Origin of the sequence: Mesorhizobium ventifaucium (genome assembly GCF_935822925.1) — a bacterium.
GTDB classification, from domain to species: Bacteria; Pseudomonadota; Alphaproteobacteria; order Rhizobiales; family Rhizobiaceae; genus Mesorhizobium; species Mesorhizobium ventifaucium.
Genome location: NZ_CAKXZS010000019.1, coordinates 1 through 56593, shown reverse-complemented (window position 1 = coordinate 56593; position 56593 = coordinate 1). Strand labels below are relative to the sequence as shown.

The window sequence follows — 56593 nt, the reverse complement described above, 5'->3', positions numbered from 1 at the left end:
GTCGGCTGCATCATTGTGGAAATGGATCGCCGCAGCGGCAACCTCGCCACGCAAAAGACGCGCAACGCCCCCTCCCGTCCCCTCGGTCAGCGAGGCGAGGCCGGAGCCCGCCTGACGAAGGCTCCATTCAAGCAGGTCGTCCTGGCTGCCGCCAACTATGGGCGCCGGCTCGGGCGCAATCATTCCGTCGGGATGCGCCAATCCCGAAAGTACCCACCGGTCGAGTTCGTTGCGCGGAAACAGCCACTTGCCCGTCACTTTGCTGCACGGGACGCGGTTTTTTGCGACCAATTCGTAAAGCTTGCGTTCGCCAAGGCGCAAATAGTCTGCGGCTTCCGCAGTCGTCAGCAAATCCATCCTGCAATGTTATGCATATTCCTGCGCAAGTTCAATTGTTTGACGAATGCGGAGTAAATGCAGCAGAACAGCGAAGGACACAGCGCAGGCGAATGGGAATGTCGGAAGGCCTAAGTGCATGGCAGCTTATCGCGAGCGGCGACGCGGCGCTGATCTCGATCGTGCGTCTTTCTCTGACCATCACACTGGCCGCCGTCGCAGTTGCGGCCGTCGTGGGACTGCCGCTCGGGGCGTTGCTGGCACTGACGCGTTTTCCGGGGCGTTCCGCGCTCGTCGTGCTTATTAACGGCTTCATGGGCCTGCCGCCCGTGGTCGTCGGCCTGACAGTTTACCTGCTGTTGTCGCGATCAGGGCCGCTCGGCGAGTTCGGCCTGCTGTTCACACCTGCCGCCATGGTCATCGCGCAGGCGCTTCTCGTCCTGCCGATCATCGCGGCTCTGACGCGCCAGACCATCGAGGATTTGTGGCGCGAATATCGCGACGAACTGACAGCGATGGGCGTCGGCCCGACAGGCCGGGTGGCGACGCTCTTGTGGGACAGCCGCTTCAGCCTGATCACCGCACTGCTCGCCGGCTTCGGGCGGGCGGCGGCCGAAGTCGGCACAGTAATGATCGTCGGTGGCAATATAGAGGGCTTTACCCGAACCATGACCACCACGATCGCGCTCGAAACCTCAAAGGGAGACCTGCCGCTCGCGATGGGTCTCGGCGCCGTCCTGATCGGCCTCATTCTTGCCATCAATGCCGCTGCCTGGGGCCTTCGATTGTGGTCGGAGCAACGGGTGGCTTGATGATGCGTGCCGCGCTGACCGACCTTCCTCTCATTCTGGACCGGGTCTCGCTCAGCGCCGGCCCCACGACTATGCTCGACCGCCTGAACCTGGCGATTACTCCCGGTGCGCCGACACTCGTGCTCGGTCCCAATGGCGCGGGCAAGACGTCACTGCTTCGGGTTTGCATGGGACTTGCCGCGCCTTCCGCAGGAACTGTGAACTGGGGTGGGCGCACCGATCGCGGCCTCGGGCGCCGCGCAATGCTGCTCCAGAAACCGGTGATGCTGCGCCGCTCCGTCGCCGCCAATGTGGCTTACGCACTGGCGCAAGCTGGTTGTCCGCGCCATCATCGCACGGCACGCACCGAGGAACTTCTCGATCGTGTGGGCCTTCTGGGCCTGGCGGCGCGACCTGCGCGGCGCTTGTCCGGCGGTGAGCAACAGCGCGTGGCGCTTGCCCGCGCACTGGCGCGCGAACCCGAGATCCTGCTGCTCGATGAACCCACCGCCAGCCTTGATCCCGCTGCAACCCGCCATGTCGAGGAGATCATCCTCATGGCCTCCCAATCGGGCGCCAAGATCGTCATGGCTTCGCACGATCTCGGCCAGGTGCGACGGCTCGCGGGAGATGTCGTCTTCCTCGTTCGCGGCCGACTGTGCGAGCACGCCAGCGTCGGTGATTTTTTCGATCGCCCCTCATCCGTAGAAGCTGCCGCCTTTATCCATGGGGAACTCGTTCTTTGACTGAGGAAATGGACCTTCCAGTGCTGAACCGTCGACTGTTTACCGCAATTGCGCTCATCTTGACTTTCCTCGCCTCAAGCGGCGCATTGGCCAGCGCACAGGAACAGTCGATCGTCGTGGCCTCGACGACCTCGACACGGGATTCCGGCCTTTTCGACCACATACTGCCTTTGTTCACCACAAAGTCCGGTATCGAGGTGAGGGTGGTCGCGCAGGGAACCGGCCAGGCGCTCGACGCCGGCCGCCGGGGAGACGCGGACGTGGTCTTCGTCCATGCCAGGGCGCAGGAGGAGGAATTCGTCCAGCAAGGTTTTGGCGTGAGACGCTTCGATGTGATGTACAATGATTTCGTCCTGATCGGGCCCAGAAGCGACCCGGCCGGCATCAAGGGTTCGCCGGATATCGCAGTCGCCTTGACATCGATCCAGAGCAAAAAAGCTGCTTTTGTTTCCCGCGGCGACAAATCCGGAACCCACTTTGCAGAACTCGGACTCTGGAAGGCGGCAGGTGTCGACATCGCGGCGGTGAGAGGGCCCTGGTACAAGGAGATAGGGCAGGGCATGGGCGCTGCCCTCAACACAGCCAGCGCCATGGATGCCTATGTGCTTTCCGATCGCGCCACATGGCTGGCGTTCAAGAACCGCGGCGGACTGGAGATCGTGGTCGAAGGCGATAAAAGGCTGTTCAACCAGTACGGCGTCATGCTGGTGAATCCCGCGAGGCATCCGAGCGTCAAGGCTGAACCCGGCCAACGCTTCATAGATTGGCTGATCTCGCCTGAAGGACAGCAGGCGATTGGCGAATACAACATTGACGGCCAGCAACTCTTCTTCCCGAACGCTAAGCAGAAGCGCTCCTGAAGTCGGTTGCAAAGCGGTTCGCATCTGCCCCATCATCGGACATGATGAGAATGCAGCCTTCCGTCGGCGCGCTGACCGGTCTCGAAGCGGCTCTCGCCGCACTCCTCGATGGAGTGGTGCCGGTCGCGCCCACTCTTTTTGCCGCTTGACCAGACGCTTGGGAAGATCGGCGCCGCTATGCCGCCCCTGGCACACGCGCAGCCGATCCGCGACACGGCAAAGACAGATGGCTGGGCGTGCCGCGCGCTCGATCTTGCCGGTGCGTCGGCCTATTCGCCGCTGCCGTTGATGGTAATTCCGGTCTGGGTAGAGGCAGGCGCCGCCGTGCCGCAGGGATGCGATTGCGTTCTCGATGCCGATCTCATCGATTGCAGCGGCCCGATGCCCCAGGCGCTCGAGGAGGCAGTACCAGGCCAGGGCGTGCGACGCGCTGGCGAGGACATGGAGGCGGGCCGACCGCTCATCATTGCAGGGCACAGGCTGTCAGCCGCTGACCTCCTGGCCGTGCGAAGTGCAGGAATTGGTGAAATTGCGGTGCGGGCGCCGCAGGTGCGCCTGATCGATGTCGCCGCCCCGGCTAGCGATACTTCCACGGGCCATCTTATCGCCGAGCTCGCAAGAGCCTCTGGCGCGACGGTGTTCGATATCGAAACGGTTACGCGCGACGCCAGATCCGTCGCCCAGGCGCTTGGGAATGCAGCCGGCGATTTGATCATCCTGATTGGAGGCACTGGTGCGGGGCGCGCCGACGCAACAGTCGAGGCGCTTGCGGCGCGTGGGGCGCTCATCGCCCATAACATAGCGCTGCAGCCAGGCCGAACCGCGGCGATCGGCCGGCTCGACGGGGTCCCGATCATTGCTCTGCCCGGCGCGCCCGATCAGGCCTTTGCCGCCTTTCTGGCGCTGGTTCAGCCGGCTATCGATCGCCAGTCGGGCAGGAGCGCCCGGCGACAGACGGTCCTGGCGCTGGAGCGAAAAATCTCCTCCACGGTCGGACTGGCCGAGATCGTCCTCCTGAAGCAGGAACAAGACAGATGGGGGCCGCTTGCGACAGGCGATTTTTCGCTGGAGGCGATGCGCCTGGCGGAAGCATGGCTTGCTATTCCAGGCGCCAGTGAGGGGTGTGCCGCGGGAACACCTGTCGGCGCCTTTGTGTTCGACGATCCCAGATGAGTCGGTCATGACCAGATCCACCCGACAAGATACCGGCCAGGAGCAGTTCCTGACGGTCCTGTCGCGCGACGAGGCGCTCGCCCGTTTCGAGGCGGCGTTGTTTCCCAGGACGATCCCGACCGAAGAACTGATGCTTGCGGATGCGCTTGGGCTGGCGCTTGCCGATGATGTCACGGCTGCGATCGACGTGCCGCCCTTCGACCGTTCGAACGTCGATGGTTTTGCCGTGCGCGCCGCCGACATAGCCACCGCGTCGGAGGCCCTTCCTGCCAGGCTCCTGCTCAACCGCGAAACTATCGCCTGCGGTGTCGCGCCGCAAATACCCGTGCTCGCAGGCACCGCCACCTCGATCGCGACGGGCGGGCCCGTGCCGCGCGGCGCCGACGCCATCGTCATGGTGGAGCACACACAACCGGCCGAAGGCGATGCCATCGAGGTCAGGCGCGGAGCCTCGCCCGGCCAGTTCATCTCGCATGCCGGATCCGATATCGCCCGCGGTGAGATTCTGCTGCGCGCCGGAACGGTGATCGGCTCGCGAGAAATCGGCATGCTTGCCGCCTGCGGAATTGCGCTGGTGACGGTGGCGCGCAAGCTGCGCGTGGCGGTTCTGTCGACCGGCGACGAACTTGTCCAACCGGGCGATAGCCTGCGACCCGCCGGCATTTACGACGCCAATGGCGCAATCGTCAGCGCCGCGATAACTGAAAATGGCGGCGAGGCGAGCTTTCTCGGCGCTTATCCGGATGACGAAGCCACGCTGGAAGCCGTCATGCGCGAGGCGCTAGCGGCGCATGACGTGCTGATACTGTCGGGTGGGACGTCCAAGGGCGCGGGTGATGTCAGCCACCGCATCGTGAACCGTCTCGGCGCGCCCGGCATCGTTGCCCATGGCGTGGCGCTGAAGCCGGGAAAGCCGCTTTGCCTCGCCGTTTGCGACGGCAAGCCGGTCGTCGTGCTGCCGGGATTTCCGACTTCGGCCATGTTCACTTTCCACGACATGATCGTACCTGTGCTGCGCCGAATGGCCGGCCTGCCGGCTCGGACCGAAGCAAAGGTCGCGGCAAAGGTTCCGCTGCGCATTCAGTCCGAACTCGGCCGCACGGAGTTCGTGATGGTGTCGCTGGTCGAGGGTGAGCAGGGGCTGGTCGCCTATCCCACCGGCAAGGGCTCGGGGGCGATAACCTCCTTTGCCCAAGCCGACGGCTTCATCAGCATCGAAGCTTTGGCCGACAATATGCCTGCCGGAAGCGAGGCGTCCGTGACGCTGTTCACACCGCACGTCCGTGTTCCCGATCTCGTGGTGATCGGCAGCAGCTGCACCGGCCTGGATCTTGTCGTGGGCATTCTGTTTCGCGCCGGCCTGACGGTGCGGTCTATCGCGGTCGGGAGCCTGGGCGGCCTGGCCGCGACCAAGCGGGGCGAGTGCGATATCGCGCCCATCCACCTCTTCGACACCAGGACGCAAAGCTACAATGCGCCGTTCCTGAGCGACGGCCTCGAACTCGTGCAGGGATGGCGACGCATGCAGGGCATCGTGTACCGCCCGAGCGACGTGCGCTTCCAGGGGACCGACCCAGAGGAGGCGGTGCGAGCCGCACTCGCCGATCCCAATTGCATGATGGTCAACCGCAACCAGGGCTCGGGTACGCGCATCCTGATCGACCAACTGCTTGGTCCGGCACGTCCCGACGGATATTGGAACCAGCCCCGCTCGCACAATGCCGTCGCCGCGGCCGTCGCACAGAACCGAGCAGACTGGGGCGTCACCATTGCGCCGGTGGCGCGCTCAGCCGGGCTCGGTTTCATTGCGCTGAAGGAAGAGCATTATGATTTCGCGCTGGTCTCTGCCCGCAAAGAGCGACCCGCGGTGCAGGCCTTCCTTACCGCGCTCGCTTCGCCTGAATTCAATGCGGGGGTCGAGCGCATGGGCTTTACCCGACCTGGCTGATATTCGGGCTAAGGGTCGGTAAGGTGCAAAACGAGCCGTTCGGCCTCGGCAAAATCTTCGACCGTGTTGACATTGAAGAAGGGATCCACCGGCTTGGCCGGCCAGGACTGGGTGGCAACCTGGTAGCGAGCCGTCCAGAGGTCGATCTTGCGAACGCCCTCTTCGACGAGCGCATGGCGTAACGCATCGCGCATCGCCACTTGCCAGAGTCCGATGACAGGATGCGTCCGACCCGCTGACATCGCCACCGCCAGATCCGCACCTTTCGCCATACGCGTCAGATGCAGCCGTTCGACGAGGTCGCGCGGCAAGAAAGGACAGTCGGCTGCGACGCTGACGATCCATTCGACGTCGGGCATGTTCTGCGCAGTCCAGTCGAGGCCCGCAAGCACGCCAGCCAGCGGCCCCGGATAGTTCTCGACCGGGTCGGCAACGACTGGAAGGCGAAAGCGGTCGAAGCGGGCAGGGTCGCCATTGGCGTTCAGCAAGAGCCCGTCGCATTGCGGGCCGAGGCGCTCGAGGACACGATCGAGGATGGTGAGTCCGTCGATCCGACGCATGGATTTGTCGCCACCGCCCATGCGCCGGGCGAGCCCCCCGGCGAGAACGACGCCCAGGGTCGGCACCTTCTCATTCGCCATCGGCGGCTGCCTTGCGTCTGTGACGAGGTGCTTCCTCGTCGACGGAAGCGAGGTCCTGGTCGAAGACGATGCGATCCTCGCCCGACAGCACGGCGAACCGCTTGCCGCGCGCCCGGCCGACGAGCGTCAGGCCGGCCTGACGCGCCAAATCCACGCCCCAGGCGGTGAAACCCGAGCGCGAGACGAGGATCGGAATGCCCATTCGAACCGTCTTGATCGTCATTTCCGACGTCAGTCTGCCCGTCGTATAAAGGATCTTGTCAGCGGGATCGATGCCGTGGCGATACATCCAGCCGGCGATCTTGTCGACGGCGTTGTGGCGCCCGACATCCTCCATATAGCAGATCGGCGTGCCTTCCCTGCAAAGCACGCAGCCATGAATTGCGCCAGCTTCAAGATAGAGCGACGGCGTCGTGTTGATCGTGCGGGTCATCTGGTAAAGCCAGGAGGTGTGCAGTACGGCTGCCGGCAGAGCGGTATCTTCCAGCGCCTCTAAAAGATCGCCGAAAGCCGTGCCCTGCGCGCAGCCTGAAGTCTGCGTCCGTTTCTTGAGCTTCTGCTCGTAATTGGTGTTGCGCTCGGTACGAACGATCACAACCTGAAGGTCGTCGTCATATTCGACTTCGGTTACGACGTCGTCGGATTTGAGCATGTTCTGATTGAGCAGGTAGCCCAGCGCCAGATATTCGGGATAATCGCTGATCGTCATCATCGTGACGATCTCCTGCGCATTCAGATAGAGCGTCAGCGGGCGTTCAACGGGGACGCGGACTTGAATAGCAGCGCCCGTATGATCGATGCCGCTGACCTGTTCAGTCAATCGACTGTCATCCGGGCTCGGCATGACGATGGCGGGGTTTGGTCGATTTTTCATCTGCTGCATGGCGATCTCATGACAATTGCAATCCCGCTCGTCGGGTGGATGCGTTACCTTCGGCTTGACCTGCACTATATAGCCTGTTCAAACCGATGCCGGTCCACAAAAGCGCATACAGGCGCAGACTGGGGCTGCCGGATGGCGCCGAGCTGCCGGTTCGGCCAGATCCACAAAGGCTGAAGGCTCGATGGCGCAACTTTCAGACGACTGCTTCGCTTTCGGCGGCCCGATGCGATCGCTCGACGATACTGCCGCACTGATTGCCTCACGGCTGACCGTTGTCGAGGAGACCGAAACCGTCCAGCTGGCGATTGCCGATGGGCGCGTCCTGGCAAGAGATTTGGTGGCGCCGCTGCCCCTGCCGCCGTTCACCAACTCAGCCGTCGACGGCTATGCACTGCGCGGCGACGACCTGCCGGGAACCGCTGAAAAAGCTATGCCCGTGAGCGACAGGATCCAGGCTGGGCTGGCGCCGGATCGGCCCGCCGCGCCCGGACAAGCGATACGCATCTTCACCGGCGCTCCGCTGCCGGAGGGGGCAGACACGGTTTACATGCAGGAAGATGTCCGTGTCGACGATACCGGCAGGGTCGTTCTTCCGCCCGGCCTGAAAAGGGGAGCCAATGTGCGGCCGGCGGGCGAGGACGTCGCAGCAGGCGAGGTGGTCCTGCAGGCCGGCCAGCGCATGCGCCCGCAGGATGTTGCGCTCGCCGCGGCTCTCGGCATGACGCAGGTCGATGTGAGGCGCAAAATTCGCGTCGCGATCTTCTCGACCGGCAACGAGATCGTCGCGCCGGGAAATGTCCGCGGACCGGCCCAGCTTTTCGATTCGAACCGCTTCATGCTGATGGCCATGCTCGCAAGATTGGGCTGCGAGACCACCGATTTGGGCATTCTGACAGACGACAGCAGCCTGATCGCGGATGTGCTGAGCGAGGCCGCGTCAGGGCAGGACCTGATCCTGGCGTCCGGCGGCGTCTCGACCGGGGAGGCCGATTGCGTCAAGGCCGCCGTCGAGAGTATGGGCACCCTGGTCTTCTGGCGGGTGGCCATAAAACCCGGCCGGCCGGTCGCGATGGGGGTGATCAGGGGAACAGCCTTCATTGGGCTGCCCGGCAATCCGGTGGCGAGCTTCGTCACATTCGCCCATATTGCGCGCGCCGCGATCTTTGCACTGGCCGGCGCACGGCAGCAGCCAGCAATTTCGCGGCCTGTGCGGGCCGCCTTTTCCTACCGCAAAAAGCCGGGGCGACGCGAATACGTGCGGGTAAGCCTGCGTCGTGGGCAGGACGGCACGTATGAAGCCGCCAAATTCCCGCGCGAGGGCGCTGGCCTGCTGTCTTCTTTGGTTCAGACGGACGGCCTTGTCGAGCTCGGCGAGGAAACAACCCAGGTCGAGCCGGGCCAGACCGTTCAGTTCCTTGCCTATTCGGACCTGAATTGACCAACGCCGTCGAGCCGGCGGCATGCAGTTCGGCAAAAATGCGGTGCGACGCCTGGCCGCTCTCACTTGCAGTACCCCTGAGTCGGTGACCGTTGACGACCGCTAAGCGGTCCGCCATGGTGCGCCACCATGACAGCGAGACAGCTCGACCTGACGGGATTGAAATGTCCTTTGCCGGCGCTGAAAACCCGCAAGGCGCTCAGCGGCATAAGGCCAGGCGAACGCCTTGAGGTCCGTTGCACCGATCCGCTGGCAGCCATAGACATTCCCAATCTGATCAACGAAATGGGCGACCGCCTGGAGGCGATGCAACGGCAGGGAGACCACATCATTTTCTTGATCGAGAAGGCGCAAGCTGCCCCGGTATAGGCCGTGCGACAAATCAGGGCGCAGATCAGTTCTGTCGTGCTGCCGCGGTCTGCTAAGATTGCCAGACCGGCATTTGGTACAACTTGTGTGCCAAGTCGATTTGTCTGCCAAGTCCTTGAACCAAGGTGGGCCGGGCTGAAGGCGGCTCACAACCACATTGGTGGCGGCAGCCGCCTTGCTCAGACGAAGGGTTCGCCCGGGAGGAGAGAGCATGACAGTGCAGCAACGGCGAGGCCCGGATCGCGGACCCAAGGGGCGGGCGCTGGATGATGTTGCCCTGGCCGAGGTCCGGGAACTTCTTGGCCATCGCGAACGGCGCCGGGATCTCCTGATCGAATTCCTGCATCTGATCCAGGACCGCTACGGTTGTCTGTCGGCCGCGCATCTGCGCGCGCTTGCCGAGGACATGCGCCTGTCGCAGGTCGAGGTTTACGAGGTGGCGACCTTCTACGATCATTTCGATATCGTCAGGGAAGGCGAGGCTAGGCCCGCGCCGCTGACAATCCGGGTGTGCGAATCGATAAGCTGCATGCTGGCCGGCGCGGAACACCTGATTGGCGAACTGGCCGCCGAGGCCGACCCGATGACAGTCCGCGTCATGCGTGCGCCCTGCATGGGCCGCTGCTCCACCGCCCCTGCCGCACGCGTCGGCGACCGCGAAGTCGACCACGCGACGAGCCACAGGCTGCTGGCGATGGCGAGAGACGGGGACATCAGCGCAGCGGCGCCCGACTATGTCGGCCTGGATGCCTATCGCGCTGCCGATGGTTATCAGCTCTTGCAGAAAGTGCGCGATGGCGTGCTGACCACAAATGCCATCATCGAGATCATGGAGCACGCCGGACTGCGCGGCCTCGGCGGCGCCGGCTTTCCGGCCGGCAAGAAATGGGGCTTCGTGCGCGGCTATACAGGGCCCCGGCTGATGTCGATCAATGGCGACGAAGGCGAGCCCGGCACTTTCAAGGACCGCATCTATCTTGAAACCGATCCGCATCGTACCTTCGAAGGGGCGCTGATCGCCGCCCACGCGGTGGAGGCCGAGCGCATTTATTTCTACATGCGCGACGAGTACCCAGCCGTGCTCGCCATTTTGCGCGCCGAGATCGCGGCGCTCGAGGCAGCCGGCATCGTCAAGCCGGGTTTCATCGAACTTCGGCGCGGCGCCGGCGCCTATATTTGCGGCGAGGAAAGCGCGATGCTGGAAAGCATCGAGGGCAAGCGCGGCATGCCGCGCCACCGGCCGCCCTACATCGCCGAAGTCGGACTTTTCGGACGCCCGACACTCAATCACAATGTCGAAACGCTGTGGTGGATTCGCGACATCGTCGAGAAGGGCCCCGAATGGTTCGCCGCGCAGGGCAAGCCCGGCCATCAGGGAATTCGCTCGTGGTCGGTTTCCGGACATGTGAAGGAGCCGGGCGTCAAGCTGGCCCCGGCCGGCGTCACCGTGCGAGAACTGATCGAGGACTATTGCGGCGGCATGGCAGACGGGCATGAATTCAAGGCCTATCTGCCAGGTGGAGCCTCGGGCGGCATCCTGCCGGCCTCGATGGGCGACATTGAACTCGATTTCGGCGGCGAACTCGCCAAGCAGGGCGCCTTTGTCGGGTCACATGCGGTGGTCGTGCTTTCGCAAGCCGACAACATCAGGGAGGTGACCCTCAATCTCATGAATTTCTTCAAACATGAGAGTTGCGGGAAATGCACGCCGTGCCGGGAAGGAACCGAAAAGCTGGTGACGCTCTTGAAAGAGAAGGGCGTGCCGAATGAGACGGCGATGCGCGACCTTGAAACCGTGATGCGCGATTCCTCCATTTGCGGTCTCGGCCAGGCGGCGCCCAATCCGGTCAATCACCTTTTGACGCATTTTAGGGATGATCTTTGAAATGGCAGATGGCGTCATATTCACCCTCGACGGCAAAACGGTCACAGCCGCTGACGACGAGACGATTTGGGACGTTGCAAAGCGCGAAGGCACCAGGATCCCGCATCTGTGCCATGTCGACATGCCCGGCTATCGGCCAGACGGCAATTGCCGCGCCTGCATGGTCGATGTCGAGGGCGAACGGGTGCTTGCCGCTTCCTGTATCCGCAAGCCTTCCGCCGGAATGGTGGTGAAGACGGATACCGAACGGGCTACGAAATCGCGCCAGATGGTGTTCGAGCTTCTCGCCAGCAACATGCGGCCGATGGCCGACGGTCCGGATCAGCAGTCGATGTTCTGGCAGTGGGCTGGTTCGATGGGCATTTCAGGCAGTCGCTACAGCTCAAAATTCGCCACGGATGATGTCCGGCCAGAATTCGACATCACCAACCCCGCCATTGCCGTCAATCTCGATTCCTGCATCACTTGCGGCGCCTGTGTCCGGGCCTGCCGCGAGGTCCAGGTCAACGATGTGATTGGCATGGTCGAGCGCGGCAATCACTCGCTTCCCGTCTTCGACATGCACGATCCGATGGGCCTGTCGACCTGTGTCACCTGCGGTGAATGCGTGCAGGCCTGCCCGACCGGCGCGCTCTACGAAAAGTCACTGATGGATAGCGCAGGCAAGACCCGGGTCATCCAGCAATTCGACAAGGTCGTCGACACGCTGTGCCCGTTCTGTGGCGTCGGTTGCCAGACCAGCGTTGCCGTCAAGGACAACAGGATCGTTCAGGTCGATGGCCGCAATGGCTATGCCAACGAGAACCGGCTCTGCGTCAAGGGTCGTTTCGGCTTCGATTATGCGATGTCGCCTGAACGGCTGACCAAGCCGCTGATCCGCCGCGACGATGCGCCGAAGTCGGGTGATGCCGATATGCGCGGCGTCGATCCGCTAACCGTTTTTCGCGAGGCTACCTGGAAAGAAGCGCTTGCGCGCGCCGCCGGCGGGCTGAAGTCAATCCTTAGGGATCATGGCGGGCAGGCGCTGGCCGGTTTCGGTTCGGCGAAAGGCTCCAACGAAGAGGCCTATCTGTTCCAGAAGCTGGTGCGCCAGGGTTTTGGCACCAACAATGTCGATCATTGCACCCGGCTCTGCCACGCATCTTCGGTGGCGGCGCTGATGGAAGGCGTCGGTTCGGGTGCGGTTTCGGCGCCCTTCAACGACGCGCTGAAGGCCGAATGCATCATCGTCATCGGCGCACGGCCGACCACCAACCATCCGGTCGCCGCGACCTATTTCAAGCAGGCGGCCAAGCGCGGCGCCAAGCTGATCGTCATCGACCCGCGCGGCCAGGACCTGATGCGCCATGCCTCGCATTCGCTGCAATTCAAGGCCGGCAGCGACGTCGCCATGCTGAACGCGCTGATCCACGTCATCGTCGAGGAAAAGCTCTACGACGAGCAGTATATCCAGGCCAACGCTTCCGGTTTCGAGGCCCTGAAGGCCAAGGTGAAGGATTTTTCGCCCGAGGCGATGGCCGAGGTCTGCGGCATCGAGGCGAGCGTGCTGCGCGACGTCGCCCGCACCTACGCGACCGCCGAGCGGTCGATCATCTTTTGGGGCATGGGCATTTCCCAGCACACACACGGTACCGATAATGCGCGCTGCCTGATTGCTCTGGCGCTGATCACCGGGCATGTCGGCCGGCCGGGAACAGGCCTGCACCCGCTGCGCGGCCAGAACAACGTGCAGGGCGCATCCGATGCCGGGCTTATCCCGATGTATTTCCCCGACTATAAATCGGTCGAGAACATCGACATCCGCGGCGCATATGAGAATTTTTGGGGCCAGACGCTGGACCCGAAACGGGGCCTGACGGTCGTCGAAATCATCGACGCCATCCATGAAGGCGAAATCAAGGGCATGTACATAATGGGCGAGAACCCGGCCATGTCCGATCCGGACCAGACGCATGCCCGGCAAGCACTGGCCATGCTCGACCATCTCGTGGTGCAGGACATCTTCCTGACCGAGACCGCCTGGCATGCAGATGTGGTGCTGCCGGCCTCGGCGCATGCCGAAAAGCTCGGCACATACACCAACACCAACCGGCAGGTGCAGATTGGGCGTCCAGCACTCGAACTGCCAGGCGAAGCGCGTCAGGACTGGGAACTGATAGTCGAACTGGCGAGGCGCATCGGTCTGGACTGGAATTACGGCCATGTCTCGGATGTTTATGCCGAGATGGCCAGCGTCATGCCTTCGCTCAAGCACATCTCCTGGGACCGCGTCGAGCGCGAAGGTTCCGTTGTCTATCCGGCCGACGGCCCCGACAAGCCTGGCAATGAGATCATCTTCTCATCCGGATTCCCGACCGCGGACGGACGCGGCCGCATCGTGCCGGCCGATTTGCTACCGCCTGACGAAGTGCCCGATGAAGAGTTTCCACTGGTGCTCACCACCGGCCGCCTGCTCGAGCATTGGCACACCGGCTCCATGACCCGCCGGGCGGGCGTGCTGGACGCGATCGAGCCACACGGCATCGCTGCGATGAACCCTTATGAGATCAAGCGGCACGGCCTGCGCCAAGGGGAAATGATTGCGGTCGAGACCCGGCGCGGGACGGTGGACGCCATCCTCCGGGCCGACCGCGAGGTCGCCGACGGCACGGTGTTCATGCCGTTCTGCTTCAACGAAAGTCCGGCCAACATGCTCACCAACCCGATGCTGGACCCCTACGGCAAGATCCCGGAGTTCAAATACTGCGCCGCGCGAATTGCGCCGGCGGCGAAGGCCGAAGCTGCCGAATGAACCAGTACCCGCAATCTGCACGCATAGGTTGCTGAACGTGCTGTAGGTCGAATTGCGTCATCCCTCGAAACGTCCATGCAGCCTAAAGATGCATGCGGCCCTGCCAATGGGATTGCCCAATTGAAAGATCCACCCGTCATGTCCGGGACGCCCATTCATTCTCCGACGCCATCCCGAACGGGCTTCTAACGCACAGCGATGCGCTGGCCGGTGTCATCGAAAAGATGCAGATGGCTGGTATCGAACTTCAGATCCACCGTGTCGCCTGAAGCCACCGGATATTGTCCGGCGACAACCGCAAGCATGGTCTGGCCGCCGCTTGTCCTGGTGTGGACGATTGTCTCGGAGCCGAGGGCTTCGACAAGCGCGACGCGTGCCGCAATGTCGCCCTTGCCGGCGTCGGCGAGGCTGATGTGATGCGGCCGCAGCCCGAGCGTCACGTCGCCATTGGCCGCGCTGACGTTCCCGTCGATCTCGAATCCAGCTGAACCGTCCAGCGTGAGGCTTGACCGGCCAGTGCCTCCGGGTGCCACCTTTACCGGCAGGAAGTTCATACGCGGTGCACCAATGAAACCGGCGACGAACAGATTGGCCGGATGGTTGTAGAGGTCGAGCGGCGTGCCAATCTGCTCGATGCGGCCGGCGCGCAGCACGACGATGCGGTCGGCAAGCGTCATCGCCTCGATCTGGTCGTGCGTGACATAGACCATAGTCGCCGACAGTCGCTCGTGCAGCGCGGCCAGTTCGGCGCGTGTCGAGATGCGCAGCTCGGCGTCGAGATTGGACAGCGGCTCGTCAAGCAGGAAAGCGGTGGGATTGCGCACGATGGCGCGGCCGATCGCGACGCGCTGGCGCTGGCCGCCGGAGAGCTGGCCGGGGCGCCGGTCGAGATACGGCGCGATTTCCAGCATCCGCGCGGCTTCGGCGATGCGCGCATCGATTTCGGCGCGCGCCATACGGGCGTTCTCCAGTCCGAAGGCCAGGTTCTGGCGCACGCTCATATGCGGGTAAAGCGCGTAGGATTGGAACACCATCGCCAATCCCCTGTCGGCGGCCGGAACGGTGGTCACGTCCTTGCCGTCGATCGCGATGGAGCCGCCTGTCGGCCGATCAAGCCCGGCGATGAGCCGCAGCAGCGTGGACTTGCCGCAGCCGGAGGGGCCGACGAAGACGATCAGCTCACCGTCAAGGATGTCGAGATTGATGTCGTGCAGCACGCCGACCTTGCCAAAAGCCCTCGATACGCCGGTGAGTGTGATCTGGCTCATGGTAGCCTCTATTTCAGACCGGAGCCGGCAATGCCGGTGGTGATGAAGCGCTGAAGGAATATGAACACCAGCACGACCGGGATCATGGTGACGACAGTCATGGCCAGGATGTAATGCCATTGCACATTGAGTTGGCCGGCATAGGTGTTGAGACCAACCTGCAGCGTATAGACCTCCTTGCGCGACAACACGATCAGTGGCCAGAGGAAGTCGTTCCAGCGCCAGACCACGGAAAAGATCGCCAATACCGCCAGCGCGGGGGCGGTCAGCGGCAGGATGATGCGCCAGTAGATCTGCCATTCGGACGCCTTGTCCATGCGCGCTGCCTCGATCAGCTCGTCGGGTATCGTCAGCATGTACTGGCGTAGCATGAAGACGCCCGTGGGCGTCGCCACTGTGGGCAGGATCACGCCCCATAGCGAATTGAACAGTCCCATTGCCGAGATGACCGAATAGAGCGGCACCAGAATGACGGAAAGCGGCACCATCAGCGTCGCGACGATGAGCATCATCACAGCCGAACGTCCCCGAAAATTGTACTTCGACAGTGCGAACGCGGCCATCGAATTGGTCAGGAGCGTAATCAGGGTGGCGACCACGGTGACGAAGACCGAGTTGCGTAGATAGAGGAAGAAGTCAAAGGCGAGGAAAGGCTGGACGTAATTGTCGAGCGCGAAGGCGATGCTACGCTTGGGCGTACGGTTCCGGATGTTGACGCGTATGATCGCGCCCGGGTTGGCGGGATCGACCATCTGCGCGATGGTGCCGAGGCGGCGCACTTCGGCGAGCACGCGCACGCTGCCGTCGTCATTGCGCACTTCGAATAGCTGCAGCGGCTCCTCGTACCCCTCCACGATAGCTTCGGCGGTGACATAGGGCAAAACAGTCGGGGGGAACTCCGCCAGCGCGGCAGGCGTCTTGAACGAGGAGTTGACCAGCCAGAGCGCCGGGCCGAACATGACAATCAGCCCGCCGATCAGCCAGAACCAGGTGAAAACGTCGGTCCAGTGCCAGCTGGCGCCGCCGCGCCGGCGAAACAGAAATTCCGCAACCCTGCTCATCGCATTTTGCCCCGCTGCTCGTTGCGCCTGGCGATGCCCAGCTGGATCAAGGTCAGCACGACCAGCACCGCTCCCATGAGGATCGAGGCCGCGGAGGCGAGCCCCGGATTGCGCAGCATCGAGGCGAAGCCGACCTCGTAGATGTACTGCGTGAGGAACAGCGTGCTGGTCCCGGGACCGCCGCCGGTCAGCACATAGACCTCGTCGAATATCTGCACGGCGCGGATGAGTGTCAGCACCAGCACGACCAGGAGGTTGGGCGCCAGCAAGGGCAGCGTTATGCGCCAGAAGACGCGCAAGGGCCGGGTGCCGTCCATCTCGGCGGCCTCATAGAGGTCTTTCGGAATGGCCTGAAGGCCGGCGAGAAGGATCAGCGAATAGAAGCCGACATGGGCCCAGACCGACACCATGATCGTCGCGGTGAAGGCCCAGCTGCGCTCCACCAGCCAGTTGACCGGGGTTCCGCCCGCCTCGAACACCATCAGGTTGAGCAATCCCTGCCGCTGCAGGATCCAGCGCCAGATGAGACCGACCACGACCGGCGACAAAAGGACAGGGAAGAAGAATACGGCGCGCCAGAAACTGCGCGCACGCAACTCACGGTTGAGCACAAGTGCGGTGACAAGCGCCACGGCGACCATCATCGCCACTTGCAGCACGACGAAGACCAGGGTGTTCCAGACAGCGATCCAGAACAGGTCCTCGGTGCAGCTCTTCGGATCGAGATAGCTGCCGCAACTGAACAGCCGCCCATACTGATCGGCGCCGACGAAGGTGCGGTCGCCCAGGAACAGCGCCCCGCCACCGGTCATCGAATAGAGGATGTTGATGACCAGCGGAAACAGCACGAAAATGCCGAACACCAGCATGTTCGGCGCCAGGAAGAACACGGCCATGCCATTGCTGCCGGTGCGCCGCTGCAACATGCGCAGTGGCGCATCGAACAAATTCGCAAGCCAGCCGACCGGCGCCAGGATCATGGCGCCGGCGCGGGTTGCTATGCCGTTTCGGACGTCTGCCATGACACTGCCGCGACGCTACTTCGAGGCCTCGGCCACCTGTGCCTTGATGTCCTCGTCGATGCGGGCGAAAGCTTCGTCGAGCTTCAGCTCGCCGGCCATGACCTGACTGATGCGGGTCACCAGCGCGCCATAAACCGGAGTTCCCCATTTCCATGCCGGCAGGGCGGCGGCATTCGGCGCGATCTTGCCCGATGCCTTCAGGAAGGCTTCGAGTGACGCCTTGACGTTCTCGTCATCGGTCTTGTAATCGATCTTGCCGGCGAGAACGCCCTTGTGTGCGGGCAGGAACAGGGTGCGCTCGGTGAATTCGCGCACGATGTCCTCGCGGCCCAGGAAGTCCATCACCTTGCCGACTTCAGACGCGGTCTTCGTGTATTTGATGGCGACCAGCGCGGCGCCGCCCGGCATGCCGGTGCAGGCGGCGGTGCCGCACGGCGAGCCCGTCGCCACCCAGTCGAAGTTCTTACCGATCTTGCTGGCCAGGTTGGCAACCTGCCAACTGCCCGAATAGTAGTAGGCAATCTGCCCATTTATGAAGTCGTCGGCCCCCGCGCGATAGGTCGTGCCTGACGCCGACACCCAGATTTCCTTGTTCATGCGGCCGTCGGCAACCCAATTGACCAGTTTCTCGGCGAAAGCTTTCGTGCCCGCGTCGATCGGCGCCGGCAGTCGATCACCGCCGATGTAGTTGGCGCCATAAGAGATGTTCGCCGCCGAGATACGATGGCCGCTGCGATCGATGGCAAAGGCTGCGTTGAGCTGCTGGCTCTGCTGCACCTTGCCGGCGGCATCGATCCACTCGTCCCAGGTTGCGGTGTCGGCCGGGATCGGCACGCCGGCCTGTTCGAAAAGCGTCTTGTTGACGAAGCTGCCGGTCAGCGTGATCTGGGTCATGAAGCCCGGAATGATCTTGGAACCGTCAGGGCGCATCCAGTCGAACTGGTCGCCGAAATTCGTCTGCCAGTATGCTGGATCGGCAATCACGGGCGTCAGGTCGAGCCAATGATCGGCGAGTTCCTTGATATTGGTGACGCGGGCGATATCGGGACCGCGTCCTGCCTCGAGTTCGACCGGAAGCTGCTCCTGGACAACCTTGTAGGCGACATTGTCGAGAATGACGTTGATGCCCGGATTGTCTTTCATGAAGCGGTTGAGCAGGTCCTGTATAACCTCGCCCTCGACGCCATCCGAGTACCACATCACGCGAACGTCGCCTGCGAACGCGGTCGACGACAGAAGGCCCGCCGAAAGGCCCAGGATTATCGAATTCATTCTCATGGTTCACTCCTCCGCTTTTGCGGTTTCCACCGCTTGATTGTCGCTGTCCGAGCTGCTTGTCGGCTCCTTTTGATCTGATCCTTACCTGATTGCGATGGCGTCGGCTGTGAAGAACGAGGCTTCGCCGCTGACCTGCCAGTCGGCCGGATCGATGACACGCTCCTCAGCCTCTATGCGGCCATCCGGATGGAACAGCACGTCGCCGTATTCCGGGTCATTGACATGCAGAAGGTCGTTTTTTCCGTGGCCGAGCGCGAGCTGAGAAAACCGCGCCTCGAATTCCTCCAGCGACCCGTATTGCCGGCGCCGGCCCAAGCGGATGATCCATGCGGCTTGGTGGCCCGGCACGCGCAGCTCGTTTCCAGCGGTCGGTCCGCGGCCGACCAGCTCGAAGGCGCTGTCGGCCTTCAGCATCGCGAACCCATCGCCGCCGCGCGCCGAAGCGATATGTTCCTTGACCCAAGCTTCATCGAACGCGCTCTGTGGGAACCAGGCATGGGTAAAGTCGGGCTGCTCGGCAGCGCAGCTGAACAGCACAACTGCCAGATCGCGGTATTGATGCACGCGCGGCAGAGTTCCGGAGCCGCCCCAGTAGGACGGCCGGCCATAGCCCGAATGAATTGTCTCGCCGGGATGGTTGATCCATATCTGCGCGTCGGGATTGCCGCCGAGGCGCAGGTGCAGCACCGTTTCCTGATAACCCCATTCGTTCCAGCGATAGGCTGCTGCGCTTCCCATGGCGAAATCGCGGGTCTTGTAGTGGTAGAGCTTGGCGATCCGGTTCAGGCCCTGCGCGAAGCACCATTCCTGCGCGTCGTCGCCCGCCATGCAAGCGATGCCGGTCAGCTCTTGCGGGACGTGGAGGCCATGGTCGCGCAGGCAGAGTGCAAGCTGCGGCAGGGCGTGGAAGCGCATGCCATAGAAACCCTTGCCCCACAGCATGCGTGCAATGCCGGAAAGTTCCAGTGAACGGGCGGCGCGCAGCGTGTGTTCGTAGGAGCGGCCCTGCGCGCCGGTAAGCATGCCCTGCTGAGCCGAGCGGGCGACGATCTCGAGCAGGCGGTTGATCGCAGCCCCGGCGCGCCGGCGGACGTCAGCGTCTGGCCCAAGCGCATATAGGATCGTCAACCCCTTGAGATCGATCGGGAAATAAGGGGCGGAGTTGAATTCCGCCATTTCCCATGCCTCGAAATGATCGAGCCAGGCGCGCACCCGCGCAAGACCCACGGTCGACTGCTCCACGCCGGTGCGCCCCGAGCGGACAAAGCGGGCATCGGGCAAGAGATGGCCGCCGAGATAAGCCGCGGTGTGAAACAGAAGCGCATGGTTTTCGGAGAAGTACCACTGCACGTCGTTGCCCGGCTCATCCATCCAATAGCGGTAGTTGAGGATTGCCTCGTCAATGCGGTGACGGAGATCGACCGCGATCGCGTCGCCATAGGCACGACGGCACCAGAGCAGTGGAACCAGGATGAAATCGGCGCAGTCGTGGCAATCTTCGATCGCCGGCAGTGCAGCAGCAATGATGGCGTCGGTTTCGGCGCCGCCGCGGCCCGTCGCCAGCCGCGCCAGCGCCCGCACGGTATCGGCCTCGGCGAAGTTGGAGACCTGTTCCAGGGCTTCGCCGATCCTGTCGGCAAGGAGGGCAGGAGCGCGGCCCTGACGCGCCGCATGACAGATCTCCACGCCGAAGACCCGCCGGGCAACAAAGCCTGAATATGAAAGCGATACGGCAAAATGCCGGAAGTCGGCGGGAAGGTCCTCCGTGGCGGCAATCGTGATGCGTCTTGCCCCCGCTTCGATGCGGCGGCGGAAGATCACGGGCGCCTCGATCGACATGAAGTCGCCCTCGATCACGACAGCTACATCCACCGCAACCGGCAGCGCCACATCCGTCACCAGCGCCACTTCGCCGTCGGAATAAAATGGACGCTCGAAATGCATCGCGTCGAGAGCGGCTTCCATGGCCGCCGCGACGTCGCCTTTGACGGTCGTGGGCAAGACCTGTTCGGCAGCTGGGCCCCGGAGATAGTCGAGTTGGAAGAAATAGCGTGCGTCACGCTCGGCGAGATCGTCGAACCAGATGCTGATCTGGTTGGCGCCGGCGACGAGATCGACCTCGACATCCTGGGAAGCCTCGAGATTGCGCCCGTAGGGCGCCATCCGGCCGGCCTCTATCCCGTTGACGAACAAAACGGCGCCGCCGCAGGTGCGCAGCCGCAGCCGCGCCCGGCCGTCCGAGACTGCGTCGAGCACGGTACTTGCCCAGGTGGCGACCACGGTCGGGCGGAACCAGAAGCCCGACAGGTCGACGCGCGGCGAGCCGAACGGAAGCCAAACACGGTCCGGCTCGAACACGCCCTGCGGCGTGGGCCGTTTCCCGCGGCGTTCGGCGGCAAACTCGGTTCGGCAGGGATATTCGTGCGGGATGAAATTCTTGTGCTTGGTCAGGAAGAAGAAGGGATCCATCTCCCCTTGCATCGGCTGATCTGCAACATCGTAGCGCTGCTCAGACGTTGGGCCGACGAGCCAGTAAACGACGGGGCCGCCGAGCGCGAGCGGCCGGCGCAGCGCAAGATCATGCGTAATCGGTTCCACGGTGTTCATCGCAGCATCTCAACGGGCACGGGCGACACGTCGTTATAGGCCTGGTTCTCGCCCGTCATGCCCCAGACGAAGGCGTAGGGCCCGGTTCCGCTACCCATATGGATCGACCAGGCCGGCGAGATGACACAATCGCCATTGGCCACGATCAGATGGCGGGTATTGTCCGGCCGTCCCATCAGATGGACCACCCGGTCTTCCGCCGCGAGATCGAAATAGAGATAGGCTTCCATGCGCCGCTCATGCAGGTGAGGGGGCATGGTGTTCCAGACGCTTCCCGCAGCAAGATCCGTGATGCCCATCAGCAGCAGACAGGAAGGCGCGACTTCGGGATGAATGTACATGCGCAATGTCCGCTTGTTGGCGCGTCGCTCCTCGCCGAGTTCAAGCGGCTTCGCCTCGGATTTCGTGATCAGCCGATGCTTGATGTCTGCGCCGGCCGGAACCGAGTTCATATAGAACCAGGCGGGGTGCGCGGCGCTGTCGCTTTCGAGCGTCACTTGTTTAGCGCCGCGCCCGACATAGAGCACATCGCGGTTGGCGAGCGCAAAGCGCTGCTGGTCGACGCTCACCGTTCCTGCGCCGCCGAGATTGGCAATGCCCATCTCGCGCGCGGTGAACAGATGCGGCGTGCCGACGTCCGCGCCATCGCCGAAACTCAGCTTCTCTCCGGTTGGGCACGCGCCGCCGACGATCATGCGGTCGACATGGGTGTAAGCGAAGGCGATGCGGCCGGGCTCGAACAGCCGCTCCACCAGAAACTCGGCGCGTAGCCGCTCCGTCCCGTAGCCATCGATGTCGCCCGGACCGGCGCCGAAGAGAACGCGCATCGTCATGCCGCCGCCTCGGCAGCTTCGGCATGGATCATCCCCTCGGTGAGGCAGAGGATCGCCAGGGCCTGGCCGTAGCCGGTAGGCTGGATCGGGATGTCGCGGTAGAATTGGAGATCATGGCCCATGCGGGTGCCATAGGAAACGTTTCCGAGCACGCCGTTCTCGTCGATGCTGGCCAGCACCGCGTCGAGTGCGCGCCGGCCCGCCGGACCGCACGCCTTGGGCCCGACGCCTAGGCGCGCAGCTTTCATGAGACCATAGCCGATGCCGGCGGTGGCCGACATCTCCTCATAGGAGGTCGGGTCATCGAGCAAAGTGTGCCATGCTCCCGATGGCGCCTGCAGGCGCACCAGCGCGTCGATCTGCGCTTCCAGCAGGCCAAGCAGATAGGCTTCGACTGGCTTGCCGACACCGCCATTTTCGATCAGGTCGAGGATGCCGACTGTGATCCAGGCGTTGCCGCGGGCCCAGAGAGCGCGGGCAAAATTATGCCGGCCGGCAAATGTCCAGCCATGGAACCACAAGCCCGTTTTCGGGTCGGCGAGATAGCGAGCATGGACGAGGAACTGGCGAACAGCCTCGTCGATGCAGGATTGCCGGCCGGCGGCGCGTCCGTGGAAAGCGAGGAACAGGCCAGCCATGAATAGCGTGTCGTCCCACAATTCGTCGTCGTTGATCTTGTCTGAGACATTGTGCTGGAACCCGCCCTCGGGCGTGCGAGGCATGTGGCGAAGCAGCCTTTCGGCCCATTGGCCGAGAGGCGTTTCCCAGCGCGGATCGCGGGTCTCGCGCCAGAGCAATGCCAGCGCCATCATCGGAGCGGTGGTGTTGATGTTCATCGGCGGCGGGCCCGCCCTTAAATGGCGCTCGTACCAGTCTTCGATTGTCTTCAGAAGCTTCGGGTCGCGATTGTGCCGCCAGAGGCAAACGAGGCCGTAGAGCCCCACACCCTGCGGCCATTCCCAGGAATCGAAGCTGATGTAGTCGCCGGCCGTGCCGTCGAGGTTGGGCTCGTCGAAACGGCCGTCATGGCGCAGGCCAGTCATGCCGCGCACGAGCAGGTCGAGCTTTGAGCGCATATCTCTCATGGACGACGCCACCACTCCTCCCAAGTTTGCGCGATGTCGGGTAAATGGGTGCCACAAGTTTTTTTATTGCGCAATCTGAAATTTTTTTGCAGCATGCAGATCTGGTGAGGAAATAGCCGATGGTCGTGAATGTCGAAAGCGGGAAGCGCGGCACGCCCAGCCGGCGCGTGCGGCTCGAAGACGTCGCCGCGCGCTGTGGCGTTTCCGTCAGCACGGCGTCGCGGGCGCTTGCCGGCGGCAAGGGCGTGCGCGGCGATCTTCGGTCGACGATCATCGAAACCGCCAGGAAGCTGAATTACACGATCCCCACTTCGATCGCCGGCCGCAAGGCGATCCTCGCCGCAAGCAACGCTGCCATGATCGACTATGGCCGCAACCAGTTCACCTTCTATGTGCTCGACGGACTGAACGAGCGTGCAAAAACTCTCGGTGTCGAGCTGGTGCCGCGCTCGATCGCCGACGCCGATGATCAGATCGCGCTGCTCGATGATGCCAGGCAAGACAAGAGCGTCGTCGGCTGCCTGTTTCTGACGCTTGACGACGAGGCGGTGCTGACGCTGACCGGCGGTTTCGGCAAGCCGATCGTGCTCATAAACGGCGACGACCCGGCGATGCACCATTCGAGTCTGACGCCATGCAACCGCTCGGCGGCGCATCTCGCGACGCAGCACCTGCTCGACCTCGGCCACCGGCGCATCCTGTTCCTGATGCGGCGCGGGCGGCGCACGATCGAGCGTCGCTTCGAGGGCTGGCAGGACGCATTGCGAGAGCGCGGCCTGGCGGCCGGCGACCTGGCTGTGGAGGTGGCGGATTGGCTGCCGGAGCTTGCGGCCGAAGCGATTGCGCGGCGCATCGAGGCGCGTGGCCTTGACTTCACAGCTGTGCTCGCCGCGGGCGACAGCCTCGCTATCGGCGCGATGATGGCGATCCGTAAGTCGGGTTACGAGGTGCCTGCCGACGTGTCGGTCATGGGCATGGACGACCTTCCGCAGGCGGCTTTCCAAAACCCGCCCCTCACGACAATGCATATCCCGATGCGCGAGATCGGCGCGGCGTCGCTCGACCTCCTGCTCGCCGATCTCGGCGGGGACATGCCGCCGCGGCGCATCGAATTCGCCTGCCATATCGTGCAACGCCAGTCGACCGGCCCGGTTCACGCCTGAGACGTGTGGTTCACACCGCTGTCCGGGCCAAGCCATCGCTACATCGATGGGGTCACGTTCGAACCGTATTCGAAGCGGCCGTAACCTCCGCCGAAGAAAAGCAGAGGTTCGCCGTCTCGCAAGCTCGCGGCGGTTACGCGGGCAACGACGATCACATGGTCGCCGCCCTCATGACCGGAGATCCGCACGCATTCGAACCGCGACAGGCAGCCACCCAGCAGCGGCACGCCGGCATCGTTCAGGTCGTGCGGGAGGCCGTCGAAGGCTTGACCGAGGCGAGCGAAGCGCTGGCTTAGCTCGATCTGCTCCGCGCCCAGAACATGAACCGCGAAATGCTTGCAACCTGCGAAGGCGGCAAAGCGCCTGGAATGCCGGCCGATCGACCAGAGCACGATCGGCGGGTCGAGGGACACCGATGCAAAGCTGTTCGCGGTGATGCCGACGGGACCATCAGGCGTCATCGTGGTGACGACGGTGATACCGGTCGCAAACCGGCCGAGCGCGTCGCGGAACTCGCGCTTGTGGTCGGGGCCGGGCACGAAGCTTTTCATCGGTTGCTGCTCGGGGTCGAGGAAGTGGTACATCAGGCGCCCCCCTGGCCAAGGGCTGCGGTGGAAGCTTCAATCTCGTTGAGGCGCATTCGCAGCATCGTCATCGCAGATCCCCGGTTCCGAGCGGAGTCGCCGGGGTGATTTCCGGCACCCGGCCATAGGCATGCGGCAGCGAGCAGGTGCTGATGTTCGGCAGCACGCGCTTGCCGAAGGACAAGGCCTCGTCGAGATGCGGATAGCCGGAGAAGATGAAGGCGCGGATGCCCATTTTCCGGTATTCCTCGATCTCGCACATGACTTGGTCGGTCGAGCCGACGATCGCGGCGCCGCAACCGGAGCGTGCGCGGCCCACGCCGGTCCACAGATGCCGCTCGACATAGCCGTGCGCGTCGGCGCCGGCGCGGTTGTTTGCCTGGTGCGCGACGCCCAGGGATGTCGCGTCCAGTGCGCGGGAGCGGATAACTCTGCCCTGCTCGTCGTCGAGTTTCGAAACCAGCTCCTCAGCATAGTCGCGGGCTTCGGCTTCGGTGTCGCGCACAATCACGTGGACGCGCAGGCCATAGTCCAATGTGCGGCCATGGGCGGCTGCACGCTCGTGAACATCACGCATTCGTTGCGCCAACACGTCCTTCGCCTCCGGCCACATCAGATACACGTCACACTGCGCACCGCAGAGTTCGAGCGCGTCGGGCGAATAGCCGCCGAAATAGAGTAGCGGCCCGCCATTCTGTTGGTAGGGCTTTGCGGGGTCGGCGGTTACTTTCTTGAACTGATAGACCTCGCCCTGATGGTCGATTTCATCGCGCGTCCAGGCCTGACGCAGGATCTCGATAACCTCGCGCGAACGCTGATAGCGGAAGCGGCTGTCGGCGAGTTCGCCGGGAAAGTCGGAAGAGATGACGTTTACAGTCAATCTGCCCTTCAGCATGTGGTCGAGCGTTGCGAGCGTGCGCGCCAGCATGATCGGTTGCATTTCGCCGCAGCGCACCGCCGCGAGAAGGTTGATCGTCGAGGTTATCGGAGCGCAGCCCGCCACGAAGGACAGAGTATCCTGGCCAACCTGATAGGACGAGGGACACAGGATATTGCGAAAGCCCAGCCCTTCGGCTGACTTGACGATATCGGAGCAGTGCTCCCAACTCGACCGCAGCGCGCCATCCGGTACGCCGAGATAGCGGAAATCATCGGAACACAAAGCGGAAAACCACGACACTTCAGCAGAATCGAGATCTGCGGACGTCACCGGAACGACCGTCAATGCCGGCACTCCCTGGTTGTCAGAGACTGGATTTCCCTGTTGCATATCATTCGTGTTTGTGTAGATCAATAGTGTATCAATTTTGCGTTGGAGACAATGTGACCACCTCCAGAAACGCCTACGCGCTTCCGATGCATCAGCAGGTCAGCGAAATGCTGATCCGCGAGATCGCCGCCGGGCGGATGATCGAGGGCGAGAAGCTTCCGCCGGAGCGCGACATGGCTGCGGGCCTTGGAATAGCGGTCGGTACTTTGCGCAAGGCGCTCGGCGATCTCGAGCGCAAGGGCTTGCTCAGTCGCATCCAGGGGTCCGGCAACTACGTACGGTCGCAACCCGACGTGGCCAGTGTCTATTCCATGTTCCGGCTGGAACTCCTGGAGGGAGGCGGGCTGCCGACGGCGCGCGTTCTGTCAGTCGATCGGCTGGCGAAACCGACGGACCTGCCGGTGTTCGGGTCGAGCAGCGAGGCCCACAGAATAAGACGGCTGCGGAGCCTCGGCGGCAAGCCGGCGGCGCTGGAGGAGATCTGGCTCGACAGTTCCCGTGCGGAGACGGTTGCTATCGGAGAACTGTCGGATTCGCTCTATCTCTACTATCGCAAGGCGCTCGGCATCTGGATCTTGCGTGCAGAGGACCGCGTCGGGGTCGGTCAGGTGCCGGGATGGGCGGTGCCTGAATTCGGCCTCGCGCCGGGCGCCGCCGCCGGCTTCATCGAGCGTACCGGCTGGATGCAGGACGGCGCCAGCGCGGAGTTTTCCAGGACCTGGTTTGATCATCGTGTCGCACGCTACGTCGCGCGGCTGCGATAAGGAACGGATATGGCGAAGCACATCTCCTACGGCATCATCGGCTGCGGCATGATGGGGCAGGAGCATCTTCGCAATATCGCGCTGCTGCCCGATGTCGGCGTCGCGGCGGTCTTCGAGCCCGATGCGACGATGCGCGCACGCGCGGCAGACTTTGCCCCGCAAGCGTCGATCGCCGACTCGGTCGCGGAGGTGGCGGCCGATCCGCGCGTCGACTGCTTGCTCATCGCCAGTCCGAACTATGTGCATTTCGCGCAACTCAAGGAAATCGCTGCTATCCGTGCGCTGCCCATCCTGGTCGAGAAGCCGCTTTTCACCGATCCGGTCGACGCAGCCGCGGTGAAGGCGTTCGCCGCGACCTATACCGCACCAGTCTGGGTCGCGATGGAATACCGCTATATGCCGCCGGTCGCTCGATTCATCGAGCAGGCGCAGGCCGCCACCGGCGGCATCCGGATGCTGACAATCCGCGAACATCGCTATCCGTTCCTGGACAAGGTGGCCCACTGGAACCGCTTCAACCGTCGATCGGGAGGCACCTTCGTCGAAAAATGCTGCCATTTCTTCGATCTCATGCGGCTGATCCTGAAATCGGAACCGGTAAGGATCATGGCGTCGGCCGGACAGGAAGTGAACCATCTCAACGAAAATTATGATGGCGAAACACCCGATATCTGGGATTGCGGCTACGTGCTGGTCGATTTCGCCAGCGGCGCGCGCGCCATGCTGGAACTATGCATGTATGCCGAGGGCAGCCGCTATCAGGAGGAGATCAGCGCCGTTGGTGCGCGAGGTAAAGTTGAATGCCTGGTGCCGGGTCCCGGCCGCTTCTGGCCAGCTCATCTCGGCGCGGCGCCGACGCCGCAGCTGATCGTCAGCCCGCGCTCTCCGCAGGGACCGTACACGGTCGAGATCCCGGTAGACCCACAATTGTTGACGGCCGGTGATCACAACGGCTCGACTTTCTATCAGCATCAGCGGTTCTGCGCCGCCCTGCGAGGCGAGGGGCCGGTTGAGGCGACGCTGGATGATGGCTGGAAAGCTGTCGTCATGGGTATGGCCGCACAATTGTCGGCAAACCAGGGCGCGGTCATTTCCAACCCACTCGATGCCTGCGAGAGCGCTCAGTGTGGCTGATGGTAGCCCCCGCTGCCGCCCGCCACAGGGTAATCGATGCGCTAACCGGGGTTCTCTAGGCGCTTTGTCTTGCGCCACTCCTCGTACTCCCCGCGGGCATCGTCATGCAGCGGATAGTAGCGTTGCAACGGCCCGCCCTCCATTAGTTTCACTCGCGAGAACTCCTCCCAATCGTGGTGCTTCTGTGATTCTTCGATCACCTTTGCGGCCATTGCGACGGGAAGCACCACGACCCCGTCGTCGTCGGCGACGATGATGTCACCGGGGATCACCGTGACACCGCCGCAGGCAATCGGAACATTGACGGCATTGGGATAGATGCTGGTCTGCACATGATAGTTCGGCGTCCAGCCGCGCAGCCATAGAGCCAGATTGAGCTTTTCGACATTAGGCCGGTCGCGCATGCAACCATCGATGACGATGCCCGCGCCGCCCCTGCCTTTGAAATACGTCGACATCATATCGCCGAAGACGCCCGAGCTCATGTCGCCGCGCGCGTCGACCACGACCACATCACCCTCTTGTACGTGATAAAGCACGTGCCGATGCAGCTGCGTCTCCGGATCGGCATATTCTCCCTCGGTGAACAGGTCCGGCCGCTGTGGCATGAACTGCAGCGTCAGCGCCGGCCCGACGATCGACTTGCCGTGGTTCTGCGCCACCGGTCCCACCATGTGCGGATTGCGAAAACCCATGTGGCCAAGCGTGCCGGCAACCGTCGCGGCGCCGATCTCCCTTAGCGCATCGATCAGGTCTTTTGGCGGCCGGGTGATGTCGGGAGCATGTGTCATGGTGGACTCCGGTTGAAAGGCAATTACCAGTTCGTAACAGAACCGTCGCGGCGCTTGAGGTGAGGCGCTTCCCAAAAACGAAAGCTCGCCGCCTGGATCGCTTCCTCGTTGACCTCGACGCCGAGCCCGGGCAGATCGACGACCGGATAGTCGGTCCCGTCGAGCCGTGGTTGCACGGGGAAGAAGTCGGAATTGTCGAAGCCCAGCTTTGTTTCGGGCTCCCTGGTCTCGAGCCACGCGAAGTTGGGTACCGCGGCGGCGAGATGCACGGTCGCGGCCGTGCACACCGGACCAAGGGGATTGTGCGGCATCAGGTCCACATAGTGCGCCTCGCTCCAGCCCGCGACTTTCATCGCCTCGGTAAGCCCGCCAACATTGCAAACATCGAGCCGGTTGAACTGGTGGATGCCGCGCTCGATGTAGGGCAGGAACTGCCACTTGCTGGCAAATTCCTCGCCGATGGCAAAGGGGATGTCGGTCATCGTGCGCAGGGATTCGTAGGCCTCCGGTGTCTCGTCCCGTATCGGCTCCTCGATGAAATCAAGCACGCCGCGGCCGAGCTTGTTGCAGAAGCTCGCCGCCTCGGCCACCGACAGCCGATGATGATAGTCGATGCCGAGGACGACGTCGTCGCCCAGCGCCTCGCGCGCCCTGTTAAGCAGACTCGCGGTCGCGCCGATCGACTGGCGCGGCTCGAAGATGTCGCTGCTGTTTTGCCCGGCGGGGAAGAAGCGGATCGCCTGCCACCCCTGTGCGCGCAGCTCGCGGGCTCGTTCGATGGCAGCGTCATCTTCGGCCTCGTCTCCGGTCGAGGCGAAGGTGGGGATGCGGTGGCGCTGCTTGCCGCCCAGCAACTCGTAGACCGGCACTCCCAGCGCCTTGCCCTTGATGTCGTGAAGGGCGATGTCGATGGCGGAAATCGCCGCCTGCAGAACTCGTCCGCCTTCGAAGTACTGGCTGCGATAAACCTCCTGCCAGATCCGGCCAATCTGCATCGGGTCGCAGCCGATGAGAAACTCGCGATAGTGCTCGACCGCGCCGGCCACCGCTTTCTCGCGACCGCTCAAGCCGCTCTCACCCCAGCCGAAGATGCCTTGGTCGGTCTCGACCTTGACGAGCATCTGGTTGCGCGTTCCTACCCACACTGGATAGGGCTTGATCGCGGTGATCTTAAGCTTCGTAGTCATCCACGCCAGGTTCCAAACGCATCTGCCCCGTCTCAGTTGGCGCCCTGTCTCAGTTCGCCTTGAGGGCCATTTCGGTTTCGCCGTCGAACAGATGCATCCGCTCCTGGTCGAACTCGAGCCAGATCTGTTCATCGGGCGCGACGGCAATGTTCGGCGGCACGCTGACGTTGACGATGGCGCCGGACAGGAACGCCTGCACGAAGGTGACATCTCCGGTCGGCTCCACCGTGTAGGCCTTGGCCGGAATGGCACCGGCGACCGCGCTCTTGCGCAGCTTGATCGTCGAGTGACGCGCGCCGAGCACGACTTTCCTGGTCGTTGCCCTTGCGACCTTCTGGGCGTTGCGCGGCGAGAGCTCAAAGCTCCAGCCCTCCGCGCTGGTCAACACAGAGTTGCCGTTCGCCGTCGATGCCTGCAGCGGAATAAGGCTCATCGCCGGGCTGCCTATGAAGCTGGCGACGAACATGTTGACGGGATGGGCAAAGACCTGCGCCGGTGAATCGTATTGCTGCAGGTAGCCGCCGTTCATCACCGCCATCTTGTCGGCCATGGTCACGGCTTCGAGCTGGTCGTGCGTCACATAGATGATCGTCGCCTTGAGGTCCTGGTGGAAGCGCTTGATCTCCGACCGCATCTGCACGCGCAGTTTGGCATCGAGGTTAGACAGCGGCTCGTCCATGAGGAACACGGCGGGGTCGCGAACAAGCGCTCGGCCCAGGGCCACCCGCTGCTGCTGCCCGCCCGAAAGTTCGCGCGGCTTGCGCTCGAGCAGGTGCTCCATGTCGAGCACTCGCGCCGCTTCCTTGACCTTCTTGTCGATCTCGTCCCTGGGCAGCTTGCGCATCTGCAGCGGGAACGCCAGGTTCTTGTAAACCGATTTCTGCGGATAGAGCGCGTAGTTCTGGAACACCATTGCGATGTCTCGGTCCTTGGGGTCGAGGTCGTTGACCACCCGGTCGCCGATGACGATGTCGCCCGATGTGATCGGGATCAGCCCCGCGACGAGATTGAGCGTGGTTGTCTTGCCGCAGCCTGAGGGGCCGACAAGCGCGACGAACTCGCCGTCATTGACCGTCAGCGACACGTCGTTGACGGCTTTGAAGCTGCCATAGGCCTTGACGAGTTCTTTGAGGACCACGTGGGCCATCGGCAACTCCCTAGTGCTTGACCGCGCCTTCTGTCAGGGCGCGTACGAAGTATCGTTGCAGGACGAGGAACAGCACCACGACGGGCACGCTCATCATAAAGCTGGCCGCCATCAGGCCCGGAAAGTCTGTCGTGTTTTCCGAGAAGAAGCGCTGGATGCCGACCGGCAGTGTCAACTGGTCGTTCTTGGTGAGGAAGGTGTAGGCGTAGATGTACTCGTTCCATGCGCCGATGAACGAATAGATCGCGGTGGCGATGATCCCCGGCGTCGAGAGCGGCATCACAATCAAGATGAAGGCCTGGAACCGCGTTGCCCCATCGATGCGCGCCGCCTGCTCGAGCTGCACCGGAATGTTGTCGTAAAAGCCCTTGAGCAACCAGATCGCCAGCGGCAGGCCGAAGGTGAGATAGGTGAGTATCAGCGAGCCATGCGTGTTCATCAAGCCGAGCAGGCGCATCAGGATGAACAGCGGCACGAGAAAGATCACCGCCGGGAACATGTTGCGCAGCAGCACGGCGAAGAACAGGAAGTTCCGGCCGGGGAAACTGAAACGCGAAAACGCGTAGGCCGCAGGGACGGCGACGATCACCGAGAGGATTGTCGTGACGGTCGACACGAAAAGGCTGTTCCAGAAGAAGCGGAGGAAGTCCTGGCCGACGCTGTTCTGGGGATCGAGCAGCTTCTCATAGCTGGCGAGAGTAGGTTCGTCCGGCCACCATTGCGGTGGGAATTGCATCGCCGCGAATCCGGACTTGATCGAGGTGATCAGCATCCAGATCATCGGCACCGCGGTGTAAAGCAGCATGAACGCGAGGAAGATACGCCCGGTCCACCGCCATCCGTCGACGCGCATCCGGCGACGGCCCAGGGCTAGCGGGGCTGTCTCGGCAGTCGTGCTCATGCGCTCCCCTCTTGCCGCTCGTTACCGCTTAGCGCACGGACGTAGAAGTAGCCGAGCGTCATCAGGGTGAGGAACAGGAGCACCGAATAGGCAGATGCCACGCCCCAGCGCTGCCGGCCGAAGGCGAGCTCATAAATGTGGGTGATCCAGATATGCGATGCGTTGGAGGGCCCGCCGCCGGTCATGATCCAGGGGATGATGAAGGAATTGAAGTTGGCCACCGCGAGCAGCAGGATCGTCACCGTCGAGACGTTGCGCAAGTGCGGGAAGGTGACGTGCCAGAAGCGCTGCCAGGCGCTGGCGCCGTCGACCTGCGCGGCGCGCAGCAACTGCTCGGGCACGGTCTGCAGGCCGGCCATCATCATGATCATGGCAAACGGGAACTCGCGCCAGATATTGACGACGATCAGGGAAGGCAGCACCGTGTTGACGCTGTCGATGAAATTCGGCGGTCGGTCGGCCAATCCGAGGCCGACCAGCACCGCACCGATGATCCCGAAGTCCGAATGATAGATCCACTTCCAGATATAGGAGGCGGCGACCGCGCTGATGACCCAGGGAATGATCAGGATGGCGCGCAGGACGCCGCGGCCGACAAATTCGCGGTGGAGCGCCAGCGCGGTGGCAAACCCCAGGACAAAGGCAATCAAGGTGGAGCCCAGCGTCCAGATCAGAGTGTTCCAGGTGACTCTCCAGAACACCTCGCTGGTGAGGATGGTCGTGTAGTTGTCCAAGCCTATGAAGGTCTTGTCGCGCAGTTGCAGGCCGGGCGGCGTCTTGAAGAACGACAGCTCGATCGTGTAGTAGATCGGATAGGCGATGACGATCAGCATCACCGCGATCGCAGGGAGCACGTACGCATAGTCGGCGCGATGCTCCCATATCTGGCGTAGCACGCCGGGCCTGCCGGATTGCAATCTTCGGCGAGCCTCGGCCTTCCCGGTCACGATCGTCACTGTGGCGCGCCCTTATTTCTTCCGAACGAACCGGATTTTTTCGGGACCGACCGGCTGAATCATCGGTGCAGCCGGTGAGGCTTGGACTAGAGTCCGCCCATCAGGTCTCTTACCCTCTTGGCCGCGTCGTCCGCTGCCTCGTCGACGGTCATCGCGCCGGTCAGGGCATTCTGCAGCATGTCCGGGACGATGATGTTCATGATCTCGGGGGCCTGCGGCAGCGCTGGGAACGGGATGCCATATGGCAGCATCGAGGTCGTGACATCGAGGAACTTGATGTTGTCCAGGCGTTCCTTCATCCATTTGGTCTTGAAGCCGTTAAGGTTGCCCGGGTTCGAGCCGGCATAGGCCATCTTCAGCGACCATTCAGGGCTCGTCCACATGCAGATGATAGCCTTTGCAGCCGGCTCGTCGACCTTGCCGCCCTCGACATATTCAGGCTTCAGGATGTGAATGTTCGAGCCGCCGAACACGACTGCGCGCTTGCCGTCGGGGCCAGTCGGAATCAGGCCGTAGCGCATGTTGTCGATGACGGTCTGCGCCTTGTCCTTGTCGGCCCCCGTCGCCTTCTTCTGCAGGTCGAGCATGACGTCATAGTCGGACGGGTGCGAGATCATCATGCCAAGCTGGCCGGCGAGGAACAGGGGCTGGTTATCGGCCTGCTGGTTGGTGAGCGCCGAAACCGGAACCGACTTGTCGCGAACATACATGTCGTACGAGGCTTGCAGCGCGGCCTTGCTCTGCGGGCTATCGAGGTTGACCTGCTCATAGGTCGGGTTGGCGGTGGCTTCGTCGAAGACGCCGCCGCCATAGGCCCACAGCTGCGGCATGAAGCGGTACGGCGTATTGCCGGCATTCTTGCGAGCCACGAGACCGTAACCGGCAATGCCGAGCTTGTCGTGGATCTGCTTGGAATATTTGATAACGTCGTCCCAGGTTGCCGGAGCCTTGTCCGGATCAAGGCCCGCACGCTTGAAGATGTCGGCGTTCCAGATGAACGCCATCGTCTCGTTATTGGTTGGAATGCCGTAGCTCACCCCCTCCCAGGTCACGGCCTTCATGGCGCCGGGCCAGTAGTCCTCGGTGGAATACCCGACATCCTCGGGTTTGAGCGGCTGCAGATAGCCCTTTGAGGCGAACTCGGTACCACCCAGGATCTGCAGGCGGACCGCCATCGGCGCTGCATTGCCCAGAAGCGCCGTCCGGAACTTGTCAAGCAGGTCGTTATAGGTGAGGGCCTGTTCCTCGAGCTGGATGTTCGGATAGGTCTTGCGGAAGGTCGCGAAGAAATCCTTGTAGTACTGGCGCAGGAGGTCGGGGTCGCCCTCGAACACGCCCTGATACCAGAAGGTCAGTCGCCCCTTGTAATCGAGCGGGGTGACCTTGGCGCAATCGGCCGCCGTGTCAAAATCCTGTGTGCCCGCAATGGAGCGCACATATTCCGGCGACCACTTGCTGAGGTCGACCGGCGGCGCTCCGAGCGCCGATGTGGACATCAGCGATGCCATCAAAGCAGTGGCGACAGTGCCGCGCAGGACCGCACTGCCGAGCGTAATCCTCGTCATAGGTATCCTCCCTGGTTCTCCATGCCGCCCTGCGCCGAGGCAAGGCGGTCTAGCTCGTTCGACCGCGGGACGCCTTTCTGTTCTATGTATCCCTTCGATCATTTTGTACGTTTTCAGATCGTGGATTGCCTGTCAACGCGCTGGATCGTACATTGTTTGTGAAAACCGTGTGTGATATCGGGCAGGGTATGTATTGATTAGGGGAGCCGGCCTTGGCCGAAGTAGATGATTTTAAAGCCATGCCACCTGTGGGCACTGATCCCATCGGGGCCTCCAGCGAGGGCGCCTCGCTTTATCAACTGATCAGGGAAGACATCATTGAGGGACGGCTCGCCGCCAACGAACGGCTTGTGGTCACCGATCTCGCCCGGCGTCACGGCACCTCGACCAACCCCGTGCGCGAGGCCCTGCAGCTCTTGCGCGGGGAGGGTTTTGTCACCTTTCTCCCCAATCGCGGGGCGCGCGTTCGACCCATAGATCAGGATTTTGTCCGGGATATCTATGAAATCGGTGTTCTGATCGAGCCGGCGCTGACGCGATGGTTTGTGAACATGGCGACCGGCGAGGACATCGCCGAACTCGAACGTCTCCAAGGGCTGATTGAAGAGAACAACTTTGCCGACACCTTCAGGCACAGTGAGCTTGATACCGCTTTCCACACTGTGATGTACCAGCGGCACTATAACCGCCATGCCGCCGAACTTTGGTGGAAGCATCGCGAAGTGCTGCGCGCCGTCAGCCGGCGTTTCAATTTCACGCTCGCGCGGCGTGCCGCGATCATTCGCGAGCACCGCGAACTCATCGCGCACGTAAAAGCGGGAGAAGCCGACAAGGCGGCCGAACTCGTTTCCCGCCATGTCGAGGGTTCCGGCCGGCATATTCTCGAACAGATGCGTGCGCGCAACGCCGCTCGGGCCGGATAGGAACGAAGATACAGTCTCGAAAATCGTTAGCCTGACCATTTCAGATAAAGGAATTGAGATGAAAATCACGAGCATTCGGCCGTGGCTGATCAAGTCCGATGCTTCTTATTGGGGTGAGTTCCTGTTCGTCGAAGTGACGACCGATGAGGGGGTGAATGGCTGGGGAGAGATCACAACCACTACAAGGCTCGCCAACCGCGCTCTCTGCACGATCCTGCGGCAGATCGGTGTCGCGGTGACCGGCGAGGATCCTGCGCGTATCGAGCATCTCTGGCACAAGATTTTTCGCAGCTTCACCTATATGGGCAGCCGCGGCGCCGCCGTCGAATGCGTGAGCGCCATTGATATTGCCCTCTGGGACATCCGCGGCAAAGTGCTCGGTAAGCCGATTTACGAGCTGCTGGGCGGACCGGTACGCGATGAAATCGCGCTCTACACCCATCCCAACCAGGCCAAATTCACCAGCAAGGAGGCTGTGGTCCGCGAAATCCTGGACATCGTCGAGTCCGGACACACTGCGCTCAAGTTCGATCCGTACCCCCACCAGGGCCGCAGCGCCGATGGCCTGCCCCGCGAACAGCGAGACGGCTACCTCGATGGCAGCATGACCCGCAAGGACGAGCGCGAAGCCGCCGAACTCACGGCGCTGATCCGCGAAACGGCGGGGCATGACGTCGACATTCTCATCGATGCGCATGGCCGCTTCGACGTTCCCACCGCCATTCGCCTCTGTCGAAGCCTCGAGGAAGCCGGCCAGATCGACTGGTTCGAGGAGCCGTGTCCGCCCGAGAGCCTTAACGCCCTCAAACAGGTGCGTGAGAAGGTAAGTGCCGCCATCTCGTGGGGCGAGCGCGGCCACACGAAGTGGGATTTCGTGCCGGTGCTCGAGAACAGGCTCGCTGACTTCATCATGCCGGACGTCACCTGGACCGGCGGCATTACCGAACTCAAGAAGATTTCCGCCCTATGCGAAGCCTACTACATCCCGGTCTCGCCGCATGACGCCGCCGGGCCGATCAACGTGGTTGCGGGAGCGCAGGTGATGATGACCGTTCCCAACTTCTACAAGCTTGAAACGTCGGAGTGGAACCTGGGCAAATACGATCACCTCATCGACAGACCGCTCGACGTCTCGAACGGCAGCCTCAAGCTGGCGTCGAAGCCTGGTCTCGGTATCGAGATGAACCGCGACTACCTGCAGGCCCACGAGATCGAGCTTGGCTAGCAAGGCGGCCCGGCGTGCGGCGACAAGCCCCAGCCACCTGAACGAGGATAAGTCATGGCAAAGACGGGTGGCGCCGACGAGGCGCTCAATCGGGTGAACACCAATTCCAAGCCGTCCGACCTTCGCATAACCGACATGCGGGTAGCCGAAATCGTCGGCGCGCCGTTCACCTCAACGTTGCTCAAGATTTACACCAACCAGGGCATCGTCGGGCTTGGCGAGGTGCGCGACGGCGCCAGCGCCAGCTACGCACTGATGCTGAAGAGCCGGTTGCTTGGCGAGAACCCCTGCGACATCGATCGCCTGTTTCGCCGGATCAAGCAGTTCGGCGGGCACGCCCGGCAAGGCGGCGGCGTGTCTGCGGTCGAAATCGCGTTGTGGGATCTCGCCGGCAAGGCCTATGGCGTGCCCATCTACCAGATGCTCGGCGGCCGGTTTCGCGAGAAGGTGCGCCTCTATTGCGATACCGACGCCACCGTGCCGAGCGGCACCGAGACCGGCAAGCGGCTCAAGCAGCGCATGGCGCTCGGCTTCACCTTCCTCAAGATGGATCTGGGATTGATGCAGATCGCCGATGTCCCCGGTGCGGTCGTGTCTCCTGCCGGCTCACTTGATGGGTACCTCGTCCAGCCCGGCCGCGGCCCGGTCAAAACCCTTGAACAGCGGCGCGCCCGCAACGCCGCCTACGATTTGCATAACGTCCGCCACCCGTTTACCGGCCTCCACTTTACCGACAAGGGCCTCGACCTGCTTGAGCAGTACATCGCCGAGGTTCGCGAAATTATCGGCATGGATATTCCGCTCGCCATCGACCACGTCGGCCACATCTCGCTGCAGAACGGTATTCGCCTCGCCAGGCGGATTGAAAAATATGTCCCAGCCTGGCTCGAGGACGTGATCCCATGGCAGTACACCGAGCAGTACCGACAACTGCAGGAGACCACCACGGTGCCGATCTGCACCGGCGAGGACATCTACCTCAAGGAGGGCTTCGAGCCTCTGCTCAAGAGCGGCGGCCTATCCGTTATCCACCCAGACCTGCTCACCAGCGGAGGCATCCTCGAGACCAAGAAGATCGGCGACATGGCGCAGGACCACGGCGTCGCCATGGCGATCCATATGGCGGAAAGTCCAATCGCCGCAATGGCCGCGGCACATGTCGCGACCGCGACCGAAAACTTCATGGCGCTCGAATATCACTCTGCCGATGTCGACTGGTGGGACGATATCGTCACCGGCGTGGCCAAGCCGCTCGTGAAGGACGGCTTTATCACTGTTCCCGACAGACCGGGCCTGGGGACTGACGACGTCGTCGACGAGGTGATCTCGCAGCATCTGCAGCCGGGTGTCACCGGCATCTGGCAGCCCACGGATCACTGGGACAACGAGTATTCCTGGGATCGCACCTGGAGCTGAGGCGAAAAGAACCGAAGATGAAGATCACCGATCTCCGCTGTGCCGTCATCGGCAAGCACCCCATCGTTCGCATCGTCACCGACGAGGGCCTCTATGGCCTGGGCGAGGTCGAGTACACCAAGCCCTACCTCAAGCCTTGGGTGCTGCATTTCCGCGAGGCGCTGATCGGCGAGGACCCGACCGATGTCGAACGGGTGATGCTGAAGATCCGCCAACGCGGCTCGTTCAAGCCCTATGGCGCGGCGGTAAGCGCTATCGAGCATGCGCTGTGGGACATTGCCGGCAAGGCCTCAGGCGTGCCGGCCTATAAACTGCTCGGTGGCAAGGTGCGCGACAAGGTGCGCGTCTACAACGGCTCGATCCGCAGGAAACGCACGGGCGACCGGCCGGAGGATTACGCCGCTGACGTCAAATGGATGATGGAGCAGCCGCAGAACTTCTTCATGATCAAGCAAGGAATCTCGTTCCACTCCAACATGAAGGATACCATCGACGGCTTCCACTACGGCGTGACGCAGAACAAGGCCGGCTATCACGGTGCCATGGATCAAGGCGTGATCAGCGAGCGCGGTTTCAACCACATGCTCGACTGCGTGATCGCGATGAAGGAAGTGCTGGGCGACAAGGTGAGCCTGGCGCTCGACTGCGGCCCGGGCTGGATGCTGCCCGATGCGATCAGGTTCGCTCGCGCGGTCGAGAAGTACAATTTGATGTGGCTCGAGGACATGCTGACCGGCGACTATGTGCCGTGGGTCAATCCGCAGGCCTATCGGGAGCTGACCACCTCCACCTCGACGCCAATCCATACCGGCGAGCAGATCTACCTGCGGCACAATTTCAAGGAGCTGATCGAAACGCAGGCGGTCCGTATCATCGGTCCGGACCCGGCCGATGTCGGCGGCATTGCCGAGCTGAAATGGGTAGCCGAGCACGCCCATATGCACTCGATCCTGATGGCGCCACACGGCACGGCGAACGGCCTGCTTGGCCTCGGCGCGTTGATCAATGTCTGCGCCACCTTGCCGGCCAACTACATCGCCTTCGAATATCCGAGCGCCTCCGATCCCTGGTGGGAGGACCTCGTAATCGGCCTGCCGTCGCAGGTCGTCAAGGACAGCATGGTGGACCTGCTGGAAGCGCCGGGGCTGGGCCTCGATATCGACGCCGAAGCAGCCAGGAAGTATCTCAGGGAAGAGGATGCGGGCTTCTTCGACTGAACCATCTTCTTGCGTCCTCGAGGGCATGTCCTCGAGGTCAAATCCATTGTTGGCTATTTCTAGCTAGACGACGTCTTGGCCAGACGCAGAGGGCGCGCCGGTGTGGCCGGCGGTGCTGATGTCGGTCGCTGCTGCCCATATTGACGTGATGCGCGGCTACGGCTGGAATCCAGTGCCGCGTGCGTCCTCTATGTCGCCGCGGATTCTCAACCGCTACAAGGGTGATGGCCCTGGAGGCGCTCACCGACCGCTCGAGGCGGTCATAGGTGTGATCACGAAATTTGGCTCTGACGATTCATAGCGAACACCTTTTTGTTGGCATGAACCCGATCGCAATTTTTCGCCGGCTTCATCGAACAGCAGCCCGGTGAGCAGATGAGGTTGCGTGACATTGGATTGGCTTCGCCGCAGCGGCGCCTGAGAGGCGAGGAGTGCTTGGGCCGCCTCGCATGTAGCCGACGTGACGATCGGCTCGCGCTCTCCTTCGTAGACCTGATCCCTGTGCCTGAGTCTTGCCGACGTAAATCGGCTTCGAAAGCAGGTGGTAAAGTTGCCGCGACCAAACGGCATGGTGACTGCAACTGATCCGTCTTCGCCTGCGTAATAAAAAACACTGTCGTCAGAACAGCGACTGTCCACGCCACCACGCTTCAAAGCGAAGGCCCCCTGTGAAGAGAGAACCTCCCGCGCCCGAGAGAAACAAAATTTAACCACATTCGAAGAAGGCGAAGGGCGGCTGGGTTTGTCACCGATCCGTCTCGCGTAACATGTTACTGTTGGAATTGGGGGCATCCGCAGCACGTCCGGCGCAAAGGCAAGGAAGAGACAGGATGCCGATCTTAAGCAATGGCAGTGAACTCATCGTATGGAACGAACCCGAGAATCCCAATCCGACCCCTGACTCGGTCCTTTTCAGCATTACGGAAACAGACGGCGACGTAATCGGACCGATAGGCGCAAAGCCGGATTTCCCTTTCGGTGGGATCGAACTAGCTTCGGTCGATGTCTTCGATGGCTTCTTCACCATCACCAGCTTCACCCACGAGGGCAGGACCGAAACCTGGACGACTGTGGAAACGCAGGTCTTCGACAACGAAGGCAATTTTCTCCGCACCGTGTCCGACCAGGCGGCCTTCCGGTCGGTCCGGATCGTCTCGATCAGCGCCGACAGCCCCGACGACCTCACGGTGACATGGATCGGGGCGAACGAATATTTCGGCGGCGAAAACACCCAATACGGTCAGCACCAGATCATCTTGAAAGGGGGCGTGCTTCAGTCCGACACCTTCGTTAATCACGCACCCACCGTTGCCGACCTGGACTTGTCGATTTCGCTGGCGCAATCTCTCGACGACGTCAAGTTCAGCGCGACAGATGCCGACTACGATCTCTTGACCTTTATCGTCTTGGACGGTCCGGACAGCGGCACCCTGGAGCAGGAGACGAGTTTCGACGGTAACTACTACCCGTTTCACCAGGGTCATTCTGGCACTACCCTGCACTATCATGCGGATTTTCTGAGCGGAAACCTGTTCGACTACACACCGGAGGCCGGCTTCATCGGCACCGACAGCTTTACGGTTTACGTTACGGACGGCCAGGGCAACAGCAATGTGGCGACGATTACGATCACCGTCACTCCGCCGGCCGAATCCATTACCCTGACCGACGCCAAAAACATCGCGAGCTACGCAAGCCATGATCATGCCGTGCTCGTCGCCGCGCTGGGCGGGGGCGACCGTATCAGCGGCACCCCGTTCAACGATACGCTCGACGGCGGTGCCGGCCACGACCAGCTGTTCGGCGGCGCGGGCGCCGACGACATCATTGGAGGCGCGGGCACCGATTGGCTGAAGGGCGGCGCTGGCGATGACGAGATCAGCGGAGGTGAGGGCGCAGACGGCGTCCGCGGTGACACTGGCGACGACGTCCTCGACGGCGGCGCCGGCTCCGACGACATGCGAGGTGGTGCTGGCGACGACATCCTCAATGGCGGCGCCGGCCGCGACCGGCTGGCCGGCGAGGCGGGCAGGGATGTCTTCGTGTTCGACGCACTTGGGCCGGCGAACTACGACAGGATAGAAGATTTCAATGCGCTCGACGACGTGTTCTGGCTGGACAGCTCCGCATTCGTCGGGCTGTCGGCCGGCTCGCTTTTCGCTGCGGTTTTCGTCGTCGGCAAGCACGCCATGGATGACAGCGACCACATCGTTTACGACAAGCAGACCGGCGATCTGCTGTTCGATGTGGACGGGGCAGGAGGAGCGGCGGCTGTCAAGTTTGCCGCCGTGGACCCGAGCACATTCCTCACAGTGGACGACTTCTTCGTGTTATAGGCGCGCATGGGTGGGGCGCAGCTACATAGACCGGGCGTGATCGCGCCCATGCGCAGGATTTCCCTCCCCATTGAGCAGTAAGGGACGTCAGGGCTCATCCGAGCCCTTCATGACCCGACTGGCCGGTGCCTGCAACGGTGAGGCATGATTTCGACGAACGCGGCCATCTTTTCATCCGCATTGAAAAACCTTGCATTTGACGAATGCAGTGGTGCCACGCGCAATGCATCGTCGTGAGCCAGCCGATGCTATTGTGCTAGTTTCGCCGCACTGCGGGTGGCTATATCATCCAAGACAGCATGAAGAAGCGTTCCGACTTCCTGTTCGGCCAGCCCGGGTGCAATTCCTGATTCGGATAATTGAACGAGAATTGCCTTGGCGGTGTTGCGCCAGAAGGCGTTCGCGTCCTCCCCGTTCTTGGACTCCAGGACCAGGGCGATCCCTTCGACCAATTTCCGCCGCCGATGCAGCGGAAATGCGCTTATGTTTGAATCGCACATCGATCACCTCACCCCTTCAGTCGCGCGAATAAGCATTGGCGGGTTAGAAAATTTGGTTAACAGCGCTCTTTTTGACGGTGGTCAGCCATGGAACAAAGCGTCCGCTGGGCCTCGATGGTCGGTGCCGCGAATAGCGGCTGGACGCAGCGGCATGGCGACTTCGAATCCCTGTTGAAGTATTACGGCCTAGGCCTGACGGCGCAGGAGCCGGCCTGGGCACGAGTGCCAGCATGCGGCTCAGCTTGCGGCCGATCGACGCCTGAGGCTTACCGAATCGGCGTCTCGCCGCGAAACAGCGGCTGGTGCGCCCGCATCAAGGCGGTAATCCGGTCGGCGACTTTTCGTACCGGCGGCGAGTGACGTTCCTCGTGATGGGTGACGATCCATTGGTCGGTTCCAGTTCGGGGATAGGCTGAGCGACGCGGACCAGCCGCGGATCGCTGTCACCGACGAAGCACGGAAAGATCGACAGCCCGGCGCCGGCGGCCACCAGTTCGCGCACCGAATGGGTGTTGTTGCCGCGCACGGCGATGCGGTCGCCGTGATGGGCGCGCAGCCAGCGCGCCGAGGCAATGTTTGCCGCTTCGCCGGTGACGCCGACGAACAATCCGGCAGCGATGCCGTTGATCAGGCGGCGTCCGGAATAAATGGCGTAGCGACCTTGCCGCTCTGACGGCCGGCCAGCCACTGCTCGGTCGGGCGCTCGCTGCGGATGCCGATGTCGGCGGCACGGCGGCCGATGTCGACGCGGTCGGTGGTGGTGACGAGCTCCACCCTTATGCCGTCATCGACCGTCCAGATCTCGCCGATATGGGCGGAAACGAAGGCTGAGGTCCATGGCCCGGCCGAGACGCGGACAATGCGGTCTGGCAGGTTCCCCTCGCGCCAGCGGGACAGCGACTGCATTGCTGCCTCGACGTCTTCGGCGCGCCGCAGCAGTTCTTCACCGACCGGGGTCAGCCGGTAGCCTGTCTGCTGACGCACGAACAGCGGTTCGCCGATCTGCTTTTCGAGCGCGGTGACGCGTCGTCCAAGGGTGGCTGCGCTGAGGCGCGTGGTTCCCGTCGCTGCGCTCAAGCCACCCAGCCGCGCAACGTCGAGAAACAGCCTCAGATCGTCCCAGCCGATATCCATTTTGCAGAAATGAAAAACTCCTTGCGACCGTGCCTGTAGCGCGAAGCGGGCACCGGGCGCAAGTATGCAGGCAATCCTGCTTGGAGCGACAGTGACAAGCGCCTCGACTGGCCAAGAAGCCAGCGCAATCCTTGCGATCGCGCATGCGCTTCGCGCAGATGCTTTGCGTTTTCGACCAACCCCAGCGCGCGGGCTTTCTGCGCGCCAAAGGAGACGATCATGTTCAATAGACTTCGACACCGTTTCGCCCGCTGGCTTGCCTATCGCCAGACGCTTGCGAGCTTGAGGCAGGCCCCCGACAGCACACTGGCGGATGCTGGCATTTCTCGCGAAGAGATCCGCGAGCATGCCCGCCACGCCAGCCTGCATCGTTGAGATAATGGAGGCGGGGTATGCAGATGATGGAGCTTTGGGATGGCCGCTCGGAATCGCGCACCGGGATAGGCACCTGGGCACCTGGGCAGCGGGTGGCGCGCCGCGCTGCCGTGATACCGCGACCATCTATGGCGAGGCAGCGCCTGCAGCGCAATGTATGGGCGTCGCTGCCACGAGAAGCCCAATGGAATCAACGTTCCCGGCACACCTACGGGCCCACCAAAACCTATCAAGTCAATAGCTTATAGCCAACTGTGTAGCTGATGGTAGCTTACGTGACCGCTTGATCTTACTGACCAAGTGGTAGCGGAGACGGCTAAATCGCAAGATCCACGGCGTGAGCCGCGTGGTGGGATCAGTCGATCTTGCCTCCGATTGCCGCGATGGTTCGGACCAGCCTGTCCGCGACACGGGTCGATGCTCCGGTCGCCATGAGCATCTGCGGCAGGATCAACCATTCCAGCGTCCAGGCTGCACCGGAGCGCTCTTGCTCATGGATCAGCGCATGATGCATTCCCGACAATTGGACTGCGTTGTAGCGGGCAAGCGTCACCAGCATCTCGGCGTCAATGGGATTGCGCTTGTGCGCCATCGCGGACGATGAACCGCCGCCCACTCGTTGCAGCTCGTCGCCTGCCTGCGCCATCAGCGCAATGTCCTGCCCGAACTTGCCGAGGCCGCCCGTCACAAGCGACAGCCAGTTGGCCAGCCCCGCGATGCGGTCGCGCTGGCTGTGCCATTGCGGCGCGTCGCCGAGGCTTAGCCGCCGGGCCAGCGCGGCACGGATGGCGGCGCCCTTGTTTGCGAACTTCTCGAGTGTCCCGACGGCGCCGCCGAACTGGACGACGAGAACCGATCCTCGCACCGATTGAAGCCGCTCGTGGTGGCGCACGAGCGGTTCGCGCCAGCTTGTGACGCGGTCGGCTACGGAAATCGGAATCGCTGCCTGCATTCGGGTTCGGGCCATCAGCGGGCGATCGCCAAACCGATGGCCGAGATCGCCGAAGGCGACCACCAGAGCCGAAAGCCGTTCTTCCAACAGGTCGATACAGGCGCGAATTCTCAGGATCATGGCCGTGTCGATCACGTCCTGGCTGGTCGCACCGAAATGGACATGCTCCGAATGCGGCTCTCCGACAGCATGCCTGATCTGCCGCACGAGCTCCGGCACCATGACGCCGTCGCGCGCCGTTGCGTCCCTCAGAGCCTGGATTTCCGGCCGGAAGTTGTCGAGGACGCGCCCGATTGCGCTTGCTGCAGCCGCCGGGACGATGCCGAGTGCACCTTCTGCGTCGGCGAGCGCTTTCTCGAATTGCAGCATCGTCGCAAGTTCGGCCTCGACGCCGAGCAGCGTCGCCATCTTCTCATCGCCGAGAAGCCCGGACAGGAGGGGATTGTCGAATGCCGCGATCATATGTCGAAGAAGACCGTCTCGTTGATGCCCTGGAGATGAATGTCGAACTTATAGATGTCGCCATCGCGCGGCGCGACCAGCGTTGACACGCGCTCTCTTTGCTCAATGCGCATCAGGACGGGATCCTCGGCGTTGGCCGTTTCCTCGTCGCTGAAATACATACGGGTGTGAAGGCCAATGTTGATTCCACGCGCGATGATCCAGACCGTCAAATGCGGCGCCATCTTGCGGCCGTCGAAAAAAGGCACACGGCCGGGTTTGATGGTCTCGAACATGCATTCGCCCGTCGTCATGTCGGTGGGCAGCCGACCCCAGCCGGTAAAATTGGGGTCGGCGGAGCCGCGCAGATCCGAGGGCGAATTGTAGATGCCGGCGGCGTCCGCCTGCCAGATCTCCACAAGCGCGTCGTTCAGCGGCGAGCCGGCGCCGTCGATTACCCGGATGTTGACCCTGATGCGTTCGCCCCTGGTATTGTCGTTGACCATCGCGGTGCCAAGGTCGCGGTCATAGACGCCCGCGATACCGGCAAAGTTGGGCGTCAGCCCGATATGGACGTAGGGTCCCGCGGTCTGCGAGGCGCTTTCCTTCAGCCGACAGAGAGCCTGGACCATCAGTTGCCCTCGATGCGGTTTTCGAACAGCGTCGAGCGGCGGCCGCGCAGTACAATGTCGAATTTGTATGCCCGCGCATCCATCGGTATCGTTGCCTCCATGTCGAGCGCGGCGGTGAGGCCTTCAATGGCGCGGCGGTTGTTGATGGTCCGCACGATCGGGCACCTCCAGATCATCGGGTCGCCCTCGAAATACATCTGGGTGATCAAGCGCTGCGCGAAGCCGTGCCCGAAGATCGAGAAATGGATGTGAGCTGGACGCCAGTCGTTGGGTCCGTTGGGCCAGGGATATGGCCCCGGCTGGATCGTGCGGAAACAATAGGAGCCATCCTCGCCGGTGATGGTGCGGCCGCAGCCGCCGAAGTTCGGATCGAGTGGCGCGAGATAAGTCTCCTTCTTGTGTCGATAGCGTCCGCCGGCGTTGGCCTGCCATACCTCCAGCAACGCACCGGCGACGCCGATGCCGCGCTCGTCGAGCAGGCGGCCATAGACGAGGATGCGCGGCCCGATCGCGCTTTCGCCCGGCCCGGCAAAATTGTGTATGAGGTCATTGTCCAGTTCACCGAGAATGTTGTGGCCGAAGACCGGCCCCGTAAGCTCCGAGAGGGTGTTGTCGAGGGAAAGAAGCGGCCGTCGCGGCGAGCGCAGCACGGAAGTCTTGTAGGCTGGCGTGAAGGCCGGCGGATGCCAGTTGCGGTCGCGCTGAAAGAAGGCGCCGATTTCCGGCGTGCGGTTGGCGGGAAAGCGCGAGTTGGTCATGATTAGCCGGCTTGAGCGTCGATTTCGTCGAACGTCTTCCTGGCGATCTTCATCGCATGATTCGCCGCCGGTACCCCGGCATAGATTGCCACATGCAGCAGCGCCTCGCGTATGTCGTCGCGGGTCGCCCCGGTATTGACGCTGGCGCGGATATGCATCGCAACCTCTTCGTCCTGCTTCAGCGCGGCGAGCAACGCGATGGTGATCATGGAACGCTCGCGCCTGGTGATGTTCGGCCGCGACCAGACGTGGCTCCATGCAGCCTCCGTGATCAGTTCCTGGAAAGGAGTGTCGAATTCGGTCTTGGCCGCCTCCGCGCGGTCGACATGGGCGTCACCCAGCACCGAACGGCGAGTCGCCATCCCTTCGACGTATCGGTCGCCATGTTGTGACTTGCTCATTTGCGCTCTCTTCGCATGTCGTTCAGAAAGCCACGGATCAGCCCGGCGAGCCTTTCCGGCTGCTCGATGCATGGGATGTGGCCCGCACCGGCGATGACCTCGAACCGTGCGGCGGGGATTGAGCGGGCCAGCGATTCCACCAGTTCAGGCGGCGTCGATCCGTCCTGATCACCGACAATGCAGAGTGTCGGCACTTTGATCGCGGCGGTCGTCGCGGTGAAATCGGCGTCGCGGATAGAAGCGCAGGCAGCGGCGTAGCCGGCCGGATCCTGGCGCGTCAGCATCGTTTTGTAACCCGCCAGTTCCTCGCCGCGATTCTTATGGAAATCCGGCGTGAACCATTTTCGCATCACGTCGTCGGCAAAGCTCGCGATGCCCTCGGACAGGGCCGCGTTGATGCGCCCGTTCCACATCTCGGCGGTACCGATTTTCGCTGCCGTATCGCAAAGGATCAACCCCTCGATCAAATCCGGCCGCGTCTTGTAAAGGCATTGCGCAATGACGCCGCCGATCGAAAGCCCGCAGATCACCGCGCGCTTTACGCCAAGATGGTCGAGCAGCCCTGCAAGGTCCGTGGCATGGGTCTTGATTGTTTGTGGCGCGCCACCCAGTTCGCTCAGGCCGTGTCCGCGCTTGTCAAACGCAACTGATGTACAGTCGTCGGCGAGCCTTCGCTCGACCTCGTTCCAGATGCGCATATCCGTGCCGAGCGAGTTCGCGAAGACGACCGTCGGCCTGCCAGCTGTCGGACGATGCCGGTAGTGGATCGTCGCGCCATTAATGCGAGCAAAGTTCAGACCTGTCATAGCTTTGGCATTCCTTTGGGCCGCATCAGCCGTTTTTGCGCGGCGATGCGGAATGGTGCGTTCGGCGCACCATATCCTGAATACGCGCCGCGCCGTTCAACGAACTCGATAATGAACCCTTTTCCGAATGTCGGCACATAGAGCTGGAAGAATTCGCCGTTGTCGTCGCGGTCATAGAGGATGTTGGCTGAGCGTAACCGATCGGCGACCTCCGGATCCAAACCGAAGCGCGCTTCTACGTCGTCGTAGTAGTTCATCGATATCTGAAGCGGTTCGAAGCCGTTGGCCTGCAGCTTCGCCGCCGTCGCAAAGATGTCATCCGTTGCGAGTGCCAGATGCTGGACGCCGGAACCAAAGGTTTCGGCGATGAAATGGCCGGCCAGCGTGCGGTGACTCTCGGCGCCGTTCAGCGTGAGGCGGAAGCGCTTGTCCAGACCTTCGATCACCTGGCTGCGCACGAGGCCGGCCGGATCGACGATGTCGACCATGGGAGTCTTGGTCGCCCTGAAGATCGAGACATAGAACAGCAGCCAGCTCGGCATCTCATCCTGTGCCATGGTCTGCCCGACATGATCGATACGGGTGAGGCCGACGCCATTGCCGGAACTTGCCGGCATGACCGGCGTGAACTCTATATCCCAGACCTTTGCCAGGTCGGTCTTGGCATCGAGGAAGTAGATCAGTCCGCCGCCGACGCCGCGGATCGCCGGGATCGACAACTCGCCGGGCCCGACCCGCTGGTGAAAGATCTCCGCGCCCAGCGCCTCGGCGCGCGCGACCGTGGCGGCGGCGTCCTCGACCTTCAGGCCCATCGCGTATGCCGACGTGCCGTGGACAACAAAGGAAGAATGGGCAAAACCCTGCCGCTCGGTATTGATGACAATATTGATCTCGCCCTGGCGGTAGAGCGTGACGTCCTTCGAGACGTGCCGACCGGCCTCGACAAAGCCGAGCATGCGCAACAGCGATCCAAGCTGTCCAGCGTCCTGGCGATCGGCCGCGAACTCAATGAACTCGACCCCTCCAACCCCGATGCGGTCGGGCATTGGCGGGATGGCCATCTCAAGTGCCGGTTCTTCACGCCGCACCTGATCCAACAACCATACGAGCGAACGCCGTCCGTCGACGGAGATCGCCTTTGCCGACCCGCCACGGAACTGGTCGTTGAAAATCTCGAGCGACAGATAGCCGTCATAACCGGTTGCCGCGACCGCCTGCATGAACTGTCGCACCGGCAGATCGCCTTCGCCTGGCATGTTGCGGAAGTGCCGGCTCCAATAGAGCAAGTCCATTTCGATCAGTGGCGCGTCGGCGAGTTGGACAATGAAGATCTTGTCCGCGGGTATCGAACGGATGGAGCCGAGTTCAATCCTGCGGGCCAGCGTGTGGAAGGAATCGAGAACCAGCCCGACGCTCGGATGGTCAGTCCTGCGCACGATTTCCCACGCATCGCGATGATCGTTGACGTGGCGCCCCCAGGCCAATGCCTCGTAGCCGACGCGCAGACCGCGCTTGGCGGCGCGCTCGCCAAGCTCGTGAAAATCCATCGCCGCCCTGTCGATCCCGCCAAGCGAGACCGGCGACACCGACGAGCATACCAGCATCAGGTCGGTGCCGAGTTCCTGCATGACGTCGAACTTGCGCTCGGCACGATCAAAGGCGCGGTTGCGCTGGGGCTCCGGCAAACCCTCAAAATCCCTGAACGGCTGGAAGAGCGTTATGGTCAGACCTGTGTCACCAGCCATTCGGCCGACGTCGCGCGGTGAGCCGTCAAAGGCGAGGAAATCGTTCTCGAAGATTTCAACACCGTCGAAGCCCGCGGCGGAAATTGCCGCGAATTTCTCCGCCAGGTCACCGGCGATCGACACCGTCGCGATCGAAGTCTTCAAACGCGCCTCCTCCCTGGTTTGTTTTGTGAACGAACCAGTTCGTACATAACTAAGGCAGCGCTGGCAGCACCGCAAGTTTCGGCGGCTCAGCGTTCTGCGGGAGCTTCGTCCTTCGCGACAAAGCGCAACAGCATCTCGACGCTGTTGCGTTTGAGCCGCTCCAGTTGTGCCGGCGCGCCGAAGTCGCGTCCGAAGATCATCGAAAAGGTGGTGCGGTTGGAAACGTTGAAGAAGCACAGTGCGCTTACCTGCCAATGGAGTTCGACCGCGTCGAGTCCCGGCCGGAAGACCCCCTCTTCGACACCGCGTGAATAGATCCGAGAGATGTGGTCGATCGCAGTCACGTTCAGTTCGCGGATCGCATCCGATTGTTCGAGGTATTGGCCGTGATGGATGTTCTCGATCATCACCATGCGGATGAATTCCTCGTGTCGGTGATGGTGGTCGAACGTGAACTCCACCAGGCGTGTCAGTGCCGCCACGGGGGGCAGACCTTCGATATCAAGTTGGGCCTCGCCCTCGCGCACCTGGCGATACGCGTTCTCGAGCGCGCGCAGGTAGAGGCCTTCCTTGTCGCCGAAATAGTAGTAGATCATGCGCTTGCTGAAGCGTGTGTGCGCCGCAATCTCGTCTATGCGCGCGCCCGACAAGCCGTTCAGGGCAAACTCCTTGGAGGCGATCTCCAGGATGTTGCGGCGCGTGCCCTCAGGGTCCTGGATACGCGTCGTGCTCGCGTCCGGCTTTGGTTTCCGTTCCTTCTTGATAACGGTCATGCAGTTTGAGTTCCCGCCCCGGCGCCAGCCGGCAATTGACTAAACTAACCAGTTAGTACATCATTCGCAAATCGCGACAGGCTCATTTACCGGCGCGTTTGGCGTGAACACAAGGGCCATCCAGGAATTGCCGCATTTGGGCTGGGAGGCGGCCCGCACAGGGAGGAATTTCGGGAGATGGGCGACAGCCTTGTCGACCTCCTTTGCCGTCTTGCGAACGAGCACAAGGGCGCCGCCAGCGGCGACAGCGAAAAGGTCGTGATTGGCCTCGTCGGACGCGGCATTCAGTCCTCGCGCACTCCCGGCATGCACGAGCGTGAAGCCCGGCGCCTCGGCATCGGCTATTCGTACCTTTTGCTCGATTTCGACAGGCTCGGATTTCCGGACGCGGCGATCGGCGACTTGATCGCGGCGGCGGAAATTGCAGGCTTTCACGGCCTCAACGTCACTCATCCGTTTAAACAGGCTGTCATTCCCGTCCTGGATGCGTTGTCGCCGGAAGCGCGCGCGATAGGCGCGGTGAATACGGTCGTCTTTGCTGGCGGACGCAAGGAAGGCCACAACACCGACGGCTGGGGTTTCGCGGAGAGTTTTCGCGAGGCGATGACAGGCGCATCGATGGGCTGTGTCGCAATGTTCGGCGCCGGCGGAGCGGGCGCCGCAGTCGCAAACGCGCTGATGCAAATGGGCGTTGGCCGGCTGTTCGTCCTCGACAGCCAACCCAGTCGCGCCTCGGATCTTGCGTCGCGCATGGGAGCGTTGTTCGGCGGTCGCGTCGAGACGTGGCCGGACCCGGCCGCAGCCGTGCGCATGTCAAACGGCATCGTCAACACGACCCCGGTGGGCATGGCGAAGTACCCCGGAACACCGTTCGACACGGCTCTTCTGACAGCCGAAAAATGGGTCGCCGACATAATCTACTTTCCGACCGAAACAGAGTTGTTGGTCGCGGCCCGTACGATCGGCTGCAGAACGCTGCCGGGCATCGGCATGGCGATCTATCAGGCCGTCCGCGCGTTCGAACTCTTCACTGGGCGCAAGGCCGATCGCCGCGCCATGGCAGATCACTTCGAGGCCGCCACATGAAGGCAATGACGTCTATAAGCATATGAAGACCATAGGGAGGAAATCGACATGAAAGCTGAAATGAACCGACGCCTGTTTATGGTCGCCGCCGGCGCACTCGCCGCCGCGACCGCAGTTCCCGCCCTCGCCCAGGACAAGCCGAAGCTGCGTTTCTCGGCCGTGTTCTCGGAACAGGACATCCGGGCCGAGATGATGAAAACGTTCGCCGACGCCATCAAGGACGACTTTGCCTTCGAGGGTTATTACGGCGGGAACCTGTTCAAGCAGGGCACCGAACTTGTCGCCATCCAGCGCGGCAATCTCGAGATGGGCAACGTTGCCCCGCAGGACATCTCCAAGCAGATTCCGGCGTGGTCTATCGTCACCGCGGGCTACCTGTTCCGTGACGCCGCGCACCTGAAGGCGTTCTTTGCCAGCGATGCCGGGGCGGAGCTGAAGAGGATGACCGAGGACCAGCTCGGCGTGAGGGTGCTCGGCCCCACCTATTTCGGCCTGCGCCAGGTCGGTCTGAAGCCGGACAAGGAAATCAAGACTCCCGCCGACATGGCCGGCATCAAGCTGCGTATGCCGGGTGGCGACGCCTGGCAATTCCTCGGCCAGGCACTCGGCGCAAACCCGACGCCGATGGCCTACGCCGAGGTTTATACCGGCCTGCAGACAGGCGCAATCGACGGACAGGACAACCCTCTGCCCAACGTCGAAAACATGAAGTTCTACGAGGTGATGTCGCAGATCGTACTTACCTCGCACCTTGTCGGATTCGACCTTCTCAGCATCTCGAAAAAGGTGTGGGACGAGATGGGGGCCGAGAAGCAGGCAAAGGTCCAGGCCGCGGCGGACAAGGCGATCGACTTCTCGACAGAGAAACACCTGACGCGCGAGAAGGAACTCGTTGAAACGTTCAAGGGCAAGGGCCTGAAGATCTACGAGCCCGATGTCGCAGCATTCCGCAAGCATGTGCAGGAGCAATATCTTGCCTCCGACCTGGCCAGGGAATGGCCTGCCGGGATGGTCGACAAGATCAACGCGCTTTGACGCGACGAACTCGCCGGCCGGTCCGCGACCGGCTGGCCGGTTTGGCCAGACGCCCGTCAGGGAGGCATCATGAACCCGGGATTGAGAAAGGTCGGCGGCTGGCTCTACCGGCGCGCCGAGAACGCAATCGCCATCGCAATCGGCGCCATGTTCGCCGCGTTTCTGCTGCAGGTCGCTTTTCGCTACCTTCTCAACTGGCCGACCGGCTGGAGCAACGAGCTCACCGTCGTGCTCTGGATCTGGGTTGTGCTGTTCGGCGCAGCGTTCGTCGTTCGCGAAGAAGAGGAAATCCGTTTTGATCTCCTCTACGCCACAGTCGGTCCGGACATCAGGCGGGTAATGACGCTTGCCTTCGCAATCGCGCTCGTCGCGCTCTATGGCTGGTCCTTTCCGGCCGTCTTCAGCTACGTGACCTTCATGAAGGTCGAGAGCACCGCCTACCTCAAGATACGCTTCGACTGGCTGTTCTCGATCTATCTCGTCTTCGTGGTCGCCGTGATCGCCCGCTACCTGTGGCTGGCGTGGCGTGCTCTGCGCGGCGAAGCACCGGCGGAATTTGACCCCACGAAAGCGAGCTCCGGCGTATGAATCTCGCGAGTCCCTTTTCGCTGTCAGTCGTTGCGATCACAGCGCTGGCCCTGCTTGGCCTGCCGATCGGTCACTCGATGATCGCCGGGTCGATTCTCTATCTCTGGCTTGCAGGGCTGGACATGGGCACCTCCGCCGAGCAACTCCTCAACGGGCTCTACACAAGCTACATTCTGCTTGCCGTACCGATGTTCATTCTCGCCGCGGAGTTGATGAACGCCGGGACAATGACCGACCGGCTGCTGCAATTCTGCAATGCCGTTGTCGGCCGTTTCCGCGGCGGCCTGGCGCAAGTCAACGTGCTGCAGTCGATCATCTTCGCCGGCATGTCCGGCTCGGCCATCGCCGACGCCGCGGGCACCGGCAAGATGATGCAGCAACTCATGACCAAGGATGGCAAGTACCCGGCGAGCTATGCCGCTGCGCTGACAGCCGTCACCTCCGTCATCGGCCCGATCATTCCTCCGTCAATTCCGCTGGTCATCTACGCGCTGATCTCGGATGCATCCATCGGCTACCTCTTCATTGCCGGTATCGTGCCGGGCCTTCTTCTCGCCCTGACGCAGATGATCATCGTCGCCATCGACGCGCGCCGGAAGAACTTTCCGGTCGAGAAGCCGGTGCCGCTCAGGGAATTTCCGGGGATCACCTTGCGCGCATTTCCGGCGCTGATGCTGCCGGTCGTTCTGCTGGTCGGCATAAGGGGCGGCGTGATGACCCCGACCGAGGCCGCGGCGGTCGCCGCCGGCTACGCGCTGCTCCACTCGGTCGCGGTCTATCGCAGCGTGACGCCGGGTCAGCTCTACCATGCGCTTCTCAACAGCGCCCGCACCACCGCCTCGATCGGCATGCTCATCGCCGGCGCCCTGGTGTTCAACTACGTTGTTACGGTTGAGAACATTCCGCAGTCCCTGTCGGTGATCCTGAAGTCCTGGGATCTTTCGCCGATGGGTTTCCTGATCCTGGTCAACATCCTGCTGCTGATCCTGGGCTGCGTGCTGGAGGGCACGACTATCCTGCTGGTAATCGTGCCGGTGCTGATTCCGACGGCGGAGGCGCTCGGTGTCGACATGGTGCATTTCGGCGTAATGGTCGTCGTCAACATCATGCTCGGGCTCGTCACCCCGCCCTACGGGTTGCTGCTGTTCATCATGACCCGCATCGCAGAGGTGCCGCTGCGCGACCTGGTGCACGACGTAATGCCGTTTCTCTATGCGATGATTGCCGCCCTGATGCTGATCACGTTCTTCCCATCGCTGGTGCTGTGGCTGCCGCGCCTGCTGGGCTATCAAGGGATAGGACCATGACCAAGCCAATCTACGTTCTCAACGGCCCAAATCTCAACCGGCTCGGCATGCGCGAGCCGGAGATCTATGGGCGGGCGACACTCGCAGAAATCGAGCGGATGTGCCGCGACGCCGCCGGCGACCATCCGATCCGTTTTCACCAGTCGAACATCGAGGGCGAAATCGTCAACTGGGTCCATGAGGCGATCGACGAAGGCGCGGGCATTCTGATCAACCCCGCGGGTTTGAGCTTCATTTCGATCCCGGTGCTCGATGCACTCAAAATGTTTCCGGGCCCGATCGTCGAACTGCATATCTCGAACATCCATCGCCGCGAGGAGATCTATCATCGGTCGCTGGTATCGAAGGTCGCCACCGGCGTGATCGCGGGGCTCGGCGCCGAGGGGTATCCGCTCGCGATCCGCTGGCTTATGGACCAGGTCGACCGATAGTGTATCGCCATGCCTGAACCCTGTATCATCGCTGTTGCTATCACCGGCTCGCTGCCGCGCAAGGAAGACAATCCTGCGGTGCCAATCAGCGTGGCCGAACAGATCGAGTCGACCCAGGAAGCCTTTGAAGCAGGTGCGTCGCTGGTGCACATCCACGTGCGCAATGACGATCAGAGTTCATCGTCAGAACCAACGCGCTTCGCCGCCGTTCAGGACGGGGTGCGCAGGCACTGCCCCGGCATGATCGTCCAGTTCTCGACCGGCGGGCGCGGTCGCGATTCTGCCGCGCGTGGCTCGGCGCTATATATGAAGCCGGACATGGCCTCGCTTTCGACCGGTTCGGTCAACTTCCCATCCATGGTCTACGAGAACCATCCCGCCCTGATCGGTGATCTCGCAACCGCGATGAAGGCAAATGGCGTGCTGCCGGAGATCGAAATCTTCGACCTGTCGCACCTTCACACTGCCAAGCGGCTGGCCGACGGGGGACTTATAGGCGAGCGCCCGCACATCCAGTTTGTCATGGGCGTGCAAAACGCACTGCCTGCGGAGGAGAGATTGCTCGATGTGCTCCTCAGGGAAGCGAAACTCCTGTTTCCACAATCCACCTGGACAGCGGCCGGAATAGGCCGCAACCAGACGATCGTAATGCAATGGGCGTTGGCGCGCGGAGCAGACGCAGTGCGTACCGGACTTGAGGATAATATCAGGATCACCAGGGAACGCCTGGCGCGCAGCAACGCTGAGCTCGTCGAACTCGCGGCGGCCTCAGTCGAGAGGCTTGGCCGACATGTGGCAACCGTCAACGAGGCGCGCCAAACGCTTGGTCTGGCGTCGCGGAATTAGGCTGAAGGTTCCCTCGCACAGAAGCCCGACAGCGCGCGGCTGGCGTCGCTTCGCACGTCGTTATCGCAAAACCGCTGCGCACCCGCGGGTCAGGCCCGAGGGCATGCTTTTGCGCGACATGCATTAGATCTTCAGGTGCTGAAGAACGCGGGCCGCTGTGCCCGCCGTCACATCCCCGGCATCGTCGATCCGGCCGAGCTTCAGCACCGCCCAGCTGTCGGCGATGCCGAGGGCGAAGGGCAGGTTCTGCTCGACGACCAGGATTGTCGTGCCGTTCGTCCTGCGCTCCTGCAAGAGTGCCGCGGCGATGCGTTCGACGACTGAGGGCTGCAGGCCCTCGGAAATCTCGTCGATCAGCAACAGCTTCGGCCGCAGCATCAGCGCGCGGCCGAGAATGAGCATCTTCTGCTCGCCGCCGGACAGCGTTCCTGCCCGTTGCGACAGGCGCTCCCTGAGGAACGGGAAATGCCCGAAAACCCGTTCCACGGCTTGCGCAAAATCGCGATCCGAGCGCAAGGCGAGGCGCAGATTGTCGCGCACGCTGAGATCCTGGAACAGCGCCTGCTCCTGCGGAGCGTAGCCGACGCCGGACGCGATCAGCGAGGCCTGCGAGACTCCTGAAATGGACGCGCCATCGAGGCGGATGTCGCCCGAACGCAGCGCCACGAAGCCGAGGATGGTTTTCAGCACGGTGGTCTTGCCCATGCCGTTCTTACCCATCAGCGCGAGGATCTGTCCGGGCGCGATCGCCAGCGACAGCGCCTCGATGATGGCAACCGGCCCATAGCCGCTCGACACATTCGACAGCGACAGTTTCGGCGCGGTGGTTTTGGCCTCTGCCCCCGGTTTCCCAATGGATGCCTGTCTTGGGGATGCCTGCCCTGCCTCAAGCATGGGCGCTTCCCGAATAGATCGTCTTCACCACTTCGGAATCGACGACCTGATCGACGCTGCCGTCGAGCACCAGCTTGCCCTGGTGGAGAACGACGATCCTGGTCGAGATGTCGCGGACGAAATCGAGATCGCGCCCGGCCAGGAAGGCGCC

Annotated in this window: 55 protein-coding genes (1 of these 55 cut by a window edge); 24 read left to right on the top strand and 31 right to left on the bottom strand. The window is 62.5% G+C overall.

Annotated elements, in window-relative coordinates:
* A protein-coding gene (locus NMG70_RS16820; protein ID WP_254025583.1) for a substrate-binding domain-containing protein crosses the window boundary here: on the bottom strand, window positions 1-357 show its 5' end (the start). 519 nt of this gene lie to the left of the window's left edge; 357 of the gene's 876 nt are visible here — the first part of the coding sequence; its start codon is at window positions 355-357; the stop codon falls past the left edge of the window.
* Between the two features lie 98 nt (window positions 358-455).
* On the opposite strand from NMG70_RS16820, the gene NMG70_RS16815 reads away from it, so the two are divergent.
* From NMG70_RS16815 to NMG70_RS16795, 5 genes are all read left to right on the top strand, one after another.
* Window positions 456-1148, top strand: a complete 693-nt coding sequence (locus NMG70_RS16815; protein ID WP_254025582.1) for an ABC transporter permease — start codon at window positions 456-458, stop codon at window positions 1146-1148.
* A 2-nt stretch (window positions 1149-1150) separates the two neighbouring features.
* Window positions 1151-1873: an ATP-binding cassette domain-containing protein gene (locus tag NMG70_RS16810; protein WP_254025618.1), complete on the top strand. Its 723-nt coding sequence runs from the start codon at window positions 1151-1153 to the stop codon at window positions 1871-1873.
* A gap of 35 nt (window positions 1874-1908) precedes the next feature.
* A complete protein-coding gene (locus NMG70_RS16805) occupies window positions 1909-2733 on the top strand; it encodes an ABC transporter substrate-binding protein (RefSeq protein ID WP_254025617.1) in 825 nt (274 codons plus the stop codon).
* Window positions 2734-2910: 177 nt separating this feature from the next.
* The gene (locus NMG70_RS16800; protein ID WP_367185542.1) at window positions 2911-3906 is read left to right on the top strand and encodes a molybdopterin-binding protein; all 996 of its coding nucleotides are present in this window, start codon (window positions 2911-2913) and stop codon (window positions 3904-3906) included.
* 7 nt (window positions 3907-3913) lie between these two features.
* Window positions 3914-5854, top strand: coding sequence for a molybdopterin biosynthesis protein (locus NMG70_RS16795; RefSeq protein WP_254025581.1), 1941 nt, complete (start codon window positions 3914-3916; stop codon window positions 5852-5854).
* A gap of 8 nt (window positions 5855-5862) precedes the next feature.
* Here NMG70_RS16795 and mobA read toward each other — a convergent pair whose 3' ends face one another.
* On the bottom strand, window positions 5863-6495 hold the full coding sequence (gene mobA, locus NMG70_RS16790) for a molybdenum cofactor guanylyltransferase MobA (RefSeq protein ID WP_254025580.1): 633 nt from the start codon (window positions 6493-6495) through the stop codon (window positions 5863-5865).
* Complete coding sequence (gene fdhD, locus NMG70_RS16785) at window positions 6485-7378, bottom strand: formate dehydrogenase accessory sulfurtransferase FdhD (RefSeq protein ID WP_254025579.1); 894 nt, start codon at window positions 7376-7378, stop codon at window positions 6485-6487. The genes mobA and fdhD overlap by 11 nt, the downstream gene beginning before the upstream one ends.
* 181 nt (window positions 7379-7559) lie before the next feature.
* Here fdhD and NMG70_RS16780 point away from each other — a divergent pair, with 181 nt between their 5' ends.
* From NMG70_RS16780 to fdhF, 4 genes are all read left to right on the top strand, one after another.
* On the top strand, window positions 7560-8816 hold the full coding sequence (locus tag NMG70_RS16780; RefSeq protein ID WP_254025578.1) for a molybdopterin molybdotransferase MoeA: 1257 nt from the start codon (window positions 7560-7562) through the stop codon (window positions 8814-8816).
* 129 nt (window positions 8817-8945) lie between these two features.
* A complete protein-coding gene (locus NMG70_RS16775) occupies window positions 8946-9185 on the top strand; it encodes a sulfurtransferase TusA family protein (RefSeq protein ID WP_254025577.1) in 240 nt (79 codons plus the stop codon).
* A gap of 211 nt (window positions 9186-9396) precedes the next feature.
* Window positions 9397-11070: an NAD(P)H-dependent oxidoreductase subunit E gene (locus NMG70_RS16770; RefSeq protein WP_254025576.1), complete on the top strand. Its 1674-nt coding sequence runs from the start codon at window positions 9397-9399 to the stop codon at window positions 11068-11070.
* Window position 11071: 1 nt separating this feature from the next.
* Window positions 11072-13861: a formate dehydrogenase subunit alpha gene (gene fdhF / locus NMG70_RS16765; protein ID WP_254025575.1), complete on the top strand. Its 2790-nt coding sequence runs from the start codon at window positions 11072-11074 to the stop codon at window positions 13859-13861.
* Window positions 13862-14046: 185 nt separating this feature from the next.
* Here the strand turns inward: fdhF and NMG70_RS16760 are convergent, their stop codons facing one another.
* The 7 genes from NMG70_RS16760 to bglB form a co-directional block, all read right to left on the bottom strand.
* Window positions 14047-15129, bottom strand: a complete 1083-nt coding sequence (locus NMG70_RS16760) for an ABC transporter ATP-binding protein (RefSeq protein ID WP_254025574.1) — start codon at window positions 15127-15129, stop codon at window positions 14047-14049.
* An 8-nt stretch (window positions 15130-15137) separates the two neighbouring features.
* Window positions 15138-16190 (bottom strand): carbohydrate ABC transporter permease, encoded by a 1053-nt coding sequence (locus NMG70_RS16755; protein WP_254025573.1) that lies wholly within the window; start codon window positions 16188-16190, stop codon window positions 15138-15140.
* Window positions 16187-17212 carry a carbohydrate ABC transporter permease gene (locus NMG70_RS16750; protein ID WP_436798402.1) on the bottom strand — a complete coding sequence of 342 codons (1026 nt, stop codon included), beginning with the start codon at window positions 17210-17212 and terminating at the stop codon, window positions 16187-16189. Before NMG70_RS16750 ends, NMG70_RS16755 begins: the two co-directional genes overlap by 4 nt.
* A 15-nt stretch (window positions 17213-17227) precedes the next feature.
* On the bottom strand, window positions 17228-18490 hold the full coding sequence (locus NMG70_RS16745) for an ABC transporter substrate-binding protein (protein ID WP_254025572.1): 1263 nt from the start codon (window positions 18488-18490) through the stop codon (window positions 17228-17230).
* An 81-nt stretch (window positions 18491-18571) separates the two neighbouring features.
* On the bottom strand, window positions 18572-21097 hold the full coding sequence (locus NMG70_RS16740) for a hypothetical protein (RefSeq protein ID WP_254025571.1): 2526 nt from the start codon (window positions 21095-21097) through the stop codon (window positions 18572-18574).
* Window positions 21094-21930 carry a 5-dehydro-4-deoxy-D-glucuronate isomerase gene (gene kduI / locus NMG70_RS16735; RefSeq protein ID WP_254025570.1) on the bottom strand — a complete coding sequence of 279 codons (837 nt, stop codon included), beginning with the start codon at window positions 21928-21930 and terminating at the stop codon, window positions 21094-21096. Before kduI ends, NMG70_RS16740 begins: the two co-directional genes overlap by 4 nt.
* Window positions 21927-23015 (bottom strand): beta-galactosidase BglB, encoded by a 1089-nt coding sequence (gene bglB, locus NMG70_RS16730; protein WP_254025569.1) that lies wholly within the window; start codon window positions 23013-23015, stop codon window positions 21927-21929. The genes kduI and bglB overlap by 4 nt, the downstream gene beginning before the upstream one ends.
* Window positions 23016-23134: 119 nt before the next feature.
* On the opposite strand from bglB, the gene NMG70_RS16725 reads away from it, so the two are divergent.
* Window positions 23135-24178, top strand: coding sequence for a LacI family DNA-binding transcriptional regulator (locus tag NMG70_RS16725; protein ID WP_254025568.1), 1044 nt, complete (start codon window positions 23135-23137; stop codon window positions 24176-24178).
* Window positions 24179-24216: 38 nt separating this feature from the next.
* On the opposite strand, the gene NMG70_RS16720 is transcribed toward NMG70_RS16725, so the two are convergent.
* A complete protein-coding gene (locus NMG70_RS16720; protein ID WP_254025567.1) occupies window positions 24217-24762 on the bottom strand; it encodes a flavin reductase family protein in 546 nt (181 codons plus the stop codon).
* A 67-nt stretch (window positions 24763-24829) separates the two neighbouring features.
* Window positions 24830-25987 (bottom strand): LLM class flavin-dependent oxidoreductase, encoded by a 1158-nt coding sequence (locus tag NMG70_RS16715; RefSeq protein ID WP_254025566.1) that lies wholly within the window; start codon window positions 25985-25987, stop codon window positions 24830-24832.
* A gap of 131 nt (window positions 25988-26118) precedes the next feature.
* On the opposite strand from NMG70_RS16715, the gene NMG70_RS16710 reads away from it, so the two are divergent.
* Both NMG70_RS16710 and NMG70_RS16705 read left to right on the top strand, forming a co-directional pair.
* On the top strand, window positions 26119-26796 hold the full coding sequence (locus NMG70_RS16710) for a GntR family transcriptional regulator (RefSeq protein WP_254025615.1): 678 nt from the start codon (window positions 26119-26121) through the stop codon (window positions 26794-26796).
* A gap of 9 nt (window positions 26797-26805) precedes the next feature.
* Window positions 26806-27930: a Gfo/Idh/MocA family protein gene (locus NMG70_RS16705; protein ID WP_254025565.1), complete on the top strand. Its 1125-nt coding sequence runs from the start codon at window positions 26806-26808 to the stop codon at window positions 27928-27930.
* 41 nt (window positions 27931-27971) lie between these two features.
* Here NMG70_RS16705 and NMG70_RS16700 read toward each other — a convergent pair whose 3' ends face one another.
* The 6 genes from NMG70_RS16700 to NMG70_RS16675 form a co-directional block, all read right to left on the bottom strand.
* The gene (locus NMG70_RS16700) at window positions 27972-28721 is read right to left on the bottom strand and encodes a ribonuclease activity regulator RraA (RefSeq protein ID WP_254025564.1); all 750 of its coding nucleotides are present in this window, start codon (window positions 28719-28721) and stop codon (window positions 27972-27974) included.
* A 23-nt stretch (window positions 28722-28744) separates the two neighbouring features.
* Window positions 28745-29908, bottom strand: coding sequence for a mandelate racemase/muconate lactonizing enzyme family protein (locus NMG70_RS16695; RefSeq protein ID WP_254025563.1), 1164 nt, complete (start codon window positions 29906-29908; stop codon window positions 28745-28747).
* A gap of 49 nt (window positions 29909-29957) precedes the next feature.
* Window positions 29958-31055: an ABC transporter ATP-binding protein gene (locus NMG70_RS16690; RefSeq protein WP_254025562.1), complete on the bottom strand. Its 1098-nt coding sequence runs from the start codon at window positions 31053-31055 to the stop codon at window positions 29958-29960.
* A gap of 10 nt (window positions 31056-31065) precedes the next feature.
* The gene (locus NMG70_RS16685) at window positions 31066-31956 is read right to left on the bottom strand and encodes a carbohydrate ABC transporter permease (RefSeq protein WP_254025561.1); all 891 of its coding nucleotides are present in this window, start codon (window positions 31954-31956) and stop codon (window positions 31066-31068) included.
* Window positions 31953-32912 carry a carbohydrate ABC transporter permease gene (locus tag NMG70_RS16680; protein WP_254025560.1) on the bottom strand — a complete coding sequence of 320 codons (960 nt, stop codon included), beginning with the start codon at window positions 32910-32912 and terminating at the stop codon, window positions 31953-31955. The genes NMG70_RS16685 and NMG70_RS16680 overlap by 4 nt, the downstream gene beginning before the upstream one ends.
* Window positions 32913-32998: 86 nt before the next feature.
* Window positions 32999-34477: an ABC transporter substrate-binding protein gene (locus NMG70_RS16675; protein ID WP_254025559.1), complete on the bottom strand. Its 1479-nt coding sequence runs from the start codon at window positions 34475-34477 to the stop codon at window positions 32999-33001.
* Window positions 34478-34689: 212 nt separating this feature from the next.
* Between NMG70_RS16675 and NMG70_RS16670 the strand changes: the two genes are divergently transcribed.
* Genes NMG70_RS16670 through NMG70_RS16655 form a run of 4 tightly spaced genes read left to right on the top strand, consistent with a single transcriptional unit; the run spans window position 34690 to window position 39258 of the window.
* Window positions 34690-35400, top strand: a complete 711-nt coding sequence (locus tag NMG70_RS16670) for a GntR family transcriptional regulator (protein WP_254025558.1) — start codon at window positions 34690-34692, stop codon at window positions 35398-35400.
* Between the two features lie 58 nt (window positions 35401-35458).
* The gene (locus NMG70_RS16665; RefSeq protein WP_254025557.1) at window positions 35459-36625 is read left to right on the top strand and encodes a mandelate racemase/muconate lactonizing enzyme family protein; all 1167 of its coding nucleotides are present in this window, start codon (window positions 35459-35461) and stop codon (window positions 36623-36625) included.
* A 54-nt stretch (window positions 36626-36679) separates the two neighbouring features.
* A complete protein-coding gene (locus NMG70_RS16660) occupies window positions 36680-38041 on the top strand; it encodes a mandelate racemase/muconate lactonizing enzyme family protein (protein WP_254025556.1) in 1362 nt (453 codons plus the stop codon).
* Between the two features lie 17 nt (window positions 38042-38058).
* Window positions 38059-39258 (top strand): mandelate racemase/muconate lactonizing enzyme family protein, encoded by a 1200-nt coding sequence (locus NMG70_RS16655; protein WP_254025555.1) that lies wholly within the window; start codon window positions 38059-38061, stop codon window positions 39256-39258.
* Window positions 39259-39498: 240 nt separating this feature from the next.
* Here the strand turns inward: NMG70_RS16655 and NMG70_RS16650 are convergent, their stop codons facing one another.
* Complete coding sequence (locus tag NMG70_RS16650; RefSeq protein WP_254025554.1) at window positions 39499-39912, bottom strand: hypothetical protein; 414 nt, start codon at window positions 39910-39912, stop codon at window positions 39499-39501.
* Between the two features lie 416 nt (window positions 39913-40328).
* On the opposite strand from NMG70_RS16650, the gene NMG70_RS16645 reads away from it, so the two are divergent.
* Complete coding sequence (locus NMG70_RS16645; RefSeq protein ID WP_254025553.1) at window positions 40329-41594, top strand: calcium-binding protein; 1266 nt, start codon at window positions 40329-40331, stop codon at window positions 41592-41594.
* A 248-nt stretch (window positions 41595-41842) separates the two neighbouring features.
* On the opposite strand, the gene NMG70_RS16640 is transcribed toward NMG70_RS16645, so the two are convergent.
* The 4 genes from NMG70_RS16640 to NMG70_RS16625 all read right to left on the bottom strand — a co-directional run bounded on the left by NMG70_RS16640 (window position 41843) and on the right by NMG70_RS16625 (window position 43455).
* Entirely contained in the window at window positions 41843-42094 is a 252-nt protein-coding gene (locus NMG70_RS16640) for a DUF6074 family protein (protein WP_023797634.1), read from the bottom strand.
* Window positions 42095-42407: 313 nt separating this feature from the next.
* On the bottom strand, window positions 42408-42701 hold the full coding sequence (locus NMG70_RS16635) for a substrate-binding domain-containing protein (protein ID WP_254025552.1): 294 nt from the start codon (window positions 42699-42701) through the stop codon (window positions 42408-42410).
* Between the two features lie 20 nt (window positions 42702-42721).
* Window positions 42722-43228, bottom strand: a complete 507-nt coding sequence (locus NMG70_RS16630; RefSeq protein WP_254025551.1) for a LysR family transcriptional regulator — start codon at window positions 43226-43228, stop codon at window positions 42722-42724.
* Window positions 43204-43455, bottom strand: coding sequence for a hypothetical protein (locus tag NMG70_RS16625; protein WP_254025550.1), 252 nt, complete (start codon window positions 43453-43455; stop codon window positions 43204-43206). The genes NMG70_RS16630 and NMG70_RS16625 overlap by 25 nt, the downstream gene beginning before the upstream one ends.
* Between NMG70_RS16625 and NMG70_RS16620 the strand changes: the two genes are divergently transcribed.
* Window positions 43448-43603, top strand: a complete 156-nt coding sequence (locus NMG70_RS16620) for a YjiS-like domain-containing protein (RefSeq protein WP_254025549.1) — start codon at window positions 43448-43450, stop codon at window positions 43601-43603. The genes NMG70_RS16625 and NMG70_RS16620 overlap by 8 nt on opposite strands.
* 355 nt (window positions 43604-43958) lie before the next feature.
* Here the strand turns inward: NMG70_RS16620 and NMG70_RS16615 are convergent, their stop codons facing one another.
* From NMG70_RS16615 to NMG70_RS16585, 7 genes are all read right to left on the bottom strand, one after another.
* Window positions 43959-45017, bottom strand: a complete 1059-nt coding sequence (locus NMG70_RS16615; RefSeq protein WP_254025548.1) for a 3-carboxy-cis,cis-muconate cycloisomerase — start codon at window positions 45015-45017, stop codon at window positions 43959-43961.
* Complete coding sequence (gene pcaG, locus NMG70_RS16610) at window positions 45014-45628, bottom strand: protocatechuate 3,4-dioxygenase subunit alpha (protein WP_254025547.1); 615 nt, start codon at window positions 45626-45628, stop codon at window positions 45014-45016. Before pcaG ends, NMG70_RS16615 begins: the two co-directional genes overlap by 4 nt.
* Window positions 45628-46386 (bottom strand): protocatechuate 3,4-dioxygenase subunit beta, encoded by a 759-nt coding sequence (gene pcaH, locus NMG70_RS16605; protein ID WP_254025546.1) that lies wholly within the window; start codon window positions 46384-46386, stop codon window positions 45628-45630. The genes pcaG and pcaH overlap by 1 nt, the downstream gene beginning before the upstream one ends.
* Window positions 46387-46388: 2 nt before the next feature.
* Window positions 46389-46787: a 4-carboxymuconolactone decarboxylase gene (gene pcaC / locus NMG70_RS16600; RefSeq protein ID WP_254025545.1), complete on the bottom strand. Its 399-nt coding sequence runs from the start codon at window positions 46785-46787 to the stop codon at window positions 46389-46391.
* The gene (pcaD, locus tag NMG70_RS16595; protein ID WP_254025614.1) at window positions 46784-47584 is read right to left on the bottom strand and encodes a 3-oxoadipate enol-lactonase; all 801 of its coding nucleotides are present in this window, start codon (window positions 47582-47584) and stop codon (window positions 46784-46786) included. The genes pcaC and pcaD overlap by 4 nt, the downstream gene beginning before the upstream one ends.
* 5 nt (window positions 47585-47589) lie before the next feature.
* Complete coding sequence (locus NMG70_RS16590) at window positions 47590-49482, bottom strand: bifunctional sugar phosphate isomerase/epimerase/4-hydroxyphenylpyruvate dioxygenase family protein (protein ID WP_254025544.1); 1893 nt, start codon at window positions 49480-49482, stop codon at window positions 47590-47592.
* An 86-nt stretch (window positions 49483-49568) separates the two neighbouring features.
* A complete protein-coding gene (locus tag NMG70_RS16585; protein WP_254025543.1) occupies window positions 49569-50255 on the bottom strand; it encodes a TetR/AcrR family transcriptional regulator in 687 nt (228 codons plus the stop codon).
* Window positions 50256-50432: 177 nt separating this feature from the next.
* On the opposite strand from NMG70_RS16585, the gene NMG70_RS16580 reads away from it, so the two are divergent.
* The 6 genes from NMG70_RS16580 to NMG70_RS16555 all read left to right on the top strand — a co-directional run bounded on the left by NMG70_RS16580 (window position 50433) and on the right by NMG70_RS16555 (window position 55548).
* On the top strand, window positions 50433-51341 hold the full coding sequence (locus tag NMG70_RS16580) for a shikimate dehydrogenase (protein WP_254025542.1): 909 nt from the start codon (window positions 50433-50435) through the stop codon (window positions 51339-51341).
* 48 nt (window positions 51342-51389) lie between these two features.
* Entirely contained in the window at window positions 51390-52376 is a 987-nt protein-coding gene (gene dctP / locus NMG70_RS16575) for a TRAP transporter substrate-binding protein DctP (RefSeq protein ID WP_254025541.1), read from the top strand.
* A 69-nt stretch (window positions 52377-52445) separates the two neighbouring features.
* Window positions 52446-52964 carry a TRAP transporter small permease gene (locus NMG70_RS16570; protein ID WP_091595709.1) on the top strand — a complete coding sequence of 173 codons (519 nt, stop codon included), beginning with the start codon at window positions 52446-52448 and terminating at the stop codon, window positions 52962-52964.
* Window positions 52961-54271, top strand: coding sequence for a TRAP transporter large permease (locus tag NMG70_RS16565; RefSeq protein ID WP_254025540.1), 1311 nt, complete (start codon window positions 52961-52963; stop codon window positions 54269-54271). Before NMG70_RS16570 ends, NMG70_RS16565 begins: the two co-directional genes overlap by 4 nt.
* Window positions 54268-54702: a type II 3-dehydroquinate dehydratase gene (locus NMG70_RS16560; RefSeq protein WP_254025539.1), complete on the top strand. Its 435-nt coding sequence runs from the start codon at window positions 54268-54270 to the stop codon at window positions 54700-54702. The genes NMG70_RS16565 and NMG70_RS16560 overlap by 4 nt, the downstream gene beginning before the upstream one ends.
* Window positions 54703-54711: 9 nt before the next feature.
* Entirely contained in the window at window positions 54712-55548 is an 837-nt protein-coding gene (locus NMG70_RS16555; RefSeq protein ID WP_254025538.1) for a 3-oxoadipate:acetyl-CoA acetyltransferase, read from the top strand.
* 123 nt (window positions 55549-55671) lie between these two features.
* Here NMG70_RS16555 and NMG70_RS16550 read toward each other — a convergent pair whose 3' ends face one another.
* A complete protein-coding gene (locus tag NMG70_RS16550) occupies window positions 55672-56442 on the bottom strand; it encodes an ABC transporter ATP-binding protein (protein ID WP_254025537.1) in 771 nt (256 codons plus the stop codon).
* Window positions 56443-56593: the final 151 nt, after the last annotated feature.

Bases quoted from the DNA above. Each gene is read 5' to 3' on its own strand.
- NMG70_RS16695 (WP_254025563.1), bottom strand. From the start codon at position 29,908: ATGACTACGAAGCTTAAGATCACCGCGATCAAGCCCTATCCAGTGTGG.
- NMG70_RS16580 (WP_254025542.1), top strand. From the start codon at position 50,433: ATGGGCGACAGCCTTGTCGACCTCCTTTGCCGTCTTGCGAACGAGCAC.
- NMG70_RS16725 (WP_254025568.1), top strand. From the start codon at position 23,135: ATGGTCGTGAATGTCGAAAGCGGGAAGCGCGGCACGCCCAGCCGGCGC.
- NMG70_RS16615 (WP_254025548.1), bottom strand. From the start codon at position 45,017: ATGATCGCGGCATTCGACAATCCCCTCCTGTCCGGGCTTCTCGGCGAT.
- NMG70_RS16555 (WP_254025538.1), top strand. From the start codon at position 54,712: ATGCCTGAACCCTGTATCATCGCTGTTGCTATCACCGGCTCGCTGCCG.
- NMG70_RS16560 (WP_254025539.1), top strand. From the start codon at position 54,268: ATGACCAAGCCAATCTACGTTCTCAACGGCCCAAATCTCAACCGGCTC.
- NMG70_RS16800 (WP_367185542.1), top strand. From the start codon at position 2,911: ATGCCGCCCCTGGCACACGCGCAGCCGATCCGCGACACGGCAAAGACA.
- NMG70_RS16570 (WP_091595709.1), top strand. From the start codon at position 52,446: ATGAACCCGGGATTGAGAAAGGTCGGCGGCTGGCTCTACCGGCGCGCC.
- NMG70_RS16550 (WP_254025537.1), bottom strand. From the start codon at position 56,442: ATGCTTGAGGCAGGGCAGGCATCCCCAAGACAGGCATCCATTGGGAAA.
- NMG70_RS16720 (WP_254025567.1), bottom strand. From the start codon at position 24,762: ATGTACCACTTCCTCGACCCCGAGCAGCAACCGATGAAAAGCTTCGTG.
- NMG70_RS16685 (WP_254025561.1), bottom strand. From the start codon at position 31,956: ATGAGCACGACTGCCGAGACAGCCCCGCTAGCCCTGGGCCGTCGCCGG.
- NMG70_RS16655 (WP_254025555.1), top strand. From the start codon at position 38,059: ATGAAGATCACCGATCTCCGCTGTGCCGTCATCGGCAAGCACCCCATC.
- NMG70_RS16640 (WP_023797634.1), bottom strand. From the start codon at position 42,094: ATGTGCGATTCAAACATAAGCGCATTTCCGCTGCATCGGCGGCGGAAA.
- bglB (WP_254025569.1), bottom strand. From the start codon at position 23,015: ATGAGAGATATGCGCTCAAAGCTCGACCTGCTCGTGCGCGGCATGACT.
- NMG70_RS16780 (WP_254025578.1), top strand. From the start codon at position 7,560: ATGGCGCAACTTTCAGACGACTGCTTCGCTTTCGGCGGCCCGATGCGA.
- NMG70_RS16755 (WP_254025573.1), bottom strand. From the start codon at position 16,190: ATGAGCAGGGTTGCGGAATTTCTGTTTCGCCGGCGCGGCGGCGCCAGC.
- NMG70_RS16620 (WP_254025549.1), top strand. From the start codon at position 43,448: ATGTTCAATAGACTTCGACACCGTTTCGCCCGCTGGCTTGCCTATCGC.
- NMG70_RS16665 (WP_254025557.1), top strand. From the start codon at position 35,459: ATGAAAATCACGAGCATTCGGCCGTGGCTGATCAAGTCCGATGCTTCT.
- NMG70_RS16700 (WP_254025564.1), bottom strand. From the start codon at position 28,721: ATGACACATGCTCCCGACATCACCCGGCCGCCAAAAGACCTGATCGAT.
- kduI (WP_254025570.1), bottom strand. From the start codon at position 21,930: ATGACGATGCGCGTTCTCTTCGGCGCCGGTCCGGGCGACATCGATGGC.
- NMG70_RS16810 (WP_254025618.1), top strand. From the start codon at position 1,151: ATGCGTGCCGCGCTGACCGACCTTCCTCTCATTCTGGACCGGGTCTCG.
- NMG70_RS16690 (WP_254025562.1), bottom strand. From the start codon at position 31,055: ATGGCCCACGTGGTCCTCAAAGAACTCGTCAAGGCCTATGGCAGCTTC.
- NMG70_RS16740 (WP_254025571.1), bottom strand. From the start codon at position 21,097: ATGAACACCGTGGAACCGATTACGCATGATCTTGCGCTGCGCCGGCCG.
- NMG70_RS16815 (WP_254025582.1), top strand. From the start codon at position 456: ATGTCGGAAGGCCTAAGTGCATGGCAGCTTATCGCGAGCGGCGACGCG.
- pcaH (WP_254025546.1), bottom strand. From the start codon at position 46,386: ATGACCAACTCGCGCTTTCCCGCCAACCGCACGCCGGAAATCGGCGCC.
- pcaG (WP_254025547.1), bottom strand. From the start codon at position 45,628: ATGGTCCAGGCTCTCTGTCGGCTGAAGGAAAGCGCCTCGCAGACCGCG.
- NMG70_RS16675 (WP_254025559.1), bottom strand. From the start codon at position 34,477: ATGACGAGGATTACGCTCGGCAGTGCGGTCCTGCGCGGCACTGTCGCC.
- fdhF (WP_254025575.1), top strand. From the start codon at position 11,072: ATGGCAGATGGCGTCATATTCACCCTCGACGGCAAAACGGTCACAGCC.
- NMG70_RS16760 (WP_254025574.1), bottom strand. From the start codon at position 15,129: ATGAGCCAGATCACACTCACCGGCGTATCGAGGGCTTTTGGCAAGGTC.
- NMG70_RS16775 (WP_254025577.1), top strand. From the start codon at position 8,946: ATGACAGCGAGACAGCTCGACCTGACGGGATTGAAATGTCCTTTGCCG.
- NMG70_RS16750 (WP_436798402.1), bottom strand. From the start codon at position 17,212: ATGGCAGACGTCCGAAACGGCATAGCAACCCGCGCCGGCGCCATGATC.
- NMG70_RS16660 (WP_254025556.1), top strand. From the start codon at position 36,680: ATGGCAAAGACGGGTGGCGCCGACGAGGCGCTCAATCGGGTGAACACC.
- NMG70_RS16710 (WP_254025615.1), top strand. From the start codon at position 26,119: ATGCATCAGCAGGTCAGCGAAATGCTGATCCGCGAGATCGCCGCCGGG.
- NMG70_RS16630 (WP_254025551.1), bottom strand. From the start codon at position 43,228: ATGGATATCGGCTGGGACGATCTGAGGCTGTTTCTCGACGTTGCGCGG.
- NMG70_RS16745 (WP_254025572.1), bottom strand. From the start codon at position 18,490: ATGAGAATGAATTCGATAATCCTGGGCCTTTCGGCGGGCCTTCTGTCG.
- NMG70_RS16795 (WP_254025581.1), top strand. From the start codon at position 3,914: ATGACCAGATCCACCCGACAAGATACCGGCCAGGAGCAGTTCCTGACG.
- NMG70_RS16585 (WP_254025543.1), bottom strand. From the start codon at position 50,255: ATGACCGTTATCAAGAAGGAACGGAAACCAAAGCCGGACGCGAGCACG.
- fdhD (WP_254025579.1), bottom strand. From the start codon at position 7,378: ATGCAGCAGATGAAAAATCGACCAAACCCCGCCATCGTCATGCCGAGC.
- NMG70_RS16565 (WP_254025540.1), top strand. From the start codon at position 52,961: ATGAATCTCGCGAGTCCCTTTTCGCTGTCAGTCGTTGCGATCACAGCG.
- mobA (WP_254025580.1), bottom strand. From the start codon at position 6,495: ATGGCGAATGAGAAGGTGCCGACCCTGGGCGTCGTTCTCGCCGGGGGG.
- NMG70_RS16770 (WP_254025576.1), top strand. From the start codon at position 9,397: ATGACAGTGCAGCAACGGCGAGGCCCGGATCGCGGACCCAAGGGGCGG.
- NMG70_RS16705 (WP_254025565.1), top strand. From the start codon at position 26,806: ATGGCGAAGCACATCTCCTACGGCATCATCGGCTGCGGCATGATGGGG.
- dctP (WP_254025541.1), top strand. From the start codon at position 51,390: ATGAAAGCTGAAATGAACCGACGCCTGTTTATGGTCGCCGCCGGCGCA.
- pcaC (WP_254025545.1), bottom strand. From the start codon at position 46,787: ATGAGCAAGTCACAACATGGCGACCGATACGTCGAAGGGATGGCGACT.